This is a genomic window from Pseudochrobactrum albidum (assembly GCF_051851455.1).
In the GTDB taxonomy this organism is placed as follows: domain Bacteria; phylum Pseudomonadota; class Alphaproteobacteria; order Rhizobiales; family Rhizobiaceae; genus Pseudochrobactrum.
Genome location: NZ_JBPVTR010000016.1, coordinates 57,672 through 112,560 on the forward strand (window position 1 = coordinate 57,672; position 54,889 = coordinate 112,560).

Here is a 54,889-nt window from a genome sequence, read left to right on the forward strand (position 1 = left end):
CAGAATAGCAAGCGGATGATGAATATCCAGTCGCGCTTTTTCTGATAATGCCGGCACAGCGGCAATCACATAGGCCAGCGCCAGCACATGTAAAAGACGGGTCGCAGAGAGATAGGTCTTGTCAAAACCTGTCAGCACCGCAGGCAAGCCAAAGGAAATATCCCAGTGTGGATGCGGAATCCGCAGCCACAACAGCGAAAAGAGAAGATAGCCAATTGCCGCAAGCAGCAACGGGCGGTTCTGATCAAAACGTCCGCCCTGCTTCACATAGGTCATGGCGCCAATACCAATGGCAAACAGAAACTGCCATGACAAAGGATTGAGAAACCACACACCCGGTGTCGGATAATTCATCGGCGCAATATGATAATAGCCGGATAAAAACCAGATCGCTCCGGAAATGGTAAGCATCAGCGAGATGCTGATCCGCGCAAGATAAAGCATAAATGGTGCAAACAGCATCAAGACCAGATAAAGCGACAAAATATTATTATAGCCAAGCTGATGCCCCATTGTAACCAGCCCGACAAAAGCCTGAGCCGGTTTTTCCATCACGGTTTTAATATTGATCATCTCCAGCATTTCCGGCCGCTTCATATAAATTGCAGTAAAGCCGAAAATCCCCAGTGTGATCAGGGTTGTCATCATCTGCGCCATATATAATGTCATGGAGCGGCGCGCCATTTTCAGGGAAATGAGCAGGCGGTTACCTTCAATAAATCTGGAACCATAGGCAAGTGCAACAGCAAGGCCGGAAATCAGCACAAAGGCTTCCGCTGAATCGGAAAAGCCGAATTCACGATGCGTGAATTTCTCATAAATTGTTCCGGGCACATGATTGATGAAAATCGTCAAAAGCGCCAGCGCCCTGAAAACGTCCAGCCTCGTATCCCGCATTTTCACGTCTTGTCCTGTTTTGGCTCCGGGCGATTGTCCCGTTTTTGCTATTGTCATCTGCAAAATCTTTCCTCACCCGTTTTCCGTCGGCATTTTTGGTTTTGAATTATAAAAATGCTTCACGCAGGTAATTTTTGACTGCATATAGCAATAAGGCTGAAATGGGACATGAAAGCGGCTGTCAGCCCTTTTCCTCCCATCACATTATTTTCCAGAATTAAACAAAGCGGCAAGAACAAGACCAAACCACCAGAAAATTGCGGGCAATCCTCCCCGGGTCTTATGCGGGTATATGGTGGTGATGCCTGTATAATTGCTGTTACACAGGCTTGAAAAGGCCTTTCTTTTTATAATTATGCGGCAAATTTTCAAAAAACCGGTTATCTTTTGGCAATAATGTTTTAAACAGCAGTCATGCTGTTGAAACCTGCATCACAAAAAAGATGCACTTTCCTGAACTTCGCCATTTTCATGGGCTATTGAGGCCCGCTCAATGAGGCTCTGTCTGATGAAATTTCCTGAAAACCGCCCGCGTCTGGTTCTGGTCGCTCCCTCCCCCTCCGCTGAAAACGGCACTGCTGACAGGCTGTTACAGGTGCTGGATCAGGCTCTTGCCGCAGGCGATATTGCCAGTGTTATTCTCGACAGCAACAAAACCGATGAGGCCGCTTTTCAAAATTTCGCTGCAGAAGCTGTCAAAAAAATTCAGGCAGCAGGTGCCGCCGCTCTCATCCTCAATGATACCCGCATGGCAGGGCGCACCGGTGCAGATGGTGTGCATATTGAAGGCGCATTTGCCGATATTGCCGATGCGGTTGAACGCTATATGCCGAGGCTGATTGTGGGCACCGGCAATGTTAAGGAGCGCCACAGCGCACTGGAAATCGGTGAATTGCAGCCAGATTACATGTTCTTTGGCAAGATTGGTGCCGATACGAGGCCGCAGGCGCATCCGCGCAATCTTGCGCTTGCACAATGGTGGGCGGCGATGGTTGAAATTCCCGCCATTCTGCAAGCAGGCACAACGCTTGATGATCTGGCGGCCTGTTTTGCCACACGGGCAGAATTTATTGCGCTTGGGGCTGCGGTATTTTCTGCCGATAATCCGGCCCAGATTATAGCTGATGCCAATCGTCTGCTTGATGATTTAAGTGCTGCGGATATTGAAACTGAATAAATACTGAGTAAAGAGCCGATGCTGAAAAAATCTGTTTTGCTATCTGGTATTTTTGCATTCTCGCTGGGTTTACCGGCAGTTTGCGGGCAGCTTTCCGCGCAGGCAGAACCATCCGCAAAACCTGCATCGGCAAAAAAGACACATCACCACACCGCAGAGCAAAATACAAAAACAAACAGCACAAGCGCCCCCGAAAATAATGCGCATAATATTGCTGATGTGCCTGAAGTCTCAACCGGTTTTATTATCCCTGAACTTGCCGGTTCATGGGCTAAACACCAGAGTGAGAAGGCCAATATGCTGCGTCAGCCTGCCTCAACCGATGAGATGCCGGCTTTCAATGAATCCCGCTTTGGTGACAAGCCCGCTGATCCCGCATTTGGCGCCTTTCAGCGTGGCCTCTATCTTACTGCCTTTAACCTCGGCATGGAACGCGCCAAGACGGGCGATGCTGCGGCACAAACACTGGTTGCCGAGATTTATGCCCGCGGCCTTGGTATCAAGGCTGATCAGAAACAGGCTGCCTATTGGTATGGCCTTGCAGCCGCAAAAGGCGAGCATGAGGCCCAGTTTCGCTATGCTGCCATGCTGCTGCAGGGTATCTATGTGCCAAAGGATACCAAAAAAGCTGAAGAGCTGATGAAAAACGCCGCACAGGCCGGCATAGCCATGGCGCAGTTTAACTACGGGCAAATGCTGGTAATGCGCTATCCGGGCGAAAAAGGACTGGATGAGGCATGGCCGTGGTTTCAAAAAGCCGCTGATGCGCAATTGGCCGATGCTGAATATGCGGTCAGCCAGATCTTGGCCAATGGCACTATTAAAGTGCCGCGTGATGATAAGAAAGCGCGGGAATATTTGTTGCGTGCAGCCCGCAAGAATTATGATACCGCACAGCTTGATCTTGGCACATGGCTGGTTGAGGGGCGCGGTGGCGAGCGCAATTATGAAGCCGGCTTTCGCTGGCTTTTAGCAGCAGCACGCAGCGGCAATGTTGCCGCACAGGCACGTGTTGCCCGCCTCTATCGCGATGGAATCGGCACCGAGGGCAATCCGGTTGAAGCAGCCGCATGGTATATTACGGCACGCCGTTCAAAGCTCAATGCCAGGGATCTGGATTCCTTCATGGACGGGTTGACAGATGAGGAAATTCAAAAAGCCATTGCCCGCGCCAATAGCTTGCGCTGAGGCTGCCGGCCTGAGAAGAGGCCGGCAATGCGGCAATAAATGCGTTTTTCGCTCATAAGTGCCGCATAGAACCCGGCAAAGACTTGCCAAAATTGCAGATTTATGGTCTTGGAAACGCCGATTGATATGGCTGGCAAGCCCTCTGACGCGCACTGCAGCATGATTTTCCGTAAACCGACGCGGTAACGGATCAGGCGCTGCGGAATTTCAAAGGACGGTTCAGCAAAAACTTCACACTAATTCCGGATTTAACAAGCATGAAGATCAACGGCAACGAAATCCGTCCCGGCAATGTCATTGAGCATAATGGCGGTCTGTGGGTGGCGGTTAAATGCAATGCAGTCAAGCCTGGCAAGGGCGGCGCCTATAATCAGGTTGAACTGAAAAACCTCATTGACGGCACCAAGCTGAATGAACGCTTCCGTGCTGCTGAAACAGTAGAGCGCATCCGTCTTGAACAGAAGGATTTTTCCTTCCTCTATGAACAGGGTGACGCACTGATTTTTATGGATACAGAAACCTATGAGCAGCTTGAGCTGCATAAGGATTTTGTTGGCGACCGTTCCGCATTCCTTCAGGATGGCATGATGGTAACCGTGGAATTGCATGAAGAGCGTCCGATCGGCATCCGCCTGCCGGATCAGGTCACGCTGGCTGTCACCGAAGCTGATCCTGTGGTTAAAGGCCAGACCGCAGCCTCTTCCTACAAGCCTGCAATTCTGGAAAACGGCATCCGTATTCTTGTGCCGCCTTTTATTGAATCGGGTGAGCGGGTTATTGTTGACACGAATGAACTGACCTATGTTTCACGCGCCTGATAAAGCGGTTACATCTCTGTAACGCTTCAGGAAAGAATAAATAAAAAGCGCCGGTCTTTCACCGGTAGTCCGGCGCTTTTATTGTAAAATTTTCACGCGTTCACAGAACATTATTCTGTAAATGCTATTGAGAGCGCCATGTAGCTGATCAGACGCTACACAAAGCTGCTCAAACATCTTAAATTGAGCATCGGTCAATCCGGAAACTGCACAGATTTTCCGGTTCGGTGCTTGTCATTTCAATTCCAACGCATAAGCCCGTATGCGGTGAAGATGCATCCCCGCAAACTTATGCACAAACAGGACGTAAAATATGGCGCGCTCAGCAATTCTTAACGTTATGGTTCAGGCCGCAATCAAGGCCGGGCGTTCTCTGGCGCGTGATTTTGGTGAAGTACAGAATCTGCAGGTTTCCCTCAAGGGTCCGGGCGATTATGTCAGTCAGGCAGACCGGAAGGCTGAAGATATTATTTTCAGCGAATTGCGCCGTGCCCGTCCCGATTACAGCTTTTTGATGGAAGAGCGCGGCGCTGTAGAAGGCGCTGACAGCCAGCACCGCTGGATTGTTGATCCGCTTGATGGCACGACAAATTTCCTGCACGGTATTCCGGTCTTTGCCGTTTCCATTGCACTTGAGCGTCAGGGGCAGATTGTTGCAGGCGTTATTTATAATCCGGCATCCGATGAATTATTCACCGCTGAACGGGGCGGCGGCGCATTTCTGAATGATCGCCGGCTGCGTGTGGCAGCCCGCGGCAAATTATCCGATGCGATTATCACCAATGGCATGCCGCATCTTGGCCGTGGCAAGCATGGCCATTATCTTGTGGAATTGCGCAATGTCATGGGCGAGGCTGCAGGTATACGCGCATTGGGCGCCGCTTCTCTCGAACTGGCCTATGTGGCTGCAGGCCGTGTTGATGGCTACTGGGATGAGCCGCTCTCCCCCTGGGATATGGCGGCCGGTATTTTGATGGTGCGTGAGGCAGGTGGTTTTGTTTCCGATAAAAACGGCCAGCAGGATATGTACGGGCAAAAAAATATCGTTGCTGGCAATGAGCTCATCCACGGCCAGCTTTTGCGCAGTCTGAAAAAGCCGGTCTGATCAAGATCAGACGCAGGCATCTCAGGCTGAGAGCGCAAGACAATCACTTGGAGCCAATTGACCCGAAATCAATTTTAAAGCCCTGTTGCAATTCTTTGCAACAGGGCTTTTTCATGCCCTTAAAATAAAAACCCAAGCTATTATTGCACAGATTTTTTGCGGCGCCGTGCCAGCATATTAAGCGCTTCAACCAGAGCCGAAAAGCCCATGGCAGCATAAATATACCCTTTTGGCACATGGTAGCCGAAACCATCAGCAATAAGCGTCATGCCAATCATCAGCAAAAAGCCCAGCGCCAGCATCACAATAGTTGGATTGGCATTGATAAAACGCGACAGCGGATCAGCAGCCAGCAACATCATGGTAACAGCGCCGATAACCGCAACCACCATAATCACAATCTCATCTGTCATCCCGACAGCAGTGATGATGGAATCAACCGAGAAAACAAGATCAAGCAGCAAAATCTGGGCAATCGCCGCTCCCATACCCATAGCCGCCACCTTGCCGGTGCTCAGCTCATGAGCAGCATCGGGGTCAACATTATGGTGAATTTCCTTGGTTGCCTTCCAGACCAGAAACAGACCGCCAGCCACCAAAATGATGTCCCGCCATGAAAAAGCATGACCAAATGCTTCAAAAACCGGATCTTTCATCTGCACAATAACAGAAATAGTAAACAACAGGCCAAGGCGCAGCAACAACGCCGCACCAATGCCAATTTTACGTGCTTTTCCCTGCTGATGTTGAGGCAGCTTATTGGTGAGAATGGAAATAAAAATCAGATTATCAATGCCAAGAACAATTTCCATCACCAGCAAAGTGATCAGGGCCGCCCATCCCGCGGGACTGCTTAGAAACCCAAAATACTCAGCGAAAAATTCCATTCAGGCGCCCTTTGCGTCAAAAAATTCAGGAGATATCTGACAGCGATTTCAAAACTGTGAAAGGGTAAATGGAAAAGTAGCAGCCTTATTTCAATAAAATATCTGCAAAAAGAATATTTTTATTTGAAATATTGCGTGGAAAGAAAACCGCACAATCTGCTCCTGTGCGGCTTTGTCAGAGACCGTCCGGTGTTGCTGATTGCATTGAAACTGCTTAGCAACTTTAACTCCCCGCCCGCGGTTCAGCACCAGAAAGAGGGCAATGTTTCCTGCAGGCGCGGCCCGATACGCAAAGGCGCCGCCTTTTCCGCAAGGCCGGTGCGATCAGAAATTTCCACGCAAAGGCCGCAGATTGTTGCAGGCCCGTTTGCCGCCTCAAAACGGCCTTTCGGCACCTTGGAGAGAAAACGGTTGAGCGGCTCTTCCTTATCCATACCCAGCGAAGAATCATAATCCCCGCACATACCGGCATCCGACATATAGGCGGTGCCCTGGCTCAAAATCTGACAATCTGCCGTTGGCACATGGGTATGCGTTCCCACTACAAGGCTGGCGCGGCCATCAACAAAATGGCCAAAACACTGTTTTTCACTGGTTGCCTCGGCATGAAAGTCAAAAATCACCGCATCAGCCTGCTCGCCAAGGGGGCAGGCTTCAAGAATTTCCTCAGCAGTCTTGAAAGGATCATCAAGATCAGGATGCATAAAGACGCGGCCCATAATATTGGCCACCAGAACCCGCGCACCATTCCTGGCAATATAAAGGCCGGAACCCTTGCCGGCAGTGCCTTTAGGAAAATTAGCCGGCCGCAAAAACCGGTCTTCACGGCGGGAAAAATCCAGTGCCTCGCGTTGATCCCAGACATGGTTGCCAGTGGTCATCACATCGGCGCCGGCACGGATGGTTTCATGAAAAATTTCTTCCGTCACCCCGAAACCGCCGGCGGCATTCTCGCCATTCACAACCACAAAATCCAGTTTAAGATCCGCAATCAAACCCGGCAGTTTTTCAAAAACCGCACTACGACCGGAGCGGCCGACCATATCTCCTAAAAAAAGAAAGCGCATAGACTTTTTAAACCTGCCTTTTCATTTTCTGCATCATGCCGCACCGCCCGATAAGGCACAGCCTGATCAGTGCTCCGGCTATACCGTGATCACGCCGGTTTCTGTCAAAATATAATCCAGCGCCACATCATGCGGCTCATGGGCTATGTGATCTACCTGTTGCATCGCAAAGGCAACACCTATCAGCACCGGAAACCTGTTTTTCCGGTGTAAAGCTGCGATTGCGCGGTCATAATAGCCCGCACCATAACCAATACGATTGCCGCAACTGTCAAAAGCTGCCAATGGCACCAGCATAATATCCGGATCAACAACAGGCGCATGATCCGCAGGCCCCATCGTGCCAAAACCGGTTTCAATAAGCGAATCTGCAAAAGACATAGCGCGAAATTCTATTGTCTGCGCATCCAGAACCGCAGGCAGGCACAAACGCATCTGCCGCGTTTCCAGCGCCTGCATCAACGGGCGCGGATCAATCTCCGAGCGGATCGGCCAGAAGCCGGAGATGCAGCTTTGCGCCGGCACAGCCATAATATTGAAAAAATGCGGAATAATTTCCTGTGCCGCCTGCTGCCGATAAGCCATATCAAGCGCATTGCGCTTTTGCAGCACAGATTTGCGCAATGCAGCTTTATCAGCCTTCAGCTTTTCACCGCTTATCAACGCCTTGCCCTTCGCAATATCTGCCATTCTGGTTTTTTGATTAAAGCATTTCCAAACCGGAAATGTGAAGCGTCCCGACGAAAAATTCACTCTCAGCAAGAATGATTTTATCACACATCTTCACAAGACAAGACAGCCTGATTGCGTACAAGCCAAAATGCAATACAGGCCGGACGCGGCTACAGGCCGGATCCGCATTACGGATAAAAAGAAAAGCGGCGAACCGCAGCGACCGATGAAGCGATTGATCCCGGGAACCTACAAAGTAGGTGGGCACCATGTGAAGAAGCCCACGAGCTTCTTCAGGGACAGTTCCCTTAGAGATCAATAAGGCCCCGGGGATGTTAAACCTTCTGTCAGGAAGAGCAGTACGCCTGATAATATTATAGGGATTTACAGGCCATTACGCCAGAGGCGAACAAGGCAAAATAAAATATATTTTTTCATCCCCCGTGCAAAAATCTGCGCAAGCCTGCCGCCTTTTCAATTACCGCGCGGTGCAATTTTTCTGGCCAGCCCTTCAATTTGCCGCGCAGCCCGCAAAACGGCTTCACTCATCACAGCATCGCTTTTATCTGCAAGGCTCAGCGCATCATCCCGCGAGCGGCGCAGCGTTTCCGCTTCATTTTCCAACCCTTGCATACGCTTTTGTAATTCCACCAGCTCATCCATGACCATAATACCGGCCATAACAGTCAGACGCTGATCACCAATTTCACCAAAAGCATTTTTCAGATGCGTAACATATTGATCAAAACGCTCGGCCAGACCGGAGAGATGCTCTTCCTGCCCTTCGTCACAGGCCATGCGATAGGCTTTGCCATCGATCGTCACTGTTACTGTTGCCATGGAGCCTCCGTGCCGCCGTTTTTATTTTTATTGCCTTAAGACAGGCTGCCATGCAGCAAAACCGCCTAAGCCAGATTATGAAACAATAAATAGCCGCTAAATTTTATCAGGCAAACGCCTCAGACAATCTTCACAAAGTATGATTGTTTTTCAAGCTGCGTCGCATATTTCAATAATCCTGCTCAACGATCCAGCACCGTGCGGATGGTTTCCATGGCTGTTACCAGCCGGCGCGATACTTCACGATTGGCGGTTTCCAGCCGTTCTGCGCGTGCTTCTGACATGTCCAGTTCCTGGGCAAGTTTCGAGCGGTCGGCATTCAGGCGCTGCACCTCTTCCTCAGCTTCAGCAAAGTCTCCTTCTTTCTCAAGCCGCAATTCCACAGCCTGTTCCAGAGTGACCAGTGCTTTTTCCAATTGTTCGATCGCCTGTCCGAGCGTAATTTCTGAAGCCATATTGTTTCCCTTTGCCGATTACAGCTTCTGAAAACAAAACCGAATCGTCATGCCGGAAGCGGCAGATTTTGTCTCACTTTAATAAGCATAAGGCATGCACGCAACAAATGACACGCATAGCCTTTCACTCATACACGACAATCCATATATATTATGAAGCAGACTTAACCGTTTTAAGAATGCACACTGTGTCGCATCACAGGCAGAAAACGGCTGTTTGCCCTCAAGAATGGCAGGGTTTTGTTGACTCTCTTCATGCAAATGTTATGTGTCCCCAATCCTTGCCAAAGAAGTGAGCTTATCGCTTTACAGCAAGTTGTGTCCCGATGCCCACTAACCTGCCCGTACTGACCGCTCAGATATGCCTTGTCAGACATGCAGGCCACCACAGGAAAGACAGCTGAAACCATGAGCAATTCCGAAAAACAGAACCAGATGGCCAACGCAATCCGCTTCCTGTCTGTGGACGCTGTGGAAAAAGCCAATTCAGGCCATCCGGGTCTGCCGATGGGTGCTGCTGATATTGCAACCACGCTTTTCACCCGTTTTATGTCTCATGATCCGCAAAACACCACATGGCCCGATCGTGATCGCTTCATCCTGTCAGCCGGTCACGGTTCCATGCTGCTCTATTCGCTGATGTATCTGACCGGATATGAAGATATTACCATTGACGAGATCAAGAATTTCCGTCAGCTCGGCTCCCGTACAGCCGGTCATCCGGAATTTGGCCATGCTGCCGGTATTGAAACCACAACCGGCCCGCTCGGTCAGGGTATTGCCAATGGCGTTGGCATGGCACTGGCAGAGCGTATTCTGAATGCGGAATTTGGTGATGATCTTGTCAATCACCACACTTACGTTCTGGTTGGCGATGGCTGCCTGATGGAAGGCATCAGTCAGGAGGCAATATCGCTGGCCGGCCATCTCAGGCTGAACCGCCTGATCGTTTTGTGGGACGATAATAATATCTCCATCGACGGCCCGATCTCATTGGCCGATTCCACCAATCAATGCGCCCGTTTTGAGGCATGCGGCTGGAACACGCTGAAAGTGGACGGCCATGATCAGGACGCGATTGCCAAGGCTATTGAATTTGCCAAAGCCTCCGACAAGCCAACCATGATTGCCTGCAAAACCACAATCGGCTTTGGCTCACCGCACAAGGCCGGCACCAGCAAGGTGCACGGCTCGCCGCTTGGCGCTGAAGAAATTGCAGCCACCCGCAAGGCGCTCGGATGGGAATATGAGCCTTTCACCGTTCCGCAGGATATTCTGGATGCATGGCGTCTGGCCGGTCTCAATGCTGCCAAAAAACGTATTGAATGGGAAAAGCGCCTTGCTGCCGCAGACGCATCGGTGCGTGCAGAATTTGAACGCCGCATGCGCGGTGATCTGCCGGGCAATTTTGACCAGGCGATTATTGATTACAAGAAAAAACTTGTTGAGGATAAACCAAAAGTTGCCACCCGCAAATCCTCGGAAATGGCGCTGGAAGTTATCAATGGCGTTGTGCCGGAAACCATTGGCGGTTCGGCAGATTTGACCGGCTCCAACAACACGCTGACCTCACAGACCAAGCCGGTTTCACCCGATAATTACAAAGGCCGCTTTGTCCATTACGGCATCCGTGAACTTGGCATGGCTGCCGCAATGAACGGTATGGCGCTGCATGGCGGTGTTATTCCTTATTCCGGCACTTTCCTGTGTTTCTCTGATTATGCGCGTCCGGCCATGCGCCTGTCCTCATTGATGGGTATTCGTGTGGCCTATGTCATGACCCATGATTCCATCGGCCTCGGGGAAGATGGCCCCACCCACCAGCCGGTTGAGCATCTGGCTGCCTTGCGCGCTATTCCAAACCATTATGTGTTCCGTCCGGCCGATGCGGTTGAAACCGCTGAATGCTGGCAGATTGCCCTGAATTCAGCAAAGACACCCTCCACACTGGCGCTGACACGCCAGAACCTGCCCACAGTGCGCACCCAGCATGATGATGATAATCTGTGCGCCTATGGTGCCTATGAGCTGGCAACGGCATCCGATGATGCAAAAGTTACGATTTTTGCAACCGGTTCAGAGGTTGAGATCGCCCTGAACGCCCGCACACAGCTGGAAGCCAAAGGCATTCCGACCCGTGTTGTATCCGTGCCTTGCTTTGAACTGTTTGAGAAACAAACCACAGCCTATCAGAAAGCCCTGATCGGCGCTGCACCGGTGCGCATTGCGGTTGAGGCTGCAATTTCCATGGGCTGGGAGCGCTTTATTGGCGAGAACGGCACATTTATCGGCATGAAGGGCTTTGGTGCCTCAGCGCCGATCAATGATCTCTACAAGCATTTCGGCATCACTGCGGAAGCTGTTGTTGCCGCCGCAGAAGCCAAACTGGCCTAACTTATCAGGACCGGACGGGTTATCCGTCCGGTCTTTTTTCTCTTAGCCTGCACAAACAGGTTATAAACATCAAACAGTCTCGGGAGTCATAATATGGCAGTTCGCGTCGCTATTAACGGTTTTGGTCGTATCGGCCGTAACGTCCTGCGCGCCATCATCGAATCGGGTCGTACCGATATCGAAGTTGTAGCAATCAACGATCTGGGTCCGGTTGAAACCAATGCGCATCTGCTGCGCTATGACAGCGTGCACGGCCGTTTTCCGGCTGAAGTAACCGTCAAGGGCGATACGATTGATGTCGGCCGCGGTGCAATGAAAGTGCATGCCGTGCGCAACCCTGCTGAACTGCCATGGGCTGCCGAGGGTGTGGATATTGCCCTGGAATGCACCGGCATCTTCACCGCCCGTGACAAAGCTGCTGCCCATCTTGCAGCCGGCGCCAAGCGCGTTATCGTTTCCGCTCCTGCCGAAGGCGCAGACCTTACTGTTGTCTATGGTGTAAACCACGACAAGCTGAGCAAAGATCATCAGGTTATTTCCAATGCCTCCTGCACCACCAACTGCCTTGCACCGGTGGCACAGGTTCTCAATGATGCGATCGGCATTGAAAAAGGCTTCATGACCACCATCCACTCCTATACCGGTGATCAGCCAACGCTGGATACCATGCATAAGGATCTGTATCGCGCCCGCGCGGCGGCTTTGTCGATGATCCCCACCTCAACCGGTGCTGCAAAGGCTGTTGGTCTGGTGCTGCCCGAGCTCAAGGGCAAGCTTGACGGTGTTGCCATCCGCGTGCCGACTCCGAATGTTTCCGTTGTTGATCTGACATTTGTAGCCAAGCGCGCCACAAGCGTTGAAGAAGTCAACAATGCCATCCGTGAAGCTGCCAATGGCCGCCTCAAGGGTATTCTTGGCTTTACGGACGAGCCTCTGGTCTCTGTCGACTTCAACCACAACCCGCATTCATCTGTTTTCCACATGGATCAGACCAAAGTTATGGAAGGCACTATGGTGCGTATCCTCACCTGGTATGACAATGAATGGGGCTTCTCAAACCGCATGGGTGATACTGCGGTTGCCCTTGGCAAGCTGATTTGATTTGTTGATCAGATAACAAAGGCCAAGGCCGCGTGACCGCACCGGACGCGCGGCCTTTTTATTATAACCGGAGAAAGCGCCATGAATTTCCGCACTCTCAAGGATGCCGATGTTGCATCAAAACGCGTGCTTGTCCGCGTTGATCTGAACGTACCGATGCAGGACGGCAAGGTAACAGACACCACCCGCATTGACCGTATCATCCCAACCATCAATATTTTGCGTCAAAAAGGCGCCAAAATTATTCTGCTCGCCCATTTCGGCCGCCCTAAAGGCGAGGCAAAGCCGGAATTCTCGCTGGAGCAGATTGTTCCGGCATTGGCGCATGCTGTTAAGCACCCTGTCGCTTTTGCCAAGGATTGCATCGGCGATATTGCCGAAGCGGCAGTCAATGCCATGAATGACGGTGATGTTCTTCTCCTTGAGAATACCCGTTTTCACAAGGGCGAAGAAAAAAATGATCCGGATTTTGTCAAGGCGCTTGCCGCCAATGGCGATATCTATGTTAATGATGCTTTTTCGGCAGCCCATCGCGCCCATGCCTCCACTGAAGGTCTGGCACATATTCTGCCGGCCTTTGCCGGTCTCACCATGGAGGCTGAGCTGACCGCGCTGGAAAAAGGGCTCGGCCGGCCGGCGCGTCCGGTTATTGCCATTGTGGGCGGCGCCAAAGTCTCCACCAAAATTGATCTCCTCTCCAATCTTGTTGAAAAGGTGGATGCACTGGTTATTGGCGGCGGCATGGCTAATACTTTCCTCAGCGCACAGGGTTATGATGTTGGCAAATCACTTTGCGAACATGACCTTGCCGATACAGCCCGTGCAATCATGGCCAGGGCTGAGAAAGCCAATTGCACCATCATCCTGCCGGTTGATGCGGTTGTGGCCTGGCATTTTGAGGCTGATGCCCCGCATCAAACCTATGGCGTGGATGCCATTCCGCATGATGCCATGATGCTCGATGTCGGCCCGCTTTCCGTTGATCGTATCAAAGCGGCAATTACAGATGCTTCCACATTGGTTTGGAACGGCCCGCTCGGCGCCTTTGAACTGCACCCGTTTGACACGGCAACCGTTGCTGCCGCCAAACATGCCGCAGAGCGCACGAGAGAGGGCAGGCTTGTTTCTGTTGCCGGCGGCGGAGACACCGTGGCAGCACTCAATCACGCCAAAGCCAGTGATGATTTTTCTTATGTTTCCACCGCAGGCGGCGCTTTCCTTGAATGGATGGAGGGCAAACCGTTGCCGGGCGTAGATGTTCTGAAAAAACAATAAGATAAAACAGCCCGTTGAAATATGCTTCAACGGGCTGTTTTATTGCCATTTTATTGTTTTGGTGTCAGCCGCAATAGCCGCCCCGGAATATCATCCTCAATCACATAGACCGCGCCGTCTGCGGCAATTGCCACATCACGAATGCGGTTGCCCATCGCATAGCGTTCAGCCTCATCGGCACTGCCGTCATCTTGGAACGCCACCCGCACCAGCGCCATGGAAGCAAGCCCGCCGATCAGCGCCGAGCCTTTCCATTGTGGAAACAGATCACCCTCATAAAAAGCCAGACCAGCCGGCGCGATCACCGGCGTCCAGTAAACCACCGGCGGTTCAAATTCCGGCCGCGTTATATGCCGCGGTATCGGCTCGCCGCTATATTGATCGCCGTTTGACACAACAGGCCAACCATAATTGAGCACCTGTTTATCGGGGCCTTGTTTAATCAGGTTCAGTTCATCGCCGCCTTTAGGGCCCATTTCATGCAACCACAATTTGCCATCAGGGGCAAAAGCCAGCCCATAAGGGTTGCGGTGGCCGGTTGTCCATGTCAATGCGCGTGCATTATCAGCATCCTGCCCCGCCAAATCAGCATGCGGATTATCTTTCGGCACCGAGCCGTCCCGGTTAAACCGCAAAACCTTGCCAAGCGCCAGCTTCGGATCCTGTGCTGTTTCAGGGTTCATGCGGTCACCCGATGTCAGAAACAGATGTGCGCCATCAGGCGAAAAAGCAATAATTCCGCCCGGTTGCCCCCATTTGCTTTTCGGCAATTGTCGCCACAGCACAGTCAGATCATCAAGAGCAGCCTTGCCATTTGTCTCACTTAAATATGCCCGAGCCAGCACAAGCGAGCTAACCATATCCTTTCCGCTGCGCTCCGGCTCGGCATAGGTAAAATAAACCAGCCGGTCTGTGGCAAAATCCGGCGAGACCGCAATATCCAGCAAGCCATTCTGCCCCTCAAAGGCAACAGCCGGCACATTGCCAACTTCCGTTTTTTCTCCTGACGGATCAACCAGAAAAATATGGCCGGCTTTTTCCGTTATCAGGAGGCGCTGATCCGGCAAAACAGCAATCGCCCAAGGGGTGCTGAAGGCAGCAATTTCCTGCACGTTAAACGGATTTTCTGCAACCGCGTGCCGCTCTCCGGCATTGATGCTGCGGGCTGAGGCTGCCTGCGGCGCCATAGCCGTAATACCTAAATGAACGGCCAGAAAAGCGATGATTCCCGCTTTTCTCAATTGTCCTGTAACAAAAATCTGATCCGGCAATTCCCCCTCCTCTGTCTGCCCGCACCATAATCACACCGGCTTTGCGGTGCATAAGTCAAGTTTATCCTGCAATATTAACCAGTTTTAAGAAAACTTGTCCTGCTTAAATCGTTTAAAAATATTTCAATCGGTTCAGATAGATGCGGCAGTATTTGTTTTATCGGACACATCTGCTATCGGCAGGATACCAATTTCCAACGCCCTTCTTAACACGGAGTTTTTTATGAGCGAACGTCTCGAAGATATTGCAGTTGCCATGGTAGCAAAAGGCAAAGGCATTCTTGCCGCCGATGAAAGCTCAGGCACAATTAAGAAGCGCTTCGACAGCATCAATCTGACATCTACAGAAGATGCGCGCCGCGATTATCGGGAAATGCTTTTCCGCGCTGATGAAGCGATGAAAAACTATATTTCCGGCGTTATTCTCTATGATGAAACCCTGCGCCAGAAAGCCCGTGATGGCAGCCCGCTGGTCGATATTATCAAGGCAGCCGGTTCTGTCCCTGGTATCAAGGTTGATACCGGTGCCAAGCCTCTGGCCGGCTTTGCAGGAGAAACCATCACTGAAGGTCTCGATGGCCTGCGTGAACGCCTGAAAGAATATTATGAACTTGGCGCGCGTTTTGCCAAATGGCGCGGTGTAATCGCCATCTCCGATACCCTGCCGACCTGGGGTGCCGTGCGCCAAAATGCGCAGGCTCTGGCACGCTATGCAGCCCTTTGTCAGGAAGCTGGCATTGTGCCGATTGTTGAACCTGAAATCCTGATGGATGGCACACCGGGCAATCACTCGATTGAGCGCTGCTATGAGGTGACCGATCTGGTTTTGAAGACTGTGTTCAACGAACTTTATGATGCCCGCGTCAAGCTGGAAGGCATTGTGCTGAAACCCAATATGGTTATTGACGGCAAAAATGCCCGCAAGGCTTCTGTCAACCAGGTGGCAGAACTGACTGTGCGTGTTTTGAAAGCCAATGTTCCGGCTGCTGTTCCGGGCATTGCATTCCTCTCCGGCGGTCAGTCGGATGTGGAAGCAACGGCGCATCTCTCTGCCATGAATGCCGGCTATGACATGCCATGGAACCTGACCTTCTCCTATGGCCGCGCGCTGCAGGCTGCTGCCCTGAAAGCCTGGGGCGGCAAGGATGAGAATGTGGCTGCGGCGCAGGCCGCTTTCACCCATCGCGCCCGCATGAACGGTCTTGCCGCAACCGGCGAATGGACTGAAGCTCAGGAAAACAATGCTTAAAGCAATATAGAAGATAAATCCGACAAGCCCGCTGAAAAGCGGGCTTGTTTTGTTTCAGGGTTCATTTTCAAAACCAGAACGCTACCGGCAATATTATTGCCAGGATCATAATTGCAATATTAATGTAAGCATCATGATTGCGATGGCGGCAACAGCAATTTTCCAGAAATCACTGCGCCGTTTCAAACCGGGCAGCCCGAGTGGTTTCAGCACATGCAGTCCCATCAGAATCAGCAGCAAAGCCGGTATAATCTTTGTCATTATATGTTTCCTGTGGGCTTTGATTGCTCTTAGCGGGTAAAGGTTTTTACGAAGCTGCTCCCTCTTAAGTCGAATGGACGCCTGTTAAACAGTGTGGATTAATGGCTTTGAGGAGCCTGCGCAGTCCGCATTTTCTATAACAGGTAAAAACCACAGAAAACCGCCCTGCGCCGGAAAATACGCAATATGCTGTCAATAAAGCATGTTCTGTATAAGCAATGGGAGGAATAAATGACTTCGGCTTATCCCGAAATTTATCAGGCATGGAAAGACGACCCCCTGGCCTTCTGGGGCAAGGCGGCAGAACGGATAGGATGGTTCAAACCTGCCAGCCGGATCTTTGATCCTGCACAAGGGCCATATGGGCGATGGTTTGCAGATGGTGTATGCAATAGCTGCTATAATATGCTCGATCGCCATGTGGAGACCGGCCGCGGCACAATAGATGCTATTATCTATGACAGCCCTGTAAGCGGGCAAAAAGCCCGTTTCACCTATAGTCAAACCCTTGAACAGGTCATGCGCCTTAGCGCGGTAATACAGGATTTCGGCATCCGGAAAGGTGACCGCGTCTTAATTTATATGCCAATGGTGCCGCAGGCTTTATTTGCCATGATGGCCTGCGCCCGCCTTGGTGCGGTGCATTCTGTGGTTTTTGGCGGTTTTTCAGCCGATGAGCTGGCAGCCCGCATAGATGATGCAATGCCTGCCCTGATCATTGCCAGTTCCTGCGGGCTGGAGGCGAATAAGATTGTCAGCTACAAGCCGCTGCTGGATAAGGCAATTGCCAGCGCGACGCATAAGGTGCAGACCTGCCTGATCCATCAGCGTGAACAATGCCGCTGCGCGCTGACTGCAGGGCGCGACCATGATCTGGAACAGCTTTGCGCACAGGCATCAGGTCGCCATGTGCCTTGCACACCGGTTGCCGCCACCGACCCTCTCTATATTCTCTACACATCCGGCACCACCGGCAAACCCAAAGGCGTGGTGCGCGATAATGGCGGCTATATGGTGGCACTCGCATGGTCGATGGATGCCCTTTATAATATTCATGCCGGTGATATTTTCTGGACAGCCTCTGATATCGGCTGGGTGGTCGGCCACTCCTATATTGTCTATGCCCCATTGCTGATTGGCGCAACCACAGTGCTGTTTGAAGGCAAGCCGGTGGGCACGCCCGATGCCGGCACATTCTGGCGGGTGATCGCCGAATATAAGGTAAAAGTGTTGTTTACCGCTCCCACGGCGCTGCGCGCCATCAGGCGTGAAGACCCTGAGGGCAGGCTCTTGCATCACTATGACCTCTCAGGCCTTGAGGCGCTCTATCTCGCCGGAGAACGTGCCGATCCGAATACGCTGGAATGGGCAGAGGAAATGCTCAACCGCCCGATCATTGACCATTGGTGGCAGACAGAAACCGGCTGGCCGATTGCCGGCAATCCCCGCGGCCTTGGCATGCTGCCTGTCAAACATGGCTCCACCTGCGTGCCAATGCCGGGTTATGATGTGCAGGTGCTTGATGATAAAGGCAATCCGGCCAAAACCGGCGCACTTGGCAATATTGTGATCAGGCTGCCGCTGCCGCCCGGCTGCCTGCCCACTTTATGGCAGGCCGATCAACGCTTCCATGAAGCCTATCTTGAAGAATTCAAAGGCTATTATAAATCTGCCGATGCGGGCTATAAGGACGAGGACGGCTATATTTTTATCATGAGCCGTACCGATGATATTATCAATGTGGCAGGCCACCGCCTGTCTACCGGTGCCATGGAGGAGGTGATTGCCGCCCATCCTCAGGTGGCAGAATGCGCGGTCATCGGCATTGCCGATAAATTGAAAGGGCAAATTCCCTGCGGTTTTATCGTTCTCAAGGCTGGTGTTTCCCAGCCTCCTGCCAATATTGAGGCAGAATGTGTGGAACGGATACGTGACCAGATCGGCCCTGTGGCAGCATTGCGCACCGTGCTTACAGTGCACAAATTGCCTAAGACCCGCTCCGGCAAAATTCTGCGCTCTACAATGCAGAAAATTGCTGACCATGAACCATGGAAAATGCCCGCAACAATTGAAGACCCGCAGACACTGGATGATATTCGCGACTGCCTGAACAAACACGGCATAGGCACATGTTCGCAAACCGGCAAACCAGCTGCCTGATCAAAAGAAAAGCCGCCGGAAACTCTCCGGCGGCTTTTATTAAAAAACAGCTGGCAAACTGACCTTACAAATCGTCGCCGTCATTTTCCGCAGCCCCCTTCATGGAAGAAAGCTTGGCAAAGACCTTATCGGCATCCAGCTCTTCTGCTTCATCATTGTGATGAATGTCCAGATTTTCCGTGGCTGATGCCGGCAGCAATGTATCTCCGGATTCCGGCTCTGCCGGACGGTTACGCGCCGCGCGCTCAACCTCAATATCCAGATCTATCTGCGAGCAAAGCCCCAATGTCACCGGATCCATCGGCTGCAGATTGGCAGAATTCCAATGCGTGCGATCACGGATTTGCTCAATGGTCGATTTTGTGGTGCCGACAAGGCGTGAAATCTGTGCATCCTTCAGCTCCGGATGATTGCGCACAATCCAGAGAATGGCATTTGGGCGATCCTGACGCTTGGACAAAGGCGTATAACGCGGCCCCTTGCGCTTGGCTTCAGGCACGCGCACTTTTGGCTCGGATAATTTCAGGCGATGCTGCGGGTCTTTTTCCCCGCGGGCAATCTCATCGCGGGAGAGCTGCCCTGTAATAATGGGATCAAGGCCTTTAATGCCCTGCGCAGCCTCGCCATCAGCAATGGCTTTAACTTCAAGAACATGCAGCTTGCAGAAAGTTGCAATCTGGTCAAAGGACAGAGCAGTATTATCGACAAGCCATACGGCTGTTGCCTTGGGCATAAGAAGCTGAGTGGCCATATGATATAATCCTCTCGTTCGCCCGCTCCGGTAGCGCGGGACGTGGGGTAAACCACAATTTCCGGGAATTCGCTCCCTCTATAACCAAATTTTCTGCAATGAGCAAGAAATCACTGCACCAGAATTCAGTTCATTCCTGAAACTTATGCCACATCCAATACAATTTTGCCGATATGATTGCCCTCTTCCATGCGTTGATGGGCACGCCAGGCATCTTTCAGCGGATAAATCATATCCATCACCGGGGCGATAGTGCGCTTTGCAAGAAGCGGCCATATATTGGCTTCAAGCTCCTTAGCAATCTGTGTTTTGAAAGCCACATCACGAGCCCGCAATGTGGAACCGGTATGGGTCAGGCGCTTGGTCATCAGCTTAGCAAAATTGGCTTTAGCCTTGGCGCCGCCGAGAAATGCAATCTGCACAATGCGCCCTTCAATTGCCGCTGCATCATAATTGCGATCCACATAATCGCCGCCCACCATATCCAGAATAACATCCGCACCCTTATTATGTGTGGCCGCTTTCACCTGTTCCACAAAATCCTGTTCACGGTAATTAATGGCCACATCAGCGCCGATTTTCAGACAGGCAGAGCATTTTTCTGCTGAGCCGGCCGTTACAATCACCATAGCACCAAGCGCCTTGCCCACCTGAATAGCCGTGGTGCCGATGCCGGAACTGCCGCCGTGAATCAGCAATGTTTCCCCGGCCTTTAACTGCCCGCGCTGCACAACATTGTGCCAAACGGTAAATAATGTTTCCGGCAGCGCCGCTGCCTCCACATAGCCATAGCCTGATGGCAGCGGCAGGGCATTGCCCTCACAAACAACAGCATATTCAGCATAACCGCCCCCCGGCAGCAAGGCAGTAACCGCATCGCCCGCTTTATAACGCTGCACATCCGCGCCGATTGCGGCCACATCACCGGCAACTTCCAGCCCCGGCAAATCCGATGCGCCGGCAGGCGGGGGATAGTGCCCTTGCCTTTGCAGCACATCCGGCCGGTTAACACCCGCGGCCCTGACCCGAATCAATATCTCGCCCTTTCCCGGATGCGGAACAGATCTTTTCACCAATTTAAGCACGGAAGGTGCGCCAGCCTGCTCAATGGCCACAGCTGTCATCTGGGAGGCAAGTTCTGTTGTCATATCCGCTCCTTAGAATAGCCAGTTCAGATATTGGTTGCTGATTTTCAATATAGGCGCCTCTTATGGATTAGCCATATTATGCTGAAAAATTATATTTCATAAGAATCTATATCGCTAATAATGCAGGTTTATGAGATGCTCAGAGCTTATGTGACATATCAGCCTGCATGAGAAGAGCCGGTATAGCACGAATATTGCGAACCATATTGAAAGCTGGAGCCCCCGGGCGCCGCAGGAAGTGAGGAAAACGCCATGTTCTTTGATAATGATAGCCAGGACACGCCAGTTGTCAGCCACCATATCGGTGAAGATGTTACCCTGCTTTCAGCCGCCGAGATAGATAACCGCATTGCCATGCTCAAGGCAGAGATTCGCCGTCTTGAAGCAGGCCGCAGTGACAGGTGCCGCAGCCGTGCAGCAGCAGAGGCCTTATTCCGGATTTAAGCCGCAGGTTAACTGCCTCAGCTTCGCTGCATAATGCGCCTTCGCCGTCAATAAGCTTACAAAAAACTGTGTAACACAACGGCAATTTTTATATCAGGCTCCCTGTCTTCTGTCAGACAGGGGGCTTTTTATTTTCATACATAATAAACAAGCCAAACCAAGGCCTTGCGCTCTTTTTCATGATAGGTCAGCATAGCAGTCACCCTCTGCCTGCAATAAAGAGCGCTTGATATATGCTTTTTTTTGCAAACAGTCTGCGGCATGACAAATAACCGCAGAAACAAGTCCGGCGCTGTTAAAAAGAAGGATTTCGCGTGTTTCGTTCCTATGTCCAGATTTTTGCACTGCTCTGCGGCACCGCTTTTTTGCTGATCGGCTCTGGCCTGCATGGTCTTTTATTACCGCTTCGCGGAAATGTAGAAGGGTTTTCAATCACTGCCCTTGGTCTGATCGGCACCACCTGGGCAGGCGGTTTTGTGGCAGGCTGTATTTTGGCACCCCGTCTTGTGCGCCGTGCCGGACATGTGCGCGCTTTTGGCTTTTTTGCTTCTTCTGCCGCCGTTATTGTGCTGCTCACAGGCCTCATGGTTGACGCGACAATTTGGGTAATCCTGCGTGCAGGCACAGGTTTTGCGATGGCCGGCGTATTTATGGTGATTGAAAGCTGGCTCAATGAAAAAGCCACCAATGAAACACGTGGCAGCATTTTCGGCCTTTATATGATGGTGAATTATGGAGCCGTGATGACCGGGCAAATGCTGGTAACCACCGGCAATGTCAGGGATGAATCGCTGTTCATGATTGCCGCAATCTTTTTTTGCCTCTCCCTGCTGCCTACGGCAGCTTCCAAGGCCTCATCCCCGCGCCCTCTTTCTGAAGTGCAGCTCGACCTGAAAAAACTCTATAATAATTCTCCGGTTGCCTTTGTCAGCGTTATCCTGATCGGCATCGCCAATGGCGCATGGGGCACGCTTGGTGCGGTATTCGGCTCGCTCAGCGGCATCGGCACCACCACAATTGCACTCATGGTCAGCGCTACAATTGCCGCAGGTGCAATCATGCAAATCCCTGTCGGGCGCTTTTCAGATCGTATTGACCGCCGCTATGTCATGGCCGGCGTTGCCGGTGCTGCGGCCTTTACCGGTTTTCTGCTTTTTCTGACTGCCCCCAAAAGCGACACTCTCATTCTTATTATGACCGCATCTTACGGCGCATTGGCCTATGCGATTTATCCGGTGGCGGTTGCCCATGCCAATGACCATGCCACACCGGAAACTTTCGTCAAGGTCTCCGGCGGTTTGCTGCTGCTTTATGGTTTTGGCACCATACTCGGGCCACTGATTGCCGCTCAGGCCATGAGCTCCTTATGGCCATCGGCATTGTTTCTGATTACAGCCTTGTCGCATTTATCAATCGCCGGTTATGCCATGCTGCGCTCACGCAAGCGTGCTTCACCGCTGCCATCGGAAAAAGAACAATTCCAGAGCATGGCTGCAGAGCGCCCTGCAACACAGGAAAGCGTCTTGCTTGATCCGCGCTCTGAGAGCGCTCAAGAGAGCAAGGCTGAAGATGAGCAGAAAGATTAAGGCAAAGAAAAAGACCTGTAACCGGTATAAATATGCGCGATTATCATGCTCAGGCAGATTTATTGCCAGAACTTGTTTATTGGCAGCGATTGGCTGCCCGCACTATGCATCACGATCTCGCGCTATGTATCACGATATTGAGCATAAAATAATAAATCCGGTGCGGGCCGGCCTCGCAGCCTGCACCTCATCTCTCAGAGCCTGCCCTGCCGGCGGTTCTGTCTGTTGCTGCTTGTAAGGGGATACAGGCGCACAGGTTTTAATGTCGGGTGACCTGGTTTTTAAGCTTTTCAATCTGTTCCTTCAGATAAAGCTTTTTGCGTTTAAGATCTGTGATCGTCAGCGTATCGGTAGCTGGCAATGCTGCGGCATCGGAAATTTCCTTCTCCAGTGCATCATGCTTCTTTTCCAATGAGGCAAGATGGGATTCAAGTGCCATTATTGCTTCTCCTTTGTACTTACGCATCATTATCATTTGCCCTGTCAGCTTTGAGCCGGACTGTGACAAAACAATGACAGTCTGACATGAGTTTTCAGCAATGTCGAATTCATAATTGGCGCATTTCAACTTTAGCAATTTTATGCTAGGGCAGAGATGAAAAAGAGCGGAATAAACCACCCGGCACATTTCCGAAAAACCGTTACCCGCTAAGGCGGGCGTGCCGGCACAGGTATTTCTCCCTCACAGACAGATCAAATGGAACATGCCATGGCCGATCAGGAACAAGCTGAAATTCGCCTCTCCGTTGCCAAATTACGCCAGGAACACACGGATTTTGACCTTGCCATCAATGCCATGATGCAAACGGGCTGCGACCAGCTCAGCATTCAGCGTATGAAAAAGAAAAAGCTGGCCATCAAGGATCAGCTCACCAAACTGGAAGACAAGATCATACCCGATATTATTGCCTGATTATTGATCTCTTAAAACCCCGGATCATTCTGAACCGGCTTTTATATAAAAGCTGACACTTGTTATTTTTGCAGCAAACGCACAGGACAGGATATTTTATGGCTGATCACAGCTCCACCGCTCCGAAAGTCGCGATTATTATGGGCAGCCAGTCAGACTGGCCAACCATGCGCCATGCCGCTCATGTGCTGGATAACCTTGGCATTGCCTATGATGCCCGCATTGTTTCCGCGCATCGCACGCCGGATCGTATGGTTGAATTTGCCAAAACCGCACGCGATCAGGGGTTTCAGGTGATTATCGCCGGTGCAGGCGGCGCTGCCCATTTGCCCGGCATGGTGGCGGCAATGACACCGCTGCCGGTTTTTGGCGTGCCGGTGCAATCCAAAGCCTTGTCCGGACAGGATTCGCTGCTTTCCATTGTGCAGATGCCTGCAGGTATTCCTGTAGGCACACTGGCAATTGGCAATGCCGGTGCAAGCAATGCCGCTTTGCTGGCGGCCGCTGTTCTGGCATTGCATGACAAACCGCTGGCAGATCGTCTGGATGCCTATCGCCAAGGCCAGACTGACGCGGTGGCCCTGACCCCGAAAGATGAGGATTGAAATGCTGCAGGCAGGATCAACAATCGGCATTATCGGCGGCGGGCAGCTTGGGCGCATGCTGGCTATGGCAGCGGCGCGTCTTGGTTTTAAAACCATCATTCTGGAGCCGCAGGAAGATTGCCCCGCTGCACAAGTGGCTAACCGCCAGATTACCGCGGCCTATGATGACCGCTCAGCCCTGCAGGCACTGGCTGAGGCTTGTGATGTTGTTACTTATGAATTTGAAAATGTGCCGGTGGAAGCCGCACAATTTCTGGCAACACAAACTATCGTCTATCCGCCGCCATTGGCGCTGGAAATATCGCAGGATCGTGTTGCTGAAAAGCAGTTTCTCAATGAGAGCGGCATTGCAACAGCGCCATGGCGCATTGTTGATGATGTGCAAGATCTCATCGCAGCCCTCAGCGCCCTGGGAGAACGGGGCATTTTGAAAACGCGCCGCTTTGGCTATGATGGCAAGGGGCAGGTGCGTCTTACAGGCCTTGATAATGAAGCAGCCGCACAGGCTGTTGGCACAATCAGGAACGCACCGGCGATTCTGGAAGGTTTTGTAGAATTTACGCGCGAAGTCTCGGTGATTGCCGCCCGTGATAAGGCGGGCAATGTGCGCCTTTATGACATTACGGAAAATATACACAAAAACGGCATTCTTGACACATCCGCCGTTCCGGCCGCTATCAGCACTGACACAGCCGTTGCCTGTGCGCGGGCTGCACATAAGCTGCTTCATGCACTGGATTATGTCGGGGTTCTCGGTTTTGAATTTTTTGTGCTGGATGACGGCTCGGTCATAGCCAATGAGTTTGCGCCGCGTGTCCATAATTCCGGCCATTGGACAGAGGCGGCCTGTGCCGTTTCGCAGTTTGAGCAGCATATTCGTGCTGTTGCCGGTTTGCCTCTTGGCGATACACGCCGCCATAGCGATTGTGTGATGCAGAACCTGATCGGTGATGATGTGTTACAGGTTCCTGCGATTCTGGCAGAATCGGATGCGGTGCTGCATCTCTATGGCAAGGCAGAGGCAAGGCCAGGGCGTAAAATGGGGCATGTCACACGCATAAAAAGTGAAAAATAACATTGTTTAACGGGTTCTTTTCGCATCAAAGGTTGACAATTGCCCCATTCACCGGCTATCTCGCCACAACCATTCAAGCGTGCTCTTTGGCTCGTCCGGAAATATGCTCCCAGATACGGGAACCGGTTTGGGAGATAAGGCATGTTGAGAAACAAAGAGCTGGAACGGGCGCGGCGTTTCTTTTGAGATGAGACACGTTTCAGGAATATGCCCCGCAAGGGCCAACAATTGGTGAGTACTATGAAGATCAAGAATTCGCTTAAAGCGCTTAAAGGCCGTCATCGTGACTGCCAGCTCGTTCGTCGTAAGGGCCGCGTTTATATTATCAACAAAACTGCTCCTCGCTTTAAAGCCCGTCAGGGTTAATGAATTAGGCGGTGCCTGGCTTTAAGCCAAGTGCATAACAGCATGGTTGAAAAGTTTCAAACAGCGCCGGTATTGATTTACCGGCGCTGTTTTTTGCCTTTTATCAGCCGTCTTTGACACTATAATAATGGCATGAAAAACAACGGCGCCTCTCTCTTCTTGTCCTTGATAACAGTGCTGGCAATATCGGCCTGTACGGGTTTTGCATTTGCACAAAATGCTGCGGAAAATACCGAAAATGTACCGTTACACCCCCCGTCACAACCCCCATTACAACCTATGCCGCCGGCAATCACTATTCCTGATGCGGCAAAGCCTGTGCCGCTGAAATCAACAACAGCGAAAACAGACGCACAAAAAACGCCGGAAAAAACCCGCAATCCTGAAGTGGAGACGGCAGGGACGCTTGCAGAAATCCGCATCAGGGAACAAGACGAACTTTTTGAACAATTGCGCAAAACAACCTCGGCAGAAAAATCGCATAAGCTCGCAAGCCGTTTACGACAGAGCTTTGCCCGCACCGGCAGCGACAGTCTTGATCTGATGCTGCGCTGGGCAGAAACGGCGCTGAATCAAGCGCGATATGCCGAGGCTCAGGATTTTATTGATGAGGTTATGGCGCAGCGCCCAAACAATGCCACGGTGTGGCAGTTGAGGGCAAGGCTGCATCTGCGCCGCAACGAACTGACATCTGCACTTAAAGATATCCGTCAGGCGATGATTCTGGAGCCGCGCAATTTTGATATTTTGGTCAATTATGCGACCTTACTGCGCGAAACCGGCAAAAGCAAAGCCGCCTTGATCCTTTATAAACAGGCTTTGAGCTTTTATCCGATGATGAAAGAAGCGCAGGATGAGATGCTCAAGCTCACAGAAGCGCAAAGCGATACCGCCATCTGAAATAACAAACAGAGTATCTGATAAGAACAATCCCCGCTAAACAGCAGGGATTGTTCACATAATTCATTAAAAGCAGTCAGATTCCTGTCAGGCCGTCCATGCCGATATAGGCAATACGCAGCATATTGGTATTGCCCGGCGTTCTGAGCGGGACGCCAACCGTAATGATGACACGATCTCCCGGTTTTCCGAAACCTTCCTGATAGGTGATATTGCAGGCGCGGTTAACCACATCCTCCAGATCATGGGCATCATCTGTTACCACGCAATGCAGCCCCCATGCCACCGACAAGCGCCGTGCGGTCTGTGCAACGGGTGAGAGTGCGATAATGGGCGTCATCGGCCGTTCACGCGAGGCTCTGAGGCCGGTTGTACCGGAAGCCGTGTAGCACACAATCGCGGAGAGATTGAGCGTGGTGGCAATCTGACGGGCAGCCAGAGATACCGCATCCGCACCGGTTGCTTCCGGTTCGGAACGCTGATTATTGATGATCGAGGGATAATTCGGATCCCGCTCAACTTTTTCTGCAATCCGCGCCATGGTTGAAACCGCTTCAACCGGATAATCACCGGCAGCCGATTCGGCTGATAACATCACCGCATCCGCACCATCAAATACGGCAGTTGCCACATCCGACACCTCCGCACGGGTGGGCACCGGAGCAGAAATCATTGATTCCAGCATCTGGGTTGCAACCACAACCGGTTTGCCGGCCTTGCGGCAGGCGCGCACAATCTGTTTTTGAATGCCGGGCACACTTTCCAGCGGCATTTCCACACCCAGATCACCGCGGGCAACCATCAGCGCATCGGACAATTCAATAATTTCATCAAGGCGGGTCACGGCCTGCGGCTTTTCAATCTTGGACATTAACGCCACGCGGCCGCGGGCAATTTTGCGCACTTCCGCCAGATCTTCCGGCCGCTGAATAAAGGAGAGTGCCAACCAGTCAATTTCTTCCTGCAAGACAGCATCAAGATCGCGGCGGTCTTTTTCTGTCAGCGCGCCCACCGGCAATGTTGTATCCGGCAGGCTCACGCCCTTGCGGTCGGAAATTCTGGTTCCGGAAATAACCTTGGTGCGAATGGATTTGCCATCACAGGCTTCAGCCTGCAATGTCAGGCGGCCATCATCAATGAGCAGGCGGTCACCTGGCTGCACGGCCTGCAAAATTTCAGGATGCGGAAGATAAACACGGGTTTCATCGCCTGCTGTTTCATCATCATCCAGCGTAAAACTCTGCCCCGGCTCCAGTTCAACCTTGCCATCCTTAAATTTGCCAACACGCAGTTTTGGGCCTTGCAGATCAGCAAGAATACCGATCGGGCGGCCAAGTTTACGCTCGACATTACGAATACGGCGCACCAATTCGCGCATCAAATCATGATCCGCATGGCTCATATTGATACGGAAAACATCCGCACCGGCCTCAAATAATTTTTCAATAACCGCTTCTTCCGAAGATGCGGGCCCAAGTGTTGCGAGAATTTTTACCTTACGCGCACGTCTCATTGATGATTGGTTCCTGTCACAGTGGCGGTGCCTTCCGGTGCCTCATCCGTAAGCTGCACCATCCAGCTTGATTGTTCGCCCGTATCATATTCCTGAAAACCGGCGCGCTGATAACCGCGGGCAAAACAGTCATTCACGCCATTGATCTTAAATTCATTCTCGGCCACACACATATTAATCTTGCCGTCCCAGCGGCCACCGCCCTCTGAATCCTCGGCATAGACATAATAATAACGCGATGTCAGCGGCCCCTCGATCAGGGTTTTGCAGCTGGAGCCGTTAATATGCCACCACCCTTCTGTTATCCATCCGCTCTTTGCGCGATAGCCGATTGCAACGCCGATAAGATTTTGCGTTGAATTGCAAACCCGGAAATCAGCGCGCGCCTCCGGCACCGAAAAGCCAACAGAAAAGAGTGTAACCGAAACAAGAACCAGAAAATATGACAGTGTAGAATAAAGACGCATCCGCCAGAACCTTTCAGCGCACGGTACTGTTTATATATGACAGCATGGTGTAACGATTATTCGTCTCACCGGAGTGTCAGGATTTTAGAGTATCTTAGTCTTTTGTGAAAAGGATGAAATACTCTAAATTTTTGTTTTTACGCATTATTCATAGCCCAGAGCCGTTTGGCATGTTTTGGCGGTGATAATGCGCTGATGAAACCAAATAAACGCAGTGCTGGTAACAATCAGATCAGGATTGCTCTCTTATCAGGAAAGCAGGATATCCCGAAATTGCATAATTCACGCAAGTTGCAGGCAGACTCAAGAGGCTGCAAGCAGTTTTCCGCTGCAAACAATCTTTTTGACAAGATAGATCGTCTCACTGTCATCAGGGCGGCGCAAATTCTCTCTGTCCGAGCCAACCAAGGCTGAGAAAAATACACCCTGTGTCATGAATTTAACCGGTTTTGCTCCCTCATCGGTCAAATCGATTTAAGAAGCACTTTGTCTATAGCGCACAGCTAACAAAGAGGCCAGCCTTCTTTGTGCAGCACTTTTAAGCTTATGCCCTCTTCATATAAATTGCTCGCAATTTTATGCAGTCTGTTTATATCTGCATCACTGGTGAATGAGGGAGGCGGGATGACAGATTTTTCCCCTTTTGAAATAATTAACGGTAATCCGGCACAGGGCCTGTTGCTGATTGCCGACCATGCCAGCCGCGCCGTACCACAGGAATATGGTACATTAGGGTTGAAACAACAGGTTTTTGAACGCCATATCGCCTATGATATCGGCGTGGAGATGCTCACCCGCCAAATTGCGCAGAAACTTGATGCTCCGGCAGTGCTTGGCGGTTTCTCACGTTTGCTGATTGATCCGAACCGCGGTGAGGATGATCCGACTTTGATCATGCAGCTTTCTGATGGCGAGATTATTCCTGCAAATTATCCGATGGATGAGAGCGAGCGGGAAAACCGGCTAAACCGTTTCTATCGCCCCTATCACCATGCTGTCAGCGAGGCCTGCGGCGCCGTGGCTGCGGCAAGCGGCAAGGCGCCATTTGTGGTCTCTGTTCATTCTTACACGCCGGTTTGGAAAACCACGCCGCGTCCCTGGCATATTGCCCTGCTCTGGGACAAGGATGACCGCGGCGTTGCCCTGTTTCTCTCCATGTTGCGGCAGGATGATAAGCTTATTGTTGGGGATAATGAGCCCTATGACGGCGCCTTGCGCAATGATACGCTGTTTCGCCATTGCACGGCCAAAGGCTACGCCAATGTGCTGATTGAGGTGCGACAAGATCTCATTGCCACACCTGAAGGTGTTGCGGAATGGGCGCAGCGCCTTGCCCCAATGCTCTGTTCTGTCAATAATCTGGATGGAATTCACGATATCTGCCGTTACGGCTCACGAACCGGCCCTGTTGAGCCACTATGATTTGCAGGAGAAGTTCATGGAACAAATAAACAATATGACTGACCGCCAGCGCATTGAGTTTGAGGCGGCGGCATTTCGCAAACTGGTGGAGCATTTGCGCAGCCGCCCAGATGTGCAAAATATTGATATGATGAATCTTGCCGGGTTTTGCCGCAATTGCCTGTCCAACTGGTTTCAGGAAGCCGCCGGTCATGGCGGCATATCCATGACCAAAGAACAGGCACGTGCAGAAATCTACGGCATGCCTTATGAAGAATGGCGGCAAAAATATCAGACACCGGCAAGTGCTGAGCAATTGGCAGATTTTGCGGCCAAAAAAGCTGATCATATATAAAACAGCGGTAATTTATCTGGTGTTGAATGCGGCAATCATAATTCTTCGCCTGAGAAGCAATTATTGCAGATATTTTAACCAGTATCTTACAGCTTGCCCATTATTGTATTTTTCAAAATTGTCAGGGCATTTCTGCTTTTTAAATAAAATCGTGAGAAATGCCCCCAACCCGCTGCTTGACCATGCCCTGCATGTGATGCAACCAGAATCATCTTTTTAAAGGCCTGCGACTCGCACAGCATTTCGTATGGCTTGTCTATAATCGGAGAATGATATTGAGCGACAATATTACCGGCGACAGCGCCCAGTCCATCGCAGTTGGCCAGCTACGTGCCTTTATTGAACGTATTGAGCGTCTGGAAGAAGAAAAAAAGACCATTTCTGATGATATTAAAGAGGTCTTTGCAGAGCTGAAAGGCTCCGGCTTTGACACCAAGGCCGTGCGCACCATCATTCGCCTGCGCAAAAAGGAAGCGCATGAGCGCCAGGAAGAAGAGGCGATGATCCAGCTTTATATGGAAGCGCTGGGAATGGAGTAACATATACCGGTCAGACAGAAAGGGAGCCCCGCGCTCCCTTTCAATTTTCTCTGTATGCCTGTCAGAATAAAAAACAGGAACATATTTCAGTTCAGAAATCTTTTATCTTAGCCCCGAATTTATAGTCTGAGAATTTTCCCGCAAAACACTGCAGCATATAAACTGCCGGTAAGCGGAACTCACCCGACAATTGCGAAAGTATCCCGCACCTTGCCGGAAGGGCTGGTAACAGGTTTGCGGCCAATCCATTGCACATGGCGCGTGAGAATATTGGCCGCCTGATCAATATCCCCCTCACGTAATGCCGCAAGTATAGCTAAATGATCATGATCGGTGCGTGTTTCCCAATCTGCTCGCCAGGACATGAACAAAAAACGGGCACTGGCATCATGAAGATCATCAATAGTGGCCAGAAGCCGTGGCATGGCACAAGGCGTAATCAGCAGACGGTGAAATTTGCGGTTGGCAGCTTCCCATGAACGCACATCGCGGGAATTATCACCGGCATAGGTGGCCTCTTCTGCCTCATCAAGGATGGCGCGCGTCAGATGCGGTGCGGCATGGCGCAGTGCCAGCACTTCAAGGGCTGCACGCATTTCCGCCACTTCGCGGATCTCCTGCAGGGAAAAAGAGGCAACACGCACACCGCGGCGCGGTTCGGATACGGCAAGGCCCTGTGCTTCAAGACGGCGGAAAGCCTCACGTACCGGCACATGACTGGTGCCAAATTCATCGGCAATATGATCTTGTCGCAATTTTGCGCCGGGCTCCAGCTCACCGGCAATGATGCGTTGCGACAGGACGCGGCTGATTTGCGCGGCTATCGTATCGCTTTTTTGTTGTCGGGAGGCTGGCTGTGTGGTCACGTCGATCAATATCCGTTTTGACGGGCATCACTAGGATATATATCACTATGCCCATGATTGTGCATAGATAAAGCCCAGAAACGGCTGTGTCCAGAGCCGGCATATTTTTTCATTTCAGGCTTGGTTGCCGGTTCGCTCGCAGCAAAAAAGTTAAAAAGCTGTTCCGGCGGGATAAAAAAAGATATTATGCATTTAAGCAAATAGTCATGATGCTGCGTGGCTGGACGCGGGGCGCTGTTTTCCGTATAAAGCGCACATTCCGCAGGGATGAATGCGAATGCAGCATTTATATTGCAGAGCATATTTAATCCCGGCTCCGTTTTTATAATTTTCCAGACAAAGCGGAACCGGTTTTTTCGTCCGCAACTGCGTTAAAATAAAAGATAGAGCGGTTTTTGATTTGAGACAGAAAACCGCGTCAAAACCTGAATAGGGGTGCTATGGCCGGCCATTCACAGTTTAAAAATATTATGCATCGCAAGGGCAGACAGGATGCCGTGCGCTCAAAAATGTTCTCCAAGCTTGCTCGTGAAATTACCGTGGCGGCAAAACAGGGCTTGCCTGATCCGGCAATGAATGCACGCCTGCGTCTGGCAATCCAGAATGCAAAAGCGCAATCCATGCCAAAGGATAATATTGAACGCGCGATCAAAAAGGCATCCGGCTCGGATTCTGAGAATTATGATGAAGTGCGCTATGAAGGCTACGGTCCGGGCGGTGTGGCTGTTATTGTTGAAGCCCTGACGGATAATCGCAACCGCACAGCCTCAAATGTGCGTGCAGCTTTCACCAAGTCAGGCGGCGCATTGGGCGAAACCGGCTCGGTTGGCTTCATGTTCTCGCGCATTGGTGAAATTGTCTACAAGCCGCAGGCTGGTGATGCCGATAGCGTGATGGAAGCCGCAATTGAGGCGGGCGCCGATGATGTGCAGTCTGACGAGGACGGCCATGTTATTATCTGTGCCTTTGAAGATGTGGGAGAGGTTTCCAAGGCGCTTGAAGCTGCGCTTGGCGAGGCCGAATCGATTAAAACCATCTGGAAGCCGCAGACAACCGCCCCTGTGGATGAAGAAAAGGCGCAATCCGTTCTGCGCCTGATTTCAACACTGGAAGACGATGATGATGTGCAGAATGTCTATGCCAATTTTGAGGTCAGTGAAGAAGTGCTGGCCAAATTGAGCGTATGATTCTTTGCATGAATAAAATAACAAACCCCGGCAATCTGTCTTGCCGGGGTTTGTTATTTGTTGCCGGTATTTTTGAAAATTTTCAGGCCTAGATGCCTCAAAGACGCGGAATAAAAAAACGCCGCATAGCGGCGCTTTTTATAATAACCGGTTGATACGGTACCGGGATCAGATACCCAGATTGCCGAAGCGATTTTTGAACTTGGAGACACGGCCGCCACGATCAACAATCTGCTGATTGCCGCCGGTCCATGCCGGATGGCTCAAAGGATCGATATCAAGATTCATGGTATCGCCTTCTTTGCCCCAGGTTGAGCGGGTGAAATATTCAGTGCCATCAGTCATAACAACTTTGATGGTGTGGTAATCTGGATGAATGTCTGCTTTCATAGTCAGCTTCCTGAAAGGTTTATGGCATGGTTGCCACGCTCCGGTCATTGCCAGAACTGCGGCAGATACGCCCACTTGTCTCATTGAAGCTGCAGGCACTACGGCTACGGCTTCCAAAAGGGTTGGTGAGCCTATACATCAGGCAACGGCTAATAACAAGGGCGCAATATCGCAAGTAAGCAGAATGACAGTGACGATTTCACAAAACAAAGCACTTCCGGATACCGAAAACGCCAAAAAACAACGCCGGTCGCTCAAACCGCTGGCGCGAATCTTTCCCTATATCGGTCGCTATCGCGGTTCTGTGGCCGGTGCGCTGATTGCGCTGGTTCTTGCTGCGCTTTCCACACTGGTGTTACCGGTTGCAGTGCGCCATATGCTGGATAATGGCCTCAATATTGCCGATAGCCGCTTTATCAACACATCTTTTGCGGCGCTCATGGTGCTGGCGGGCATCTTGGCTCTGGCTTCTGCCGCGCGCTATTATTTTGTTATCACCCTTGGCGAGCGCATTGTTGCTGATCTGCGACGCGATGTTTTTGCCCATATTACCCGTTTGTCAGCCTCATTTTTTGATGAGGTGCAATCAGGTGAGATTGTCTCCCGCCTGACAGCTGATACAGTACAGGTCAAATCCGCTGTAGGGGCAACTGCTTCTATCGCTTTGCGCAATCTGATTCTCGTCATCGGCGCTGTGGTGATGATGGTGGTTACCAGCCCCAAATTATCAGCTCTGGTACTTGCCGCAATTCCGCTGGTGGTGTTGCCGCTGATGGCCTTTGGCCGCTCTGTACGCCGCCGCGCACGCCGCGCACAAGATGAACTGGCACTGGCAACAGCCTATGCCGGAGAAAAAATTGCCGCTATAAGAACAGTGCAGGCATTCACCCATGAAAACCGCGCAATTGCCGCCTATGCCCGCGCCGTTGATGATGCCTATAATGCTGCACAGCAATCAATTTTTGCCCGCTCAGTTCTTACAGCCTTTGCAATTTTTATCGTCTTTTCCAGTGTTATCGCCGTTTTGTGGTTTGGCTCTCATGATGTGATGAGCGGGCATATGTCTGCCGGCACATTGGGACAGTTTCTCATCTATGCCGTGGTGGCTGCGGGTTCGCTTGGCGCCTTGTCGGAAGTGTGGGCAGAACTGGCACAGGCTGCCGGTGCGGCCGAGCGGCTGATAGAGCTTCTTGATGAAAAAACCGCAATCGCCTCTCCCGCAATGCCTTTGCAATTTTCACGGCTGCAAGGCCGTGTTGCGTTTTCACATGTGGAATTTTCCTATCCGGCAAGGCCGGACAAACAGGCATTGCATGATGTGAGCTTTGTGATTGAGCCGGGTAAAACCGTGGCGATTGTAGGAGCGTCCGGCGCGGGCAAATCAACGCTGATTGCCTTATTGCTGCGTTATTATGACCCGCAAAAAGGTAAAATCTTGCTGGATGATATGGATCTGCGGCAATTATCGCTTGAGGATTTGCGTAACAATATTGCGCTTGTTCCGCAGGATGTAACAATTTTTGCAGCAAGCATCCGCGAGAATATTGCTTTTGGAAAGCCACAGGCAAGCCCGCAGGAAATTGAGGCTGCAGCCAGAGCCGCACAGGCGCATGAGTTTATTATGGCGCTGGAGGGCGGTTATGATGCACAGGTTGGCGAGCGCGGTGTGATGCTCTCCGGCGGACAGCGCCAGCGCATTGCCATTGCGCGTGCTATTTTGCGCAATGCGCCGGTACTGCTTCTGGATGAGGCTACATCCGCACTGGATGCACAAAGTGAATCGCTGGTGCAAAAGGCACTGGAAAATTTGATGCAGGGGCGCACCACACTGGTGATTGCGCATCGCCTGGCAACAGTGTTGAAAGCTGACCATATTTTGGTCATGGATCAGGGACGAATTGCGGAACAGGGCACCCATGCCGCCTTGAGCCGTGCCGGCGGGATTTATGCGCGTTTGTCCAGCCTGCAATTTGCGCAGGCGCAAAGCTGATAAATTCTGCAAATCCCGGAAAAAACAGCTTAATAAAGATAAAGCCCCGCGCAAGGCGGGGCCTGTTTATTATTTTTCGGTCAGTTTCAACTCAATGCGCCGGTTGCGGCTGCGGGCATCGGCGCTGTCATCTGCCTCCAGCGGCTGAAATTCACCAAACCCGGCAGCAACCAGCCGGTTGGCCGGCACGCCGTTGGCAATAAGAAATTTGACCACGGCTGTTGCGCGGGCGGAGGACAGCTCCCAGTTATCGCGATAACGCCCTGTGCCGGACAGCGGCACATTATCCGTATGGCCATCCACACGCAGCACCCAGTTGATATCCTCAGGTATTTCTTTATTCAGCTCAACCACTGCATCAGCCAGTTTTTTCATATCAATGAGACCCTGGCTGTTAATCTCGGCAGAACCGGTTGGAAATAACACTTCCGATTGGAACACGAAACGGTCGCCGACAATGCGGATATTTTCACGATCTGAAAGAATCTCACGCAGACGACCAAAGAAATCAGACCGGTAGCGGTTAAGTTCCTGCACACGCTGGGCAAGTGCCACATTCAGCCTTTTGCCAAGGTCAGCAATTTTGGCATTGGATTCGCGGTCACGCGCCTCAGAGGCATTAAGCGCATCTTCAAGCGCCCCGATCTGACGGCGCAATGCCGCAATTTGCTGGTTGAGCAGCTCCACTTGTGACAAGGCACGGGCGCTGACCTGTTTTTCAGCCTCCAGTGAAGCAGAAAGTTCGCCCGCACGTTTTTCGGCGGCTGCACCGCTGCCCGCAGAAGAGAGCAGGCTTTGCAAGCGTGATTTCTCATTTTCTGCCGCAGCCAGCGAGGCCTGAAGACCGGCAAGCGTATCTTCCATATCCTGCCCCTTGCTGCGCTCCAGCGACAGGAGCTCCGTCAGCTCATTGATCTGGTTGTTAAGCCGGTTAAGCACCGAATCTTTATTATTGACTTCCTGTGAGAGCAGAAACTGCGCCAGTACAAAAACAGAGAGCAAAAACATAATGGCCAGCAATAATGTGGATAGGGCATCCACAAAGCCCGGCCAGTAATCAATGTGCCGTTCATGACGGCGATTGCGTGATAAAGCCATGGCTGCCGCCTATTGTTCGCGTCTGGAAGCGGAGAGAAGAGAATTAAGCTGTTCAACAGCCTGACGCAGGGCTTTTTGTTCTTCCGCCTGCCGGTCCACCCAATCACTCATGGTTTGCTGATCATGGCGCATGGTTTTTACCAGTGCCTGCACGCCATCTGCAAGATTGGCAAGTGCTGCCGTGGTACGGGCATTGGCGCCACCATTATCCTGCATGGTCTGCAACCGGTCTGAGAATAGACGAATTTCCTCCAGGGCAGAACTGTTATATTCCGTATTAACCGGCATATCGGAATTAAGATCCGTTACAGATGAAAGCCAGTTTTCCAGCTCTGTATAAAAACGGTTTTGCGCGCGCCCTGATTGCAAATCAAGGAAACCGAGGATCAATGAGCCGGACAAGCCAAAAAGCGATGAGGAAAAAGCGGTCCCCATACCGCTTAAAGGTGCCTGTAAGCCGCTTTTTAAGGAATCCAATACGCTGCCGGTATCGCCGGATTTGGGATCAAGAGACTGGATAGTATGGCCGATAGAGCCGATAGTTTCCAGCAAGCCCCAGAAAGTGCCAAGCAGACCAAGAAAAACCAGAAGCCCGATCAGATAGCGTGATATGTCCCGGCTTTCATCAAGGCGGGTGGCGATGGAATCCAGAATGGAGCGCATGGATGATGCTGAAAGCGCCATAGACTGGCGCCGGCCGATCATGGCACGCATCGGCGCAAGCAAAACCGGATCATTTGCCCCGTCATCCCCTTCACGAAAGGAATTAACCCAGCGGATTTCCGGTATAAGACGCAGAACCTGCACAAAAGCAAGTAAGATACCAACCAGCAATACACCAAGAATTAAGCCGTTAAGGCCTGGATTGGTGATGAAAAAACTGTGTATCTGCCTTATCAGAACCAGCGCCAGAAATGCCGCCAGCAACAGAAAAATGACCATGATCATCACAACCATTCGCGGGCTGGAGAGCCGGTTGGGATCATATTCCGTACCCATCATAACATTCTGCTGCGCCATATTGTTCTCTCGTCTCAATCTGATCCTGTTTCGTTTCAGGGCAAAATGATTGCACGGGCTGAAACCAGTTTCGAGCATTTTGTTTTTTACAAGAGCGGTGAAACGCTCTGATTTCCCCCGCATTATAGCTGCACAATAAATGCGCAAAGCTGTTGCACACCCTGTGCTCAAAATGCTTTCAGGCACGCTACTGCAAAAAAGCTGAAACCGGAATGGCGCCGGCAGGTTTATTTTGCACTGCGATCCTAATATAACCCCGATTATAGCCTGTTTATGACCAGCGCATGATGCGACGATGCCAGGGTCGTTTTATACAACAAAAACCGGTCTATACAGCAAAGGCCGGCGCATCATAACAAATGCACCGGCCTTGCAAATGTATAAGCCTGCGAAAATGTGTTCGCGCTTATTACTACAAGATAGAAATCAAGCGTCTTTACGGAAAGAGGCTTTGAGAATGGCAGCGCCAAGGGCAGATTTGATCAACCCGCCAATCAGAAATGGCATAACACCAACAAGAATGGCCTTTTCTGCGCCAATCGTCAAACTTAACCAGGCAGCTCCGAGAACCAAAGCCAGAATATTGGCAATCAGGAAAGCCACAAAGGCTTTTGGCAGGCTGCTGCCGTTCCAGCCGCGTTCAGCCAGCAAGCCTGTGAGAGCGGCAATAACCGGAAAGGCAAACAGATAGCCCGCTGTAGGGCCGGAAAAAGCTGCCAGAGTGCCGTTGCCGCCCGCCAGAACAGGCATGCCCATAGCCGCCTCGCCAAGCCATGCCAGCACGGTAAGCATACCAAAGCGCCAGCCATAAAGTGCGCCGATCAACGGCACGATCAGTGTCTGCAGCGTGATTGGTACCGGCAACATTGGCACAGTAATCTGCGAAGTAAGCGCAAGAATCATTGTACCGGAAATAACAGCAAGCAGCTTCATGGCCGCGCTGCGCTCTGCGAGATTAAGTGGGCTGAATGCCGGTTGACGAACTGCATGTGCGAGAGACATGAAGAGCTCCTTCTGTAAAATTATAGATAATTTACATAATACATCTATCTTTGAAAAGGTTTAGGGGAATTTGCGCCACTTGGCCAGATAAAACTCTGCCAAATCATCAATATTTCGGCATACCGTATTAAAATAAGAGATTTTTCAGCAGGGTCAGGCAGCCTTTACCGGAGCCGGAATATACCAATTTGATTTTTCCGGCGTAAAAAATATATAAAAAACCTCACATAGGGCGCTTCAGCTTTTAACAAAACCGCTGAAATTTTATTGATCCTTATTAGAAAGCCGCCTGCTCTGGCCGAAAGCAGGCGCAGCATAAAAAGTGTTCAGCCCTCAATTTCCTCGCGCAGCATTTCCAGTTCCAGCCATTCTTCTTCACAAGATTCATTTTCGCTGCGTTTTTTTTCAAGTTCCTCAGCTATTTTGGCAAATTGTCCGGGATCTTTGGTATAAAGCGCCGGATCAGCCATTTTTGCTTCAAGCACTGCAATTTCAGCCGCCAGCTTTTCCATTTTTGCCGGCAATGTCTCCAGTGCAAATTTCTGCTTATAGGAGAGCCTGCGTTTTTCTTCACGTTTGGGCGCTGCCGCGGTTTCTGCCTCATCACTGCGGCTGGCAGACACCGGCCTGTTCTGACGGCGCACAAATGCGGTTTCCTTGCGCTGCGCCATCATATCCGAATAACCGCCGGCATATTGCAGCCAGCGCCCGTCTCCTTCCGGCGCAATCACCGATGTGACAGTCCGGTCAAGAAAATCACGGTCATGGCTCACCAGAATAACTGTGCCGGTAAAACCGCCTACCAGTTCCTGCAACAAATCCAGCGTCTCCATATCCAGATCATTGGTCGGTTCGTCCAGAATCAACAAATTGGCAGGGCGCGACAATACCCGCGCCAGCATCAGCCGCGCACGCTCACCGCCTGATAATTCACGAATAGGTGTTCGCGCCTGCTCCGGCTGAAACAGGAAATCCTTCATATAAGATACAACATGGCGCTGCTCGCCATTAACCACCAGAGATTCACCGCGCCCGTCAGTCAGATAATGGGCAAGCGTTTCATCCGGATCAAGCGCTCGCTTTTGATCAAGCTCGGCAAATTCCAGATTAACACCAAGACGGATTGTGCCTGAATCCGGCTCAAGCTTGCCGGTCAGCATGGAAAGCAGCGTGGTTTTACCCGCACCATTCGGCCCCACAAGCCCAATACGATCACCGCGATGAACACGAATGGAAAAATCTTTCACCAGCACACGATCATCATAGGCCTTGCTGATTTTATCAGCTTCGATCACCAGCTTGCCGGATTCCTTCACATCACTGGCCTGCAACGCGGCCACGCCTTGCGCATGGCGATGCGTGCGAAACTCCTGACGCATGGCATTCAACTCGCCAAGGCGGCGCATATTGCGCTTGCGCCGTGCGGTTACCCCATAGCGCAGCCAGTGCTCTTCCCGGGCAATCTGACGGCCAAGCTTTTGATGATCGCGCTCCTCTTCTTCCAGAATTTTATCACGCCATTCTTCAAAATGCGCAAAGCCCTGTTCAATCCGGCGTGTCACGCCACGATCAAGCCAGATGGTTGAGCGGCTGACATTTTCCAGAAAGCGCCGGTCATGAGAAATCAGCACAATTGCCGAGCGAATCTGGCGCAGTTCCTGTTCCAGCCATTCAATGGTTGCCAGATCAAGATGGTTTGTCGGCTCATCCAGCAACAAAACATCAGGCTGCGGGGCAATAACCCGCGCCAAAGCCGCACGGCGCGCCTCACCGCCTGAAAGTTGCTGAGGCGTCTCATCTCCGCTCAGGCCGAGATTTTCCAGCAAATATGCAACACGATAGGGGTCATCGGCCGGCCCAAGCCCGGCCTCCACATAAGCGCGCACAGTGGCAAAGCCTTCCATATCTGGCGTTTGCGCCAGATAGCGAATGGTAGCGGACGGATGGCGAAAAACCTCACCGCTGCTTGGCTCAACCATGCCGGCAGCAATTTTCAGCAAGGTGGATTTACCGGAGCCATTGCGCCCGACCAGCGCAATACGCTCTCCCTCACCAATCGACAGGCCTGCATCTTCAAGCAATGGCGTACCGCCAAATGTCAGGCTGATCTGGTCAAGACGAAGAAGAGGTGGAGCCATAATATATACTCTGACTTGAGAACCCGAAGAAAACCGCACATGCCTTTACCTTCACAGGCACGAACATAGTGCGCTTGTTACTGCATATTGCAGCAAACGGGAACCCTCACGGCAAAATTCCTGCTCCTTGATAAAATATCAAACACAAGCGGAATATAGAAAAACAGGCCGGAAACCGGCCTGCTCTTCAATCCCGGATAAACACCTGATCAGTTACAAGGTGCTTCATAAATGCGTCCGTAATTATCACGGTAGCGGCAATATTGAACACCATTGCGGGTCTGCGCTGCACCAACCAGCGTACCGGCAACCGCACCGATTGCAGCACCGGTCAGAGCGCCGCGGCCATTACCGCCAATGGCACCACCGGCCAGCGCGCCAAGTGCTGCGCCGCCCACACCATAGCCGGCAGTGCGCTGTTCAGCCGTTGTACAGGCAGCTGTCGAAAACGCGAGCACTGCTGTTACCGCCATAATAGATAAACGTGATTTCATCTGATTTAACTCCCGTTAAAACTACTCGCTGCCATATTCTTGCGCATATTAGAGCAAAAAGAAGATTAAGGCTATCAAAACAATTTACAGGTTTTTATATTCCGAATATTACCGCTGTTAAACGCCGGCCTGATCTGCGCCTGATCTGTCATCGGGCGATGCAAGCAGCACTGCCGCTCCGGAACTCAAGGTCACAGTCAGTTCTCCTTTTACTCTATTTGAGAGCGTTAAAGAAGAGCCAAACGGCACGCAAACATCATTCAGCGGCCATTGCGCGCCGGAAATTGACAATCCGGTCAATGTATCAAACCCCAGAATACTAAACAGGGCGCCATCGGGCAGATCAAAAACTGTTGCACCACTGGTGAGCGGTGTTGCCTCCTCATGGCCGCTGGTCAAAAAAATACGCTTCCCCGCGGCAGCCTGCGCCGTTGCCATGGCAAGATGCAGGAATGTATGGTCAGTGCGTTCCCCGCCAAATGCACCGGCCAGAATCACTTCATCCGCACCGCGTGCATAGGCCTCATGCAGTGCCAGCTCACCATCTGTCATATTCTTGGCAGCAGGAAAAACCTGCCTTTCAACATGCTGATAGTGATCGGCAAGCATTGTGGCTGATGAATCAAAATCTCCCAGCCAAAGTTCCGGCGTCACATGCAGTGCTGCAGCATGGCGCATGCCGCTATCTGCCGCCAGAATGCGCGCACCTTCAATCTGCTGCAAAAGACGCGGCGTAACCGTGAGATCACCACCAAGGAGAATAAGAAATTTTGCCATGCCGCTGCATATCACGGCGCACCGCCGGCCGGAAGCCCGTAAAAGCGCGTATAAACATCTTGCCTGCCGGCGCTCTTTTATCCTATTGTCATCCTGCTCTAACGGGGTGCCTTCCGCAATCGGGAGGCTGAGAGGCCGGCCTCCGGCCAACCCGCTGAACCTGATCCGGCTTGTACCGGCGGAGGGATTAGATGCTGTCCGGCTTTACGGCGCTCAATCCTTATCATTGATAACCAGAAGGAGAGCCCGTGCGGCTTTATCTCAATGCATAAACACGTCAAAAATTCAGTTTTCGCGTTATTTTCAGCCTCTGTCTTTGCCTTATCCGCAGGGGTGGCGCAGGCTGCAGATCTCACAATTTACACCTATGACAGCTTCACCTCCGAATGGGGGCCTGGACCACGGGTAAAAGAAAATTTTGAAAAATCCTGCAATTGCACGGTAGATCTTGTTGCCATCGCCGATGGCGTGGCGCTGTTAAACCGCCTGAAACTGGAGGGCAAGGCAACAAAGGCAGATATTGTTCTGGGGCTCGATACCAATCTTATCAGCGATGCTAAGGCAACCGGCCTGTTTGCCCCCCATGGTCTTGGTGCGATCAAAAGCAATGTGCCGGATAATTTTCAGGATGATGTGTTCCTGCCTTATGATTACAGCTATTTTTCAGTCATTTATGACAGCGAAAAACTGAAAAATCCCCCAAAATCCATGGCAGAACTGATTGACGGCGACAGCTCAGAAAAAATTATCCTCATGGATCCGCGCACATCCACACCGGGGCTTGGCATGATGCTGTGGATTAAGGATCTTTACGGGGATCAGGCTGCGGAAAAATGGCAGCAGCTCAGCAAACGCGTGCTCACCGTAACACCGGGCTGGTCTGCGGGCTATGGCCTGTTCACAAAAGGTGAGGCGCCGATGGTGCTGTCCTATACAACCTCACCTGCCTATCACATCGCTTATGACAAGACCGAACGCTATAAAGCCATCGCCTTTGAAGAAGGCAATTACCTGCAGATTGAACTGGCCGGCCAGACAGTGAATGGCGCGAAAAATCCCCGTGCTGCAGAATTTATGAAATTCATCACCACACCGGGCTTTCAGGATGTTATACCGGAAACCAACTGGATGTATCCGGCCTTTAACACGTCCGCCCCGCTCAGCCCCGCTTTTGACACTTTGCCAAAACCGGCTAAAAGCCTGCTGATTAATGCGGAAACAGTTGCGCAAAACCGCAAGGCATGGGTTGATGAATGGCTAAGAGCCACGAGTCGTTAAATAGTGGCCGTTTAATTATTTTGCGCATTATCTGACATACAGGCATTCTGCCGGAATATTCCGGCAGAATCTTTCGAGGGCATATGCCGGCATCGCATTTTAAAACATTATCAGGCCTGTTTGCGCTGCTACTCCTGCTGATATTAACCGGCGGCGCGCTGATCTCGCTTGCCATTCAGGGGTTTCAGACAGGGAGCATTCTCCTGTCTGCCTTTGACAGCTATTTGTGGCATATTACCCGTTTCACGCTGCTACAAGCCTTGCTTTCAGCAATATTGTCCATTGCTTTTGCCCTGCCCGTTGCCCGCGCCTTACACGCGCATCATCAGTTTTTCGGCCGTACTTTGCTGTTGCGCCTGTTTGCCATTCCCTTAACCCTGCCTTCGCTTGTTGCGGTTTTTGGCATTACCAGTATTTACGGGCGCAACGGCTTTATCGCCAAGGGCAGCACAGCTCTGGGGCTGCCGCTGATACCCGATATTTATGGTTTATCCGGCATTTTGCTGGCACATGTATTTTTCAACATGCCGCTTGCCGTGCGCCTGCTGCTTGCAAGCCTTGATTCCATCCCGCAGGATTACTGGAAGCTCTCCGCACAGCTTGGCATGGGAAGTCTGGCGCGGTTCCGGCTGATTGAATGGCCGGTTATCGCCCGTAATTTAAGCGGTATTGCAGGGCTGATCTTCATGCTTTGCGCCAGCTCCTTCACCATTGTGCTAACCCTTGGCGGCGGACCACATGCCACCACATTGGAAGTTGCCATTTATCAGGCCCTGCATTTTGATTTTGATCTTAGCCGCGCGGTAGCCCTTACCCTCACCCAACTATTGCTCACCATCGGTGTTTTATGCCTGCTGCGCCTGACCGGCAAACCAACAGAAGAAGGCTTCTCCCTTGCCACCGTCAGGCGCAATTATATCCGCCACAGCACACAGGCGCGCATCATTGCCGGCTTTATCATCATCATCGCCGCGCTGTTCATCGCCCTGCCGATATCAGGCCTGATCATTTCAGGCCTTGCGTCAAACCTCATCCGTCTGCTTAGTGAAGCAATCGTGCAGCGCGCCATCATCACCTCACTGTTGCTTGCCTGCAGTGCTGCAGTCTTATGCGTCATCCTCTCATTCACACTGGTTTGTGCCCGCGAATACAGCGCCGCCCGCAATATGAAACAACCCCGGCTGGGCCTGTCATTCTTTACCGGTGCGCTCGACAGCGGCGCCAGCCTGGTTCTCATCATCCCGCCAATCGTTATCGGCGCGGGCTGGTTCATTCTGCTGCGCCGGTTTACTGATGTGTTTACGCTTGCGCCATTTATGGTTATCGGTGTCAATGCCGTCATGGCAATGCCCTTTGCCGTGCGGCTGCTGCGTCCGGCATGGGATAGTGCGGCTGCACGTCATAACCGGCTCTGCACCAGCCTCGGCATCAGCGGGGTCAATCGCCTGCGCCTCATCGACTGGCCGGTTATACGCCGCCCTCTGGTGCTTTGTTTTATATTTGCCATGGCGCTTTCCATGGGTGATCTTGGCACAATTGCCCTGTTTGGCAGTGATGCGGTGCAAACATTGCCCTATCTGTTGCTGCAGCGCATGGGCAGCTACCGCACCCATGATGCGGCAGGGCTTGCGTTTATTCTTGCCTGCATCTGTTTTGCGCTGATGCTGGCAACCAGCCGCAACAAGCAAGCCATACCTCCCGCCAAAACCACTGAACAGGATTTTTCATGAAACGCCACCACGCCGCTATTACCCTTGATATGGTTGCGTTTTCCTTTGGTGATACGCATATGCTGTTCAACCTGCATTTGCCTGCCGGTGAGACCGGTGTGATCATCGGTCCAAGCGGTTCCGGCAAATCCACCCTGCTCAATCTTATTGCCGGTTTTGAAACACCGCATTCCGGCCGCATCTTGATCGGCGGAGAAGAAATCAACACCACCGCGCCGGCGAAACGCCCTGTCTCTATGGTATTTCAGGAGAATAATCTTTTTGCCCATCTTGATGTGTGCGCCAATATCGGGCTTGGCCGCTCACCGGATCTGCGGCTTGGCGCAGAAGACCAGGCGGCAGTACAGGATGCCATAGCCCGCGTTGGACTTACAAGTAAGGAAATGCGCAAGCCTGAGGCCTTGTCCGGCGGCGAGCGGCAACGCGTTGCCATTGCCCGCGCTCTTGTGCGCAACAAACCTGTATTGCTGCTTGATGAGGCTTTTGCCTCACTTGGGCCTGCATTGCGCCTGCAAATGCTTGAGCTGGTTAAAACCCTGCAGGAAGAAACCGGTATTACGGTTTTAATGGTCACCCATACACCCGAAGATGCCCTGCAATTCAATTCCACCCTGTTTTTTCTGGAAAGCGGTAAGATCAGGGCACAGGGTGATGCCGCCATCATGCTCTCAAATTCTGCACCACAACATATTCGTGATTATATGGGCACGCCGCGATCATAATCGCAAGAAAGCGCAGAGTTTTTGCAATTTTATCCGCAAGCGGCCTGATATTGCCATAGTTTGGCAACATTCAGATGCAGATCACGCCCGCAGATAAACAACTGCTATGACAGATTGTGAATTAACGAAAAAATCATTTCACTTCTCTTGATCTGCGCAATGTTTATAGTGCCTGCAAGGTATGGCTGAATGGAATCATCGATCATGCCTGCACAAACAATAATCGGCCTGATGCTTATATATCCGCAAGGATATATTAAGGCCTGAGGCTTAAAACTATATGAGTATCGGGGATACGACACTGAATATGCAAGCAAGGGCACAGAGATTTCCTGCAAAAGGACTGCCCTCCCCTTTGCCGGTTTTCAAACATGCAGCTATTATCGGCTTGCTGGCGATTTTGTCTGCCTGCCGTTCAGTTGATTTCAGTGATCCCAATATGATCGGCCCCTCATCCAACCCGGTCACAGCTGCCAATGTCAGCAAAAATGACAGGCTTGCCCAGCTCAGCGCCCTTCAGCATCCGCGCATTCTCGCCACCTATGGCGGAGAGTATAAAGATGCCAAGCTTGAGCGCATGGTGGCCAAAATTGTCGGTAAGCTGACAACTGTTTCCGATAATCCGGATCAGACCTATATTATCACCATTCTCAACAGCCCGAATATCAACGCTTTTGCGCTGCCGGGCGGCTATCTCTATGTAACACGCGGCTTGTTGGCGCTTGCCAATGATTCATCCGAGGTTGCAGCTGTCATCGCCCATGAAATGGGGCATGTGACCGCCAATCATGGTATTTTGCGTCAGGCCAAAGAGGCGGAATCCATTATCGCCAGACGTGTGGCCTCCGAGGTGCTGCATGATGAGGCGGCAGGGCGTGAGGCCGCTATTCGCAGCAAGCTGCGTCTGGCTCAGTTTTCACGCAATCAGGAGCTGCAGGCTGATGCGATCGGCATTAAAATGATCGGTGCCGCCGGTTATGATCCCTTTGCCTCTGCCAGGTTCCTGCAATCCATGGAGGCCTATACAGCCTTTCGCTCGATTTCCGGCGCCACTGATGCCAGCCTTGATTTTCTGGCCACACATCCGGCCACGCCGCAGCGTGTTGAACTGGCAACCGCCCATGCACGGCGCATCGGCGCGCCCGGTGTCGGCACCACAGACCGTGATTCATTCCTCAACGGCATTGACGGACTGCTTTATGGGGATCCCCCGCAGGAAGGCTTTGTGCGTGAGCGCACCTTTATTCATCCAAAACTCGGCGTGACTTTTACCGTTCCGCAGGGCTTTACCATTGATAATTCTGCCAATGCGGTTATGGCCAGCGGGCCTGGTGAACTGGCTATACGTTTTGATGGCGCTGCATTGCCGCAGGGCAGCGATCTTTCCGCCTATATCCGCAGCGGCTGGGTAACGGGGCTTGATGATCAATCCGTACGCAATACCACAATCAACGGCCTGCCTGCGGCCACAGCCCGTGCCTATGCAGATAAATGGCAGTTTGAAATTGTGGTGATTGCCTCCGGCGCCAAAGTTTACCGTTTCCTGTTTGCAGCACCCAGAAACAGCACCGCCCTTGGCAGTGCTGCACAACAAACCACACAGAGCTTTCGTGTGCTGACACCGGCTGAACAGGCAGCGGCCAAGCCCTTGCGGATCAGGGTCATCACCGTTAAGGCCGGCGATACACTGGCCTCACTCTCCGCCCGTATGCAGGGCACTGACCGCAAGCTGGAATTGTTCCGCCTGATCAATGCCCTGTCCCCCGGCAGCACCGTTTCAGCCGGCGACCGGGTCAAGATTATCAGCGAATAGATTAAGCCTGCGCAAACAGGCTTTATAAAGTAAGATTTTTTGCCTGTTCAGGCATGATAACCAGAAAAACCGCTCTGACGGCACAAGGCAATGCGCAATTTTTCCAAAGCGCGGTTTTCAATCTGGCGAACACGTTCCTTGGAAATACCAAGTTTTGCGCCCAGCATTTCCAGCGTCACCGCCTCATCCTGCAAGCGCCTTTCGCGGATAATGCGCAATTCACGCTCATTCAAAACAGCAAGCGCCTGTTCAAGCCATAAAACACGCCGCTCGCTGTCAATCATGGTTTCCACCACCTCATCCTGCAAAGGGTGCTCATCCACCAAAAAATCAATCTTGCCCGCGCTATCGTGATCATCTTTTGAAAGGCTCATATCCAGAGAACTGTCCGCGCCGGACAGGCGGGAAGCCATCAGTTCCACATCCTGCACACAAACCCCGATCTGATCGGAAATCAGCCGATAAATTTCCTGCCTGTTGACTGTTTCATGGGTCTGCGCCAAACGGGCGCGCAACCGCCGCAAATTAAAAAACAAGGCCTTTTGCGCCGCACTCGTGCCACCGCGTACAATCGACCAGTTGCGCAAAATATAATCCTGAATTGCGGCGCGTATCCACCATACGGCATAGGTTGAAAACCGCACATCCCGCTCCGGATCAAAGCGCAATGCAGCCTCCATCAACCCCACAGCCCCTTCCTGAATAAGATCAGCCAGCGGCAAGTCAAATTTACGAAACCGTGCAGCGACTGAAATCACCAGCCGCATATGGGCTGTGGTAATCTGATCAAGTGCGGCCTGATCGCCCTGCTTCTTCCATCGCTGCACCAGCGCCAGCTCCTGCGCGCGCTCAAGATAAGGTGCTGCCATGGCATGACGCATCATATGACGGGAAGATATATAATTGACAGAAGAGGGTGTGAGCGCAGAATATACCGGCGATGCTTCAGGCTTCATCTCAGTTCTCCATAAAGAAAAAGCAAAGCAAGCCGCCGGCAATAAAAATAAATGAAGGCGGCTTTCTTGCTGCCTGATCCTGATGCCGGTTCAGTTTCTCATTCTGTTCATATTCACCAATATAGCCGGCTGACCGGAAAATTTCTGCGGCATCTGACCCGTTACAATCTCAACGCATCAACGCAAATCCGGTTCCCGTATTTTCAAACAAAATTTTCTGCCGCATATGCAGCCTGTACAGATTTTATAAAATCAGCACAAAAGAAAAGCCGCCCTGCAAAAACAGAGCGGCTTTATTACAAAAAAACATCAACAGCAAAACCGGCTGATTATGCGGCTTCTGCCTCGTCATCCTCAACATCGGCCTCATCGGCTTTGGCGCCGCGTTTTGGTCCCTTTGCCAGATTTGCTTCAATCAGGCGAACAGATTCAGTATCTGATAGTTTGTTCACCGCGGCCACTTCCCGCGCCATACGGTCAAGGGCTGCCTCATAAAGCTGACGTTCTGAATAGGATTGCTCCGGCTGGTTATCAGCACGGAAAAGATCGCGTACAACCTCAGCAATAGCAATAAGATCACCGGAGTTGATTTTTGCATCATATTCCTGTGCGCGGCGCGACCACATGGTGCGCTTGACACGGGCGCGCCCCTGCAGAACCTTTAATGCACGTTCCACAAAATCGCCTTCTGACAATTTACGCATACCAATTGCGGCCGCCTTGGCAACCGGCACTTTAAGGCGCATTTTATCTTTATCGAAATCAATAACAAAAAGCTCAAGCTTCATGCCTGCAACTTCCTGTTCCTCGATAGCAACGATGTGCCCCACACCATGCGACGGATACACAATAGACTCACCCGTCTTGAAACCCTGACGGACAGCGGCCTTCTTCTGCTGGGATGACATACGCTTCAATACTCCCTGTAGTGTCCGGCGCCTGCTGCGCCGGTTTACACGCGGTGATACAATCCAGTCCTGCGGCTCACCCTGCTGCAACAGGGCAATAGAAACAGCTGAATAAGATAGTGCCGAAACAGAATGTAAAAGAGACGCTTGAGGTAAAAACCAAACATGATAAATAACAGGTCAAATTGTGGGAGCAAAATTAAAATACAAACTTGCTCCGGCACTCTTTCAGCCTGTTATGAATATCAGCCTTTCAGTGATTACCTGTAGCCGTCACGAAATGACGCCTGCTCATCGACATTGATGGGGACAGTAACACAAAAAACCGGCAGAATCAACAAAATGCCGCCACATCCTGCTGCATCAGGCAAGATGTGTTAATATATCGTTAATTATAAGGTTGCGGCTTATCGCCTGCAGGCTCTGATTACAACAAAATCAATCGCCTTCGCCGGGCTCGGGAGAGAAGAACTGCTCAAGCTTATTGGCAACGCCATCCATTTCAGCAGCTTCCGGCATCTGATCTTTCTTCACGGTCAGATTCGGCCATTTTGCTGAATATTCAGCATTAAGCTCAATCCATTTATCAAGGCCGGGCTCTGTATCCGGACGAATAGCTTCAGCAGGGCATTCCGGTTCGCATACGCCGCAGTCAATGCATTCATCAGGATTGATGACGAGCATATTCTCGCCCTCATAAAAACAATCGACAGGGCAGACCTCTACGCAATCCGTATATTTACAACGAATGCAATTATCGGTCACGACATATGTCATTGTCGAACTCCCAAAGCTCCAGCATGACCGCTCATAAAGATGCGGTTGAATTAAACAATACCGGCAGATTATTCATATACCGGCCACATTAACAGGCTGATCTGATTATTCTATAAGCTTTTCAGTTCAGCACGAAACCATCAGTCAGGTAACGACTTTAAGCCTCGCTTGCAAGAGGGTTTTCCTGATAGCGCGACGCTGCGCCGCAAAAAAGAACCAGTTTTCACAAAACTATATTACTAAAAAAACGACACCTCTTTGCCGCTGCAATAAAGCACAAACAATTCCGCCCCGCATCCTGCATCTGCCCTCAAATGGTATAAAACACACATATGTGATTGAAAATAAGAAATATGCCCGTCAGTCGCCTGTATTTTGCCCTTTAAATAGACTTACGAGAAAAACAATACCGGCAAAATATCCTCAATCCCCGCGTGTGCGGGAAATACCAATGGTGGGCGTAACAGGGATACAATATCACTTAATTGCCTTTGATTTTATTGGATTATTTTGAATAATCCCCTCACCAGAGTTTGGGTGAGGGGCAGTTCCGTTCTCAAATTGATCTGCAACGATTTGGCTGACCGCAATCCTGCGAGTATCGGTTCATCCCCGCGTGTGCGGGGAACACGCTTGAGAGCGGGTTACTAGCTCGCGAACATTCGGTTCATCCCCGCGTGTGCGGGGAACACTATCGTCAGCGGCAGAGGGGTTAATTCTCGCGCGGTTCATCCCCGCGTGTGCGGGGAACACGCCCTGAAATTCCTCGGCATGGCTGGGTTCAAGGGTTCATCCCCGCGTGTGCGGGGAACACGGCAAGGGCTACGGCTACGGGCACGGATACGGCGGTTCATCCCCGCGTGTGCGGGGAACACTACCCTGCATCCTCTTCACCAGACACCAGAGCCGGTTCATCCCCGCGTGTGCGGGGAACACAAACAATGTGATTGATACGTTTGGAGCGATTACGGTTCATCCCCGCGTGTGCGGGGAACACCGATTGTCGGCTGGGATTTTAACGGCAATGTTCGGTTCATCCCCGCGTGTGCGGGGAACACTGCCCCCGCGCCCTTTGGGTTGGACACAAATGCGGTTCATCCCCGCGTGTGCGGGGAACACCCTGCAATCCGAGATGGAAGCCAAGGTCGAGGCGGTTCATCCCCGCGTGTGCGGGGAACACGCCGAAGCTCTTAAATTGCCGTTTCCTGCAAACCGGTTCATCCCCGCGTGTGCGGGGAACACATGGCAAAAACGTTAACGAACTGCGCGACCTGAGGTTCATCCCCGCGTGTGCGGGGAACACCCAGCCTCTATGCGAGCAGAATTTAACGCCTGCGGTTCATCCCCGCGTGTGCGGGGAACACTGAATATGAACGCCAGCTTGAAATGCTGCAAACGGTTCATCCCCGCGTGTGCGGGGAACACCTATGGCTACAGTGCTGGCAAAGGGTATGTCGCGGTTCATCCCCGCGTGTGCGGGGAACACTGCAATCCCAAAAAACCGTTGGGTGCATGTTTCGGTTCATCCCCGCGTGTGCGGGGAACACGTACCAAACGCGTGTACCGTCTGGAATGCGCCCGGTTCATCCCCGCGTGTGCGGGGAACACAACACGGCAATACGCTCAAAACGGTCACCGAACGGTTCATCCCCGCGTGTGCGGGGAACACCTATCACCGTATTTTTTAGGCAGCATTTTTGACGGTTCATCCCCGCGTGTGCGGGGAACACGTTATTGACTGTAGTAGCCATATTAGAAACCTCGGTTCATCCCCGCGTGTGCGGGGAACACGATGCACTATATTCCGTAGTTGCGCCAAGCCCCGGTTCATCCCCGCGTGTGCGGGGAACACGCGATCAACGAGTGTAAACCCGTCACCGTTGTCGGTTCATCCCCGCGTGTGCGGGGAACACTTGCCGGAAGCAAAGCCGCCAAAAGTGCAAACCGGTTCATCCCCGCGTGTGCGGGGAACACATGTGGTCTCTAACCGCCGTACACAGACCATCCGGTTCATCCCCGCGTGTGCGGGGAACACAGGTGAAGTTTTATCTTTAGACATTTTAGACCCGGTTCATCCCCGCGTGTGCGGGGAACACTTTCTGACCCGCGCACAGAGGGAGGCGAGTTGCGGTTCATCCCCGCGTGTGCGGGGAACACTCATTAACGTACGGCGTTAGCCCGTGTGGCGCAGGTTCATCCCCGCGTGTGCGGGGAACACTTTGCAAAAACGTCACTCACGCAGCCGTTCTTCGGTTCATCCCCGCGTGTGCGGGGAACACCGCGACCTGAACCCAATCAGTTACCGCCTCAAAGGTTCATCCCCGCGTGTGCGGGGAACACTTTTTATTATCAAGATACCATTTCAGAGTTTCCGGTTCATCCCCGCGTGTGCGGGGAACACCGATACAACGCGTGTGCGCATTACTCAAACCCCGGTTCATCCCCGCGTGTGCGGGGAACACTCCGGAGCTACGAAATCAATAATCAGGAGAACCGGTTCATCCCCGCGTGTGCGGGGAACACTCCGTATCAATGACCGGTTTTCCATCGTCCGTCGGTTCATCCCCGCGTGTGCGGGGAACACTTCCATCTCGGATTGCAGGCCAGATTTCAGCGCGGTTCATCCCCGCGTGTGCGGGGAACACACAGATTGCATCCAGCGCCCATCCCCATTTCAAGGTTCATCCCCGCGTGTGCGGGGAACACGACCATGCATCATAATCAGCAACAGAAATGCGCGGTTCATCCCCGCGTGTGCGGGGAACACTCCGCTGTCGGTTCCAATACGTGCCAGCCGGCCGGTTCATCCCCGCGTGTGCGGGGAACACAGCATTGCCGAGCCTGAACATTTCGTACGCAGCGGTTCATCCCCGCGTGTGCGGGGAACACCAATTCGAATACCGCGATATTCTGGCGTTCTACGGTTCATCCCCGCGTGTGCGGGGAACACACCCTCGACACTCTGGACGATGTTCAAGATCCCGGTTCATCCCCGCGTGTGCGGGGAACACTATTGGGCGATGCAGGGCGAGAGCTTTCTCCACGGTTCATCCCCGCGTGTGCGGGGAACACACGGAGCCGTCGCCGCCGATGACGTTCGTCAGCGGTTCATCCCCGCGTGTGCGGGGAACACATTGCACGGGGAACCCATTTGCCCCAGCGACGAGGTTCATCCCCGCGTGTGCGGGGAACACTGAAGCCAGTCAAAAGATCGGGATGGTGGTATCGGTTCATCCCCGCGTGTGCGGGGAACACCGGCGTCATCAAGCTCGATCCGGACGGTATCGCGGTTCATCCCCGCGTGTGCGGGGAACACAGAACGGTCGGGTTATCGCTGCCGGTAAAGAGCGGTTCATCCCCGCGTGTGCGGGGAACACCACTCTCCCGTGTTAACATCACACGCCCGAACCGGTTCATCCCCGCGTGTGCGGGGAACACACATTCAACGCAGAGTTAGTTGTGTATGTCGTCGGTTCATCCCCGCGTGTGCGGGGAACACATTCTGTAGGGGCGATTGCACGCTCAATAAAACGGTTCATCCCCGCGTGTGCGGGGAACACATAATCACCGTTTTCAGTTACGATATAATCACCGGTTCATCCCCGCGTGTGCGGGGAACACTCAAACCATTCAGTCCACAGCATTTCCCCGATCGGTTCATCCCCGCGTGTGCGGGGAACACGTTCCAGAGGAGCGCGTCAATAACCGTTCTGGCGGTTCATCCCCGCGTGTGCGGGGAACACGACGGCAATAAGGTTATCACATATGCAGAGCGCGGTTCATCCCCGCGTGTGCGGGGAACACGCAGGCATCGAAATTCAAAGTCGTGCGAACGATCGGTTCATCCCCGCGTGTGCGGGGAACACGTCCTAAAAGCCTGCCAGATCGCAGCGGCAACCGGTTCATCCCCGCGTGTGCGGGGAACACCGTATCGTGAGTAAGCGCATGGGTGAGCTTGGCGGTTCATCCCCGCGTGTGCGGGGAACACGTCGAACGGTATCTGCTGAATAGCCAAAGTCACGGTTCATCCCCGCGTGTGCGGGGAACACTCGTATTGAATACAGATAACCCCTGACGCGCCCGGTTCATCCCCGCGTGTGCGGGGAACACATCAAAGAATTTAGGCCAGAGGTGCCTTTCGTCGGTTCATCCCCGCGTGTGCGGGGAACACTAGGAAAAACAGATGGTTGGCCACTAGATAGGCGGTTCATCCCCGCGTGTGCGGGGAACACTTGCGCAGAATGACATGGCTCTAGGCGGCTCCCGGTTCATCCCCGCGTGTGCGGGGAACACTAGCGGCGCTGAGTTTATTTCAGCGCAGAAGTCGGTTCATCCCCGCGTGTGCGGGGAACACGCTAACACTGCTCGGAGCAACGTCACTGACAGCGGTTCATCCCCGCGTGTGCGGGGAACACTCGCCATCAGGTCGTAATGTTAATTCATACCACGGTTCATCCCCGCGTGTGCGGGGAACACTCTGACTTCATAATTTCTCTCTCCTGCAAAAACGGTTCATCCCCGCGTGTGCGGGGAACACATAACCGCCCAGAAGATCAGCGATCTAGATCACGGTTCATCCCCGCGTGTGCGGGGAACACCTGGCAGTAACCCCGTCTATGCGTGGGTCTGACGGTTCATCCCCGCGTGTGCGGGGAACACCAGCCACGGATGCAATTCAAGCGCATCCACTACGGTTCATCCCCGCGTGTGCGGGGAACACTCTAGTGCAATGGCTTATGTGGTACGCAGGCGCGGTTCATCCCCGCGTGTGCGGGGAACACCTCACCACGGAAATCCCTCATACCAATATACCCGGTTCATCCCCGCGTGTGCGGGGAACACTCCATCGATAACATGCCGCTC

At 52.1% G+C, this 54,889-nt stretch carries 50 protein-coding genes, 1 other RNA gene, 1 CRISPR repeat array and 1 riboswitch (1 of these 53 running past the window's edge); of the genes, 25 read left to right on the forward strand and 26 right to left on the reverse strand.

All coding sequences use genetic code 11. The features are described 5' to 3' along the window. Positions 1-954: the 5' portion of an OpgC family protein gene (locus tag ACSTTO_RS02030; protein WP_439271463.1), read on the reverse strand. The gene continues 297 nt to the left of window position 1, outside the view; 954 of the gene's 1,251 nt are visible here — the first part of the coding sequence; its start codon is at positions 952-954; the stop codon falls past the left edge of the window. 451 nt (positions 955-1,405) lie between these two features. Between ACSTTO_RS02030 and ACSTTO_RS02035 the strand changes: the two genes are divergently transcribed. The 4 genes from ACSTTO_RS02035 to ACSTTO_RS02050 all read left to right on the forward strand — a co-directional run bounded on the left by ACSTTO_RS02035 (position 1,406) and on the right by ACSTTO_RS02050 (position 5,185). Further along, entirely contained in the window at positions 1,406-2,074 is a 669-nt protein-coding gene (locus tag ACSTTO_RS02035; protein ID WP_439271465.1) for a thiamine phosphate synthase, read from the forward strand. Between the two features lie 18 nt (positions 2,075-2,092). Next, positions 2,093-3,262 carry a tetratricopeptide repeat protein gene (locus ACSTTO_RS02040; RefSeq protein ID WP_439271467.1) on the forward strand — a complete coding sequence of 390 codons (1,170 nt, stop codon included), beginning with the start codon at positions 2,093-2,095 and terminating at the stop codon, positions 3,260-3,262. Positions 3,263-3,519: 257 nt separating this feature from the next. Continuing rightward, on the forward strand, positions 3,520-4,080 hold the full coding sequence (efp, locus tag ACSTTO_RS02045; RefSeq protein ID WP_439271468.1) for an elongation factor P: 561 nt from the start codon (positions 3,520-3,522) through the stop codon (positions 4,078-4,080). A 313-nt stretch (positions 4,081-4,393) separates the two neighbouring features. Next, positions 4,394-5,185: an inositol monophosphatase family protein gene (locus tag ACSTTO_RS02050; RefSeq protein WP_439271469.1), complete on the forward strand. Its 792-nt coding sequence runs from the start codon at positions 4,394-4,396 to the stop codon at positions 5,183-5,185. Between the two features lie 140 nt (positions 5,186-5,325). Here the strand turns inward: ACSTTO_RS02050 and ACSTTO_RS02055 are convergent, their stop codons facing one another. The 6 genes from ACSTTO_RS02055 to ACSTTO_RS02080 form a co-directional block, all read right to left on the reverse strand. Then, positions 5,326-6,072, reverse strand: coding sequence for a TerC family protein (locus tag ACSTTO_RS02055; protein WP_439271470.1), 747 nt, complete (start codon positions 6,070-6,072; stop codon positions 5,326-5,328). Between the two features lie 242 nt (positions 6,073-6,314). Continuing rightward, complete coding sequence (locus ACSTTO_RS02060; RefSeq protein WP_439271471.1) at positions 6,315-7,139, reverse strand: TIGR00282 family metallophosphoesterase; 825 nt, start codon at positions 7,137-7,139, stop codon at positions 6,315-6,317. 78 nt (positions 7,140-7,217) lie between these two features. After that, positions 7,218-7,829 (reverse strand): 5-formyltetrahydrofolate cyclo-ligase, encoded by a 612-nt coding sequence (locus ACSTTO_RS02065; protein ID WP_439271472.1) that lies wholly within the window; start codon positions 7,827-7,829, stop codon positions 7,218-7,220. Between the two features lie 189 nt (positions 7,830-8,018). Next, a non-coding RNA gene (gene ssrS / locus ACSTTO_RS02070) (6S RNA) lies at positions 8,019-8,177 on the reverse strand. 108 nt (positions 8,178-8,285) lie between these two features. Next, the gene (locus ACSTTO_RS02075) at positions 8,286-8,651 is read right to left on the reverse strand and encodes a cell division protein ZapA (RefSeq protein ID WP_439271473.1); all 366 of its coding nucleotides are present in this window, start codon (positions 8,649-8,651) and stop codon (positions 8,286-8,288) included. A 182-nt stretch (positions 8,652-8,833) separates the two neighbouring features. Then, a complete protein-coding gene (locus ACSTTO_RS02080; RefSeq protein ID WP_439271475.1) occupies positions 8,834-9,106 on the reverse strand; it encodes a DUF4164 domain-containing protein in 273 nt (90 codons plus the stop codon). A 408-nt stretch (positions 9,107-9,514) separates the two neighbouring features. Between ACSTTO_RS02080 and tkt the strand changes: the two genes are divergently transcribed. The 3 genes from tkt (at position 9,515) to ACSTTO_RS02095 (ending at position 13,876) form a co-directional block, all read left to right on the forward strand. Beyond that, positions 9,515-11,500 carry a transketolase gene (tkt, locus tag ACSTTO_RS02085; RefSeq protein WP_439271476.1) on the forward strand — a complete coding sequence of 662 codons (1,986 nt, stop codon included), beginning with the start codon at positions 9,515-9,517 and terminating at the stop codon, positions 11,498-11,500. A gap of 93 nt (positions 11,501-11,593) precedes the next feature. After that, positions 11,594-12,601, forward strand: coding sequence for a type I glyceraldehyde-3-phosphate dehydrogenase (gene gap, locus ACSTTO_RS02090; protein WP_439271478.1), 1,008 nt, complete (start codon positions 11,594-11,596; stop codon positions 12,599-12,601). Positions 12,602-12,682: 81 nt separating this feature from the next. Beyond that, positions 12,683-13,876, forward strand: a complete 1,194-nt coding sequence (locus tag ACSTTO_RS02095; RefSeq protein ID WP_439271479.1) for a phosphoglycerate kinase — start codon at positions 12,683-12,685, stop codon at positions 13,874-13,876. Between the two features lie 50 nt (positions 13,877-13,926). On the opposite strand, the gene ACSTTO_RS02100 is transcribed toward ACSTTO_RS02095, so the two are convergent. Next, positions 13,927-15,063, reverse strand: coding sequence for a PQQ-dependent sugar dehydrogenase (locus tag ACSTTO_RS02100; protein ID WP_439271519.1), 1,137 nt, complete (start codon positions 15,061-15,063; stop codon positions 13,927-13,929). 307 nt (positions 15,064-15,370) lie between these two features. Between ACSTTO_RS02100 and ACSTTO_RS02105 the strand changes: the two genes are divergently transcribed. Further along, positions 15,371-16,396, forward strand: a complete 1,026-nt coding sequence (locus tag ACSTTO_RS02105; RefSeq protein ID WP_439271481.1) for a class I fructose-bisphosphate aldolase — start codon at positions 15,371-15,373, stop codon at positions 16,394-16,396. A 105-nt stretch (positions 16,397-16,501) separates the two neighbouring features. On the opposite strand, the gene ACSTTO_RS02110 is transcribed toward ACSTTO_RS02105, so the two are convergent. Then, the gene (locus tag ACSTTO_RS02110; protein ID WP_439271483.1) at positions 16,502-16,657 is read right to left on the reverse strand and encodes a hypothetical protein; all 156 of its coding nucleotides are present in this window, start codon (positions 16,655-16,657) and stop codon (positions 16,502-16,504) included. A gap of 231 nt (positions 16,658-16,888) precedes the next feature. Here ACSTTO_RS02110 and ACSTTO_RS02115 point away from each other — a divergent pair, with 231 nt between their 5' ends. After that, positions 16,889-18,817, forward strand: a complete 1,929-nt coding sequence (locus tag ACSTTO_RS02115; protein ID WP_439271485.1) for a propionyl-CoA synthetase — start codon at positions 16,889-16,891, stop codon at positions 18,815-18,817. Between the two features lie 64 nt (positions 18,818-18,881). Here ACSTTO_RS02115 and ACSTTO_RS02120 read toward each other — a convergent pair whose 3' ends face one another. Both ACSTTO_RS02120 and ACSTTO_RS02125 read right to left on the reverse strand, forming a co-directional pair. Then, the gene (locus ACSTTO_RS02120) at positions 18,882-19,568 is read right to left on the reverse strand and encodes a DUF1013 domain-containing protein (protein ID WP_439271487.1); all 687 of its coding nucleotides are present in this window, start codon (positions 19,566-19,568) and stop codon (positions 18,882-18,884) included. Positions 19,569-19,711: 143 nt separating this feature from the next. Beyond that, on the reverse strand, positions 19,712-20,716 hold the full coding sequence (locus ACSTTO_RS02125) for an NAD(P)H-quinone oxidoreductase (protein WP_439271489.1): 1,005 nt from the start codon (positions 20,714-20,716) through the stop codon (positions 19,712-19,714). Between the two features lie 252 nt (positions 20,717-20,968). Between ACSTTO_RS02125 and ACSTTO_RS02130 the strand changes: the two genes are divergently transcribed. Together ACSTTO_RS02130 and ACSTTO_RS02135 are read left to right on the forward strand one after the other, a co-directional pair. Next, a complete protein-coding gene (locus tag ACSTTO_RS02130; protein WP_439271490.1) occupies positions 20,969-21,160 on the forward strand; it encodes a DUF1192 domain-containing protein in 192 nt (63 codons plus the stop codon). A gap of 314 nt (positions 21,161-21,474) precedes the next feature. Further along, positions 21,475-22,746, forward strand: coding sequence for an MFS transporter (locus tag ACSTTO_RS02135; RefSeq protein WP_439271491.1), 1,272 nt, complete (start codon positions 21,475-21,477; stop codon positions 22,744-22,746). 259 nt (positions 22,747-23,005) lie between these two features. Here ACSTTO_RS02135 and ACSTTO_RS02140 read toward each other — a convergent pair whose 3' ends face one another. After that, complete coding sequence (locus tag ACSTTO_RS02140) at positions 23,006-23,188, reverse strand: YdcH family protein (protein ID WP_439271520.1); 183 nt, start codon at positions 23,186-23,188, stop codon at positions 23,006-23,008. Between the two features lie 267 nt (positions 23,189-23,455). Here ACSTTO_RS02140 and ACSTTO_RS02145 point away from each other — a divergent pair, with 267 nt between their 5' ends. The 5 genes from ACSTTO_RS02145 (at position 23,456) to ACSTTO_RS02165 (ending at position 26,605) form a co-directional block, all read left to right on the forward strand. Next, the gene (locus ACSTTO_RS02145; protein WP_439271492.1) at positions 23,456-23,659 is read left to right on the forward strand and encodes a YdcH family protein; all 204 of its coding nucleotides are present in this window, start codon (positions 23,456-23,458) and stop codon (positions 23,657-23,659) included. Between the two features lie 98 nt (positions 23,660-23,757). Next, on the forward strand, positions 23,758-24,264 hold the full coding sequence (gene purE, locus ACSTTO_RS02150) for a 5-(carboxyamino)imidazole ribonucleotide mutase (RefSeq protein WP_439271493.1): 507 nt from the start codon (positions 23,758-23,760) through the stop codon (positions 24,262-24,264). 1 nt (position 24,265) lies between these two features. Further along, positions 24,266-25,339 carry a 5-(carboxyamino)imidazole ribonucleotide synthase gene (locus ACSTTO_RS02155; protein WP_439271494.1) on the forward strand — a complete coding sequence of 358 codons (1,074 nt, stop codon included), beginning with the start codon at positions 24,266-24,268 and terminating at the stop codon, positions 25,337-25,339. Between the two features lie 240 nt (positions 25,340-25,579). Continuing rightward, entirely contained in the window at positions 25,580-25,705 is a 126-nt protein-coding gene (gene ykgO / locus ACSTTO_RS02160; RefSeq protein WP_075657282.1) for a type B 50S ribosomal protein L36, read from the forward strand. A gap of 159 nt (positions 25,706-25,864) precedes the next feature. Then, positions 25,865-26,605: a tetratricopeptide repeat protein gene (locus tag ACSTTO_RS02165; RefSeq protein WP_439271495.1), complete on the forward strand. Its 741-nt coding sequence runs from the start codon at positions 25,865-25,867 to the stop codon at positions 26,603-26,605. A gap of 76 nt (positions 26,606-26,681) precedes the next feature. On the opposite strand, the gene pyk is transcribed toward ACSTTO_RS02165, so the two are convergent. The 3 genes from pyk to ACSTTO_RS02180 all read right to left on the reverse strand — a co-directional run bounded on the left by pyk (position 26,682) and on the right by ACSTTO_RS02180 (position 29,020). Continuing rightward, entirely contained in the window at positions 26,682-28,118 is a 1,437-nt protein-coding gene (pyk, locus tag ACSTTO_RS02170) for a pyruvate kinase (RefSeq protein ID WP_439271496.1), read from the reverse strand. Then, entirely contained in the window at positions 28,115-28,585 is a 471-nt protein-coding gene (locus tag ACSTTO_RS02175) for a DUF1036 domain-containing protein (RefSeq protein WP_439271497.1), read from the reverse strand. The genes pyk and ACSTTO_RS02175 overlap by 4 nt, the downstream gene beginning before the upstream one ends. Positions 28,586-28,888: 303 nt before the next feature. After that, on the reverse strand, positions 28,889-29,020 hold the full coding sequence (locus ACSTTO_RS02180; RefSeq protein ID WP_439271498.1) for a hypothetical protein: 132 nt from the start codon (positions 29,018-29,020) through the stop codon (positions 28,889-28,891). Between the two features lie 189 nt (positions 29,021-29,209). Between ACSTTO_RS02180 and ACSTTO_RS02185 the strand changes: the two genes are divergently transcribed. The 3 genes from ACSTTO_RS02185 to ACSTTO_RS02195 all read left to right on the forward strand — a co-directional run bounded on the left by ACSTTO_RS02185 (position 29,210) and on the right by ACSTTO_RS02195 (position 30,880). Continuing rightward, positions 29,210-30,007 carry an N-formylglutamate amidohydrolase gene (locus tag ACSTTO_RS02185; protein WP_439271499.1) on the forward strand — a complete coding sequence of 266 codons (798 nt, stop codon included), beginning with the start codon at positions 29,210-29,212 and terminating at the stop codon, positions 30,005-30,007. Between the two features lie 16 nt (positions 30,008-30,023). Beyond that, positions 30,024-30,341: a DUF1244 domain-containing protein gene (locus tag ACSTTO_RS02190; RefSeq protein ID WP_439271500.1), complete on the forward strand. Its 318-nt coding sequence runs from the start codon at positions 30,024-30,026 to the stop codon at positions 30,339-30,341. Between the two features lie 269 nt (positions 30,342-30,610). Beyond that, positions 30,611-30,880 (forward strand): DUF2312 domain-containing protein, encoded by a 270-nt coding sequence (locus ACSTTO_RS02195; protein WP_439271501.1) that lies wholly within the window; start codon positions 30,611-30,613, stop codon positions 30,878-30,880. A 179-nt stretch (positions 30,881-31,059) separates the two neighbouring features. On the opposite strand, the gene ACSTTO_RS02200 is transcribed toward ACSTTO_RS02195, so the two are convergent. After that, complete coding sequence (locus ACSTTO_RS02200; RefSeq protein WP_439271502.1) at positions 31,060-31,746, reverse strand: GntR family transcriptional regulator; 687 nt, start codon at positions 31,744-31,746, stop codon at positions 31,060-31,062. A 440-nt stretch (positions 31,747-32,186) separates the two neighbouring features. On the opposite strand from ACSTTO_RS02200, the gene ACSTTO_RS02205 reads away from it, so the two are divergent. Next, positions 32,187-32,933, forward strand: a complete 747-nt coding sequence (locus ACSTTO_RS02205; RefSeq protein WP_439271503.1) for a YebC/PmpR family DNA-binding transcriptional regulator — start codon at positions 32,187-32,189, stop codon at positions 32,931-32,933. A gap of 168 nt (positions 32,934-33,101) precedes the next feature. On the opposite strand, the gene rpmE is transcribed toward ACSTTO_RS02205, so the two are convergent. Beyond that, on the reverse strand, positions 33,102-33,323 hold the full coding sequence (rpmE, locus tag ACSTTO_RS02210) for a 50S ribosomal protein L31 (protein WP_439271504.1): 222 nt from the start codon (positions 33,321-33,323) through the stop codon (positions 33,102-33,104). A gap of 184 nt (positions 33,324-33,507) precedes the next feature. Between rpmE and ACSTTO_RS02215 the strand changes: the two genes are divergently transcribed. Continuing rightward, positions 33,508-35,313, forward strand: a complete 1,806-nt coding sequence (locus ACSTTO_RS02215) for an ABC transporter transmembrane domain-containing protein (protein WP_439271521.1) — start codon at positions 33,508-33,510, stop codon at positions 35,311-35,313. A 69-nt stretch (positions 35,314-35,382) separates the two neighbouring features. Here the strand turns inward: ACSTTO_RS02215 and ACSTTO_RS02220 are convergent, their stop codons facing one another. From ACSTTO_RS02220 to ACSTTO_RS02245, 6 genes are all read right to left on the reverse strand, one after another. Beyond that, complete coding sequence (locus tag ACSTTO_RS02220) at positions 35,383-36,411, reverse strand: peptidoglycan -binding protein (RefSeq protein ID WP_439271505.1); 1,029 nt, start codon at positions 36,409-36,411, stop codon at positions 35,383-35,385. Between the two features lie 9 nt (positions 36,412-36,420). Continuing rightward, the gene (locus ACSTTO_RS02225) at positions 36,421-37,431 is read right to left on the reverse strand and encodes a MotA/TolQ/ExbB proton channel family protein (protein WP_439271506.1); all 1,011 of its coding nucleotides are present in this window, start codon (positions 37,429-37,431) and stop codon (positions 36,421-36,423) included. Between the two features lie 426 nt (positions 37,432-37,857). Further along, positions 37,858-38,433 carry a biotin transporter BioY gene (locus tag ACSTTO_RS02230; protein WP_439271507.1) on the reverse strand — a complete coding sequence of 192 codons (576 nt, stop codon included), beginning with the start codon at positions 38,431-38,433 and terminating at the stop codon, positions 37,858-37,860. Between the two features lie 326 nt (positions 38,434-38,759). Next, positions 38,760-40,571, reverse strand: coding sequence for an ABC-F family ATP-binding cassette domain-containing protein (locus ACSTTO_RS02235; RefSeq protein ID WP_439271508.1), 1,812 nt, complete (start codon positions 40,569-40,571; stop codon positions 38,760-38,762). 209 nt (positions 40,572-40,780) lie between these two features. Next, the gene (locus tag ACSTTO_RS02240; protein ID WP_439271509.1) at positions 40,781-41,065 is read right to left on the reverse strand and encodes a YMGG-like glycine zipper-containing protein; all 285 of its coding nucleotides are present in this window, start codon (positions 41,063-41,065) and stop codon (positions 40,781-40,783) included. A 117-nt stretch (positions 41,066-41,182) separates the two neighbouring features. After that, positions 41,183-41,842, reverse strand: a complete 660-nt coding sequence (locus ACSTTO_RS02245; RefSeq protein WP_439271510.1) for a thiamine diphosphokinase — start codon at positions 41,840-41,842, stop codon at positions 41,183-41,185. 92 nt (positions 41,843-41,934) lie between these two features. Then, a riboswitch (TPP riboswitch) is annotated at positions 41,935-42,046 on the forward strand. 60 nt (positions 42,047-42,106) lie between these two features. On the opposite strand from ACSTTO_RS02245, the gene thiB reads away from it, so the two are divergent. The 4 genes from thiB (at position 42,107) to ACSTTO_RS02265 (ending at position 47,385) form a co-directional block, all read left to right on the forward strand. Further along, a complete protein-coding gene (thiB, locus tag ACSTTO_RS02250; RefSeq protein ID WP_439271511.1) occupies positions 42,107-43,120 on the forward strand; it encodes a thiamine ABC transporter substrate binding subunit in 1,014 nt (337 codons plus the stop codon). Positions 43,121-43,203: 83 nt separating this feature from the next. Next, complete coding sequence (gene thiP / locus ACSTTO_RS02255; protein WP_439271512.1) at positions 43,204-44,850, forward strand: thiamine/thiamine pyrophosphate ABC transporter permease; 1,647 nt, start codon at positions 43,204-43,206, stop codon at positions 44,848-44,850. After that, the gene (gene thiQ, locus ACSTTO_RS02260; RefSeq protein ID WP_439271513.1) at positions 44,847-45,572 is read left to right on the forward strand and encodes a thiamine ABC transporter ATP-binding protein; all 726 of its coding nucleotides are present in this window, start codon (positions 44,847-44,849) and stop codon (positions 45,570-45,572) included. The genes thiP and thiQ overlap by 4 nt, the downstream gene beginning before the upstream one ends. A gap of 307 nt (positions 45,573-45,879) precedes the next feature. Further along, the gene (locus ACSTTO_RS02265; RefSeq protein WP_439271522.1) at positions 45,880-47,385 is read left to right on the forward strand and encodes a M48 family metalloprotease; all 1,506 of its coding nucleotides are present in this window, start codon (positions 45,880-45,882) and stop codon (positions 47,383-47,385) included. Between the two features lie 47 nt (positions 47,386-47,432). Here ACSTTO_RS02265 and ACSTTO_RS02270 read toward each other — a convergent pair whose 3' ends face one another. The 3 genes from ACSTTO_RS02270 to fdxA form a co-directional block, all read right to left on the reverse strand. Next, on the reverse strand, positions 47,433-48,341 hold the full coding sequence (locus ACSTTO_RS02270; protein WP_439271514.1) for an RNA polymerase factor sigma-32: 909 nt from the start codon (positions 48,339-48,341) through the stop codon (positions 47,433-47,435). Positions 48,342-48,670: 329 nt separating this feature from the next. Next, positions 48,671-49,249, reverse strand: coding sequence for a CarD family transcriptional regulator (locus ACSTTO_RS02275; protein WP_439271515.1), 579 nt, complete (start codon positions 49,247-49,249; stop codon positions 48,671-48,673). 438 nt (positions 49,250-49,687) lie between these two features. Beyond that, positions 49,688-50,026, reverse strand: a complete 339-nt coding sequence (gene fdxA, locus ACSTTO_RS02280) for a ferredoxin FdxA (protein WP_439271516.1) — start codon at positions 50,024-50,026, stop codon at positions 49,688-49,690. Between the two features lie 602 nt (positions 50,027-50,628). Further along, positions 50,629-54,868: a CRISPR direct-repeat array (repeat unit 29 nt; unit sequence CGGTTCATCCCCGCGTGTGCGGGGAACAC). The last annotated feature ends 21 nt before the right edge of the window (positions 54,869-54,889 follow it).

Excerpts from the sequence above, each read along its gene's own strand:
- ACSTTO_RS02240 (WP_439271509.1), bottom strand. The coding sequence starts at position 41,065 with ATGAAATCACGTTTATCTATTATGGCGGTAACAGCAGTGCTCGCGTTT.
- ACSTTO_RS02065 (WP_439271472.1), bottom strand. The coding sequence starts at position 7,829 with ATGGCAGATATTGCGAAGGGCAAGGCGTTGATAAGCGGTGAAAAGCTG.
- ACSTTO_RS02195 (WP_439271501.1), top strand. The coding sequence starts at position 30,611 with ATGATATTGAGCGACAATATTACCGGCGACAGCGCCCAGTCCATCGCA.
- efp (WP_439271468.1), top strand. The coding sequence starts at position 3,520 with ATGAAGATCAACGGCAACGAAATCCGTCCCGGCAATGTCATTGAGCAT.
- tkt (WP_439271476.1), top strand. The coding sequence starts at position 9,515 with ATGAGCAATTCCGAAAAACAGAACCAGATGGCCAACGCAATCCGCTTC.
- ACSTTO_RS02055 (WP_439271470.1), bottom strand. The coding sequence starts at position 6,072 with ATGGAATTTTTCGCTGAGTATTTTGGGTTTCTAAGCAGTCCCGCGGGA.
- ACSTTO_RS02125 (WP_439271489.1), bottom strand. The coding sequence starts at position 20,716 with ATGACAACAGAACTTGCCTCCCAGATGACAGCTGTGGCCATTGAGCAG.
- ACSTTO_RS02075 (WP_439271473.1), bottom strand. The coding sequence starts at position 8,651 with ATGGCAACAGTAACAGTGACGATCGATGGCAAAGCCTATCGCATGGCC.
- ACSTTO_RS02235 (WP_439271508.1), bottom strand. The coding sequence starts at position 40,571 with ATGGCTCCACCTCTTCTTCGTCTTGACCAGATCAGCCTGACATTTGGC.
- pyk (WP_439271496.1), bottom strand. The coding sequence starts at position 28,118 with ATGAGACGTGCGCGTAAGGTAAAAATTCTCGCAACACTTGGGCCCGCA.
- ACSTTO_RS02270 (WP_439271514.1), bottom strand. The coding sequence starts at position 48,341 with ATGAAGCCTGAAGCATCGCCGGTATATTCTGCGCTCACACCCTCTTCT.
- fdxA (WP_439271516.1), bottom strand. The coding sequence starts at position 50,026 with ATGACATATGTCGTGACCGATAATTGCATTCGTTGTAAATATACGGAT.
- ACSTTO_RS02105 (WP_439271481.1), top strand. The coding sequence starts at position 15,371 with ATGAGCGAACGTCTCGAAGATATTGCAGTTGCCATGGTAGCAAAAGGC.
- ACSTTO_RS02265 (WP_439271522.1), top strand. The coding sequence starts at position 45,880 with ATGCAAGCAAGGGCACAGAGATTTCCTGCAAAAGGACTGCCCTCCCCT.
- ykgO (WP_075657282.1), top strand. The coding sequence starts at position 25,580 with ATGAAGATCAAGAATTCGCTTAAAGCGCTTAAAGGCCGTCATCGTGAC.
- ACSTTO_RS02080 (WP_439271475.1), bottom strand. The coding sequence starts at position 9,106 with ATGGCTTCAGAAATTACGCTCGGACAGGCGATCGAACAATTGGAAAAA.
- ACSTTO_RS02230 (WP_439271507.1), bottom strand. The coding sequence starts at position 38,433 with ATGTCTCTCGCACATGCAGTTCGTCAACCGGCATTCAGCCCACTTAAT.
- rpmE (WP_439271504.1), bottom strand. The coding sequence starts at position 33,323 with ATGAAAGCAGACATTCATCCAGATTACCACACCATCAAAGTTGTTATG.
- ACSTTO_RS02120 (WP_439271487.1), bottom strand. The coding sequence starts at position 19,568 with ATGGCCACTCAGCTTCTTATGCCCAAGGCAACAGCCGTATGGCTTGTC.
- ACSTTO_RS02275 (WP_439271515.1), bottom strand. The coding sequence starts at position 49,249 with ATGTCATCCCAGCAGAAGAAGGCCGCTGTCCGTCAGGGTTTCAAGACG.
- ACSTTO_RS02130 (WP_439271490.1), top strand. The coding sequence starts at position 20,969 with ATGTTCTTTGATAATGATAGCCAGGACACGCCAGTTGTCAGCCACCAT.
- ACSTTO_RS02100 (WP_439271519.1), bottom strand. The coding sequence starts at position 15,063 with ATGGCGCCGCAGGCAGCCTCAGCCCGCAGCATCAATGCCGGAGAGCGG.
- ACSTTO_RS02050 (WP_439271469.1), top strand. The coding sequence starts at position 4,394 with ATGGCGCGCTCAGCAATTCTTAACGTTATGGTTCAGGCCGCAATCAAG.
- ACSTTO_RS02175 (WP_439271497.1), bottom strand. The coding sequence starts at position 28,585 with ATGCGTCTTTATTCTACACTGTCATATTTTCTGGTTCTTGTTTCGGTT.
- purE (WP_439271493.1), top strand. The coding sequence starts at position 23,758 with ATGGCTGATCACAGCTCCACCGCTCCGAAAGTCGCGATTATTATGGGC.
- ACSTTO_RS02180 (WP_439271498.1), bottom strand. The coding sequence starts at position 29,020 with ATGACACAGGGTGTATTTTTCTCAGCCTTGGTTGGCTCGGACAGAGAG.
- ACSTTO_RS02095 (WP_439271479.1), top strand. The coding sequence starts at position 12,683 with ATGAATTTCCGCACTCTCAAGGATGCCGATGTTGCATCAAAACGCGTG.
- ACSTTO_RS02225 (WP_439271506.1), bottom strand. The coding sequence starts at position 37,431 with ATGGCGCAGCAGAATGTTATGATGGGTACGGAATATGATCCCAACCGG.
- ACSTTO_RS02115 (WP_439271485.1), top strand. The coding sequence starts at position 16,889 with ATGACTTCGGCTTATCCCGAAATTTATCAGGCATGGAAAGACGACCCC.
- thiQ (WP_439271513.1), top strand. The coding sequence starts at position 44,847 with ATGAAACGCCACCACGCCGCTATTACCCTTGATATGGTTGCGTTTTCC.
- ACSTTO_RS02040 (WP_439271467.1), top strand. The coding sequence starts at position 2,093 with ATGCTGAAAAAATCTGTTTTGCTATCTGGTATTTTTGCATTCTCGCTG.
- thiP (WP_439271512.1), top strand. The coding sequence starts at position 43,204 with ATGCCGGCATCGCATTTTAAAACATTATCAGGCCTGTTTGCGCTGCTA.
- ACSTTO_RS02035 (WP_439271465.1), top strand. The coding sequence starts at position 1,406 with ATGAAATTTCCTGAAAACCGCCCGCGTCTGGTTCTGGTCGCTCCCTCC.
- ACSTTO_RS02060 (WP_439271471.1), bottom strand. The coding sequence starts at position 7,139 with ATGCGCTTTCTTTTTTTAGGAGATATGGTCGGCCGCTCCGGTCGTAGT.
- ACSTTO_RS02220 (WP_439271505.1), bottom strand. The coding sequence starts at position 36,411 with ATGGCTTTATCACGCAATCGCCGTCATGAACGGCACATTGATTACTGG.
- ACSTTO_RS02245 (WP_439271510.1), bottom strand. The coding sequence starts at position 41,842 with ATGGCAAAATTTCTTATTCTCCTTGGTGGTGATCTCACGGTTACGCCG.
- ACSTTO_RS02215 (WP_439271521.1), top strand. The coding sequence starts at position 33,508 with ATGACAGTGACGATTTCACAAAACAAAGCACTTCCGGATACCGAAAAC.
- ACSTTO_RS02110 (WP_439271483.1), bottom strand. The coding sequence starts at position 16,657 with ATGACAAAGATTATACCGGCTTTGCTGCTGATTCTGATGGGACTGCAT.
- ACSTTO_RS02205 (WP_439271503.1), top strand. The coding sequence starts at position 32,187 with ATGGCCGGCCATTCACAGTTTAAAAATATTATGCATCGCAAGGGCAGA.
- ACSTTO_RS02185 (WP_439271499.1), top strand. The coding sequence starts at position 29,210 with ATGACAGATTTTTCCCCTTTTGAAATAATTAACGGTAATCCGGCACAG.
- thiB (WP_439271511.1), top strand. The coding sequence starts at position 42,107 with ATGCATAAACACGTCAAAAATTCAGTTTTCGCGTTATTTTCAGCCTCT.
- gap (WP_439271478.1), top strand. The coding sequence starts at position 11,594 with ATGGCAGTTCGCGTCGCTATTAACGGTTTTGGTCGTATCGGCCGTAAC.
- ACSTTO_RS02155 (WP_439271494.1), top strand. The coding sequence starts at position 24,266 with ATGCTGCAGGCAGGATCAACAATCGGCATTATCGGCGGCGGGCAGCTT.
- ACSTTO_RS02145 (WP_439271492.1), top strand. The coding sequence starts at position 23,456 with ATGGCCGATCAGGAACAAGCTGAAATTCGCCTCTCCGTTGCCAAATTA.
- ACSTTO_RS02190 (WP_439271500.1), top strand. The coding sequence starts at position 30,024 with ATGGAACAAATAAACAATATGACTGACCGCCAGCGCATTGAGTTTGAG.